Consider the following 56,736-nt stretch of genomic DNA (forward strand, 5'->3'; position numbering starts at 1 on the left):
CAGGGCGTCATGGTGGCCACCACGCTGCCCCTGCACGACGACCTGTCCGTCGACCTCGAAGGCTACGCCGGACACTGCCGCTGGCTGGTCGACAACGGCTGCGACGGCGTGGTGCCCAACGGCTCGCTGGGCGAGTACCAGACCCTCACCGACCACGAGCGGGCCGCCGTGGTCCGCACCGCCGTCGAGACCGTCGGCGGGCGCAACGTGATGGCCGGTGTCGGCGCGTACGGCGCCGCCGAGTCGCGGCTGTGGGCCGAACAGGCCCGCGAGGCCGGCTGCGGCTCGGTGCTGCTGCTGCCGCCCAACGCCTACCGGGCCGACGAGCGGGCCGTCGTCGAGCACTACCGCGAGGTGGCCAAGGCCGGCATCCCGATCGTGGCCTACAACAACCCGTACGACACCAAGGTGGACCTCACACCCGCGCTGCTGGCCCGCCTGTTCGACGAGGGCCTCATCGTGGCCGTGAAGGAGTTCACCGGCGACCCGCGCCGGGCCTACGAGATCGCCGAGCTGGCGCCCCAGCTCGACCTGCTGATCGGCTCCGACGACGTGCTGCTGGAACTGGCCATGGCCGGCGCCGTCGGCTGGATCGCCGGCTACCCCAACGCGCTGCCCGCCTCCAGCGTGGAGCTCTACCGGGCGGCCGTCGCGGGCGACGTCGCCACCGCGCTGCCGCTGTACCGCAAGCTGCACGCGCTGCTGCGCTGGGACTCCAAGACGGAGTTCGTCCAGGCGATCAAGCTGTCCATGGACCTGGCCGGCCGCCGCGGCGGCCCGTGCCGCCCGCCGCGCGGCCCGCTCACCGGCGAGCAGGCCGCCGCGGTGCGCGCCGTGACCGAGAAGGCGCTGGCCGAGGGCCTGCGATGAGGACCAGGCGCGTCTTCCACGCGGTCGACTCGCACACCGAAGGCATGCCCACCCGCGTCATCACCGGCGGCGTCGGCGTGATCCCCGGCGCGAGCATGGCCGAGCGGCGCATCCACTTCCGCGACCACCTCGACCACATCCGCAGACTGCTGATGAACGAGCCGCGCGGGCACGCCGCCATGAGCGGCGCCATCCTGCAGCCGCCCACCCGGCCCGACGCCGACTGGGGCGTGCTGTTCATCGAGGTGTCCGGACTGCTGCCGATGTGCGGCCACGGCACCATCGGCGTGGCGACCGTGCTGGTAGAGACCGGCATGGTCGAGGTCGTCGAGCCCGTCACCACCGTGCGGCTGGAGGTGCCCGCCGGCCTCGTGGTCGTCGACGTGGCCGTCCAGGACGGCATGGCCATGTCGGTCACCCTGCGCAACGTGCCGTCCTACTGCGACCGGCTCGACGCGACCGTGACCGTGCCCGGGTTCGGCGAGATCCGCTACGACCTGGCCTACGGCGGCAACTTCTACGCCATCGTCGGCCTCGACGCCTACGGGCTGCCGTTCGACCGCAAGGCCAAGAACGAGATCCTCGCCGCCGGCCTGGCCACCATGGAGGCGATCAACGCCGCGGCCGAGCCCGTGCACCGCGAGGACGACCGCATCCGCGGCTGCCACCACGTCTACTTCGCGGCGCCCGGCTCCGACGGCCGGCACTCACGCCACGCGATGGCCATCCACCCCGGCTGGTTCGACCGTTCGCCGTGCGGCACCGGGACCAGCGCCCGGATGGCCCAGCTGCACACGCGGGGCGAGCTGCCGCTCGGCCGCGACTTCGTCAACGAGTCGTTCATCGGCACCCGCTTCGTCGGCAGGCTGCTGGAGGACGCCACCGTCGGCGGCCGGCCCGCCGTGGTGCCCTCGATCACCGGCCGGGCCTGGGTGACCGGCACCGCCCAGTACTTCCTCGACCCGCGCGACCCCTTCCCCGAAGGGTTCGAGCTGTGACGGGCGGACCGGCGATCACCACGGTCGACTACCACACGGGCGGCGAGCCGTTCAGGATCGTCACCGGCGGGACTCCCGGCCTGCCCGGGAACGGCGTGCTCGACCGGCGCGCCCGGGCGAGCACGCCGGAAAGCCCCGCCGACAAGGTGCGCCGGCTGCTCTGCCACGAGCCGCGCGGCCACGCCGACATGTACGGCTGCTTCCTCGTCCCGCCCGACGACCCCGGCGCCCACCTCGGCGCGCTGTTCTGGCACAAGGACGGCTTCTCCACCGCCTGCGGCCACGGCACGATCGCGCTCGGCGTGCACGCCGTACGCGAGGGCCTGGTCGAGGCCCGGCCCGACGGCGACACCGACGTCCGCATCGACGTGCCGTCCGGCCGGGTCACCGCCCGGGTCCGCACGGAGGGCGGCCGCATCAGGTCGGTCACCTTCGTCAGCGTCCCGTCGTTCGTCCTCGCCCGCTCCGTCGACGCGGCGGGGCTGCGGGTCGACCTCGCCTACGGCGGGGCCGTCTACGCCTGCCTGCCCGCCCGCGCGGCCGGCCTGGCCGTGCGCCCCGAGGACCTGACCGGCCTCGTCGCCGCCGCCCGCCGGGTCAAGGCGGCGCTGGCCGGGCATCCCGCCACCCGGCATCCCGGCGACGACCGGCTGTCCGGCGTGTACGGGGTGATCTTCTACGACGAGCTGCCCGGCGGCGACGGCCACGTCCGCCAGCGCAACGTCACCGTGTTCGCCGACGGCGAGGTCGATCGTTCCCCGTGCGGCTCCGGCACGGCCGCACGGCTCGCCCTGCTGCACGACAAGGGCGTCCGCGACCCGCTCGTGCACGAGAGCGTCGTCGGCAGCGTCTTCCGCGCCCGGGTGGTCGCCGAGACCCCGCAGGGTGTCGTCCCCGAGATCGAGGGCATGGCCTACCGCACCGGCAGGCACGTCTTCGAGCTGGACCCGGACGACCCCCTCGGCACCGGGTTCACCCTGAGATGACCTCGCACGGAGATGATCCAGCCATGACCGATCTGCCCTACCTTGACGCCGCCACGCTGCGGCGACTGGTGCCCGTGGAGCGCGCCGTGGACCTCCTGGAGGACGCCCTGCGAGGCGGGCTCGACCCCGAGGACACGCCGCGGCGTCCGATCGTCGAGCTGCCCGCCGGGCAGCTCCTGCTCATGCCGGCCGCCGCCGGCCGGTACGCCGGGCTGAAGGCCGTCTCCGTGACCCCCGGCAACCCCGCCCGCGGCCTGCCCCGCATCCAGGGGACGTACCTGCTGCTCGACGGCGACACGCTCGCCCCGCTGGCCGCCCTCGACGGCGTCGCGCTCACCGACGTGCGCACCCCGGCCGTCTCCGCGCTCGCCGTCCGCCACCTGGCCGCGCCGGACGCCCGCGACCTCGTGGTGTTCGGCTCGGGACCGCAGGCGTGGGGGCACGTCGAGGCCCTGCGCCAGGTACGCCCGATCGAGCGGGTCACGGTCGTCGGCCGCGACCTCGCACGCGCCGAGGCCCTCGCCGCCCACTGCCGCGCCGGCGGCCTGAAGGCCGAGGCCGCCACCGTCGGCCCGGCCACCGTCGGCCCGGCTCCCGCCGGGACCGGTGTCGGGACCGGTGTCGGCGCCGTGGGCGGCGACACCGGATCCGCGGCGGACGCCGTCCTGGCCGCGGTGGCGCGGGCCGACCTCGTCGTCTGCTGCACCACCGCCAGGGATCCGCTCTTCCCCGGCCACCTGCCGCGCGACGGCGCCACCGTCGTCGCCGTCGGCTCCCACGAGCCGGACGCCCGCGAGCTCGACGGCACCCTGATCGCCCGCGCCACCGTGGTCGTGGAGGCCCGGTCGGCGGCGCTGGCCGAAGCGGGCGATGTCCTCGTCCCGATCAGCCACGGTACGATCCCCACTGGTCATCTCGCCGGAAACCTCGCCGAGCTGATCGCCGGCCGCCTGGTGCCGGGGCCCGGCCCACGCGTCTTCAAGAGCACGGGGATGGCGTGGGAGGACCTGGTGGTGGCGGCCACGGCCTACGAGGCGTGGCAAGCAGCGAAGGGATGAGCGGATGACCATCGAGCGCGGGCTCGACCTGCCGGCCGTGGGAGAGCGGCAGAGCCTGCGCGAGCAGGTGGCGCAGGCGTTGCGCGCCGCGCTGATCACGGGCGAGATGCGGCCCGGCGTCGTCTACTCGGCGCCGGTGCTGGCCCAGCAGTTCGGGGTCTCGGCCACGCCGGTGCGCGAGGCCATGCTCGACCTGGCCAAGGAGGGTCTCGTCGAGGCGGTGCGCAACAAGGGTTTCCGCGTCACCGAGCTGTCCGACCGTGACCTCGACGAGCTGACCGAGATCAGGCGGCTGATCGAGGTGCCCACCGTCAGCCGGCTGGCCGACGCCGGGCGCGCCGCCGACTTCCAGCGGCTGCGGCCCGTCGCCGAGGAGATCGTCTCCGCCGCCGAACGCGCCGACCTGCTCGCCTACGTCGATGCCGACCTGCGCTTCCACCTGGAACTGCTGGCCCTGGCCGGCAACGCCCACCTGGTCTCCGTCGTCAAGGACCTGCGCACCAGGGCCCGCCTGTACGGCCTGGCGCGGCTGCCGGGCCGCACCCTGACCGACTCGGCCCGTGAGCACCTGGACCTGCTGGAGGCGCTCGAACGCGGCGACGCCGAGGCCGTTGGCCACATCATGGGGCAGCACATCCAGCACGTCCGCGGCATCTGGGCCCACCCGGCCTCTCCCTGACCGCGCCGTGGCCGGGGCCTGACCGCCCCCGCCGTGACCGGCCGGTCAGCCGGAGCGGGCCGTGCGGGTGGCGCCGAGGCTGGCGGCGACGATGCACAGGATGGCGGCCCACTGCTGCAGGTGCAGGAGCTCGCCCAGCAGCAGCACCCCGATCAGCGCCGCCACCGCGGGTTCCAGGCTCATGAGGATGCCGAACACCCGTTTGGGCATCCGCCGCAGCGCGTGCAGCTCCAGCGAGTAGGGGATCACCGACGACAGCAGCCCCACCCCGAGGCCGATCAGCAGCAGTTCCGGCTGCAGCAGGTCGGCGCCGCCCGTGGTGATGCCCACCGGCGCGATGAACACCGCCGACACGATCATCGCGATCGACAGCCCGGACGCGCCGGGGAACCGCTGGCCGGCGGCGGCCGACAGCAGGATGTAGGCGGCCCAGCAGGCGCCCGCCACCAAGGCGAACCCGATGCCCGCCCAGCTGACCGTCTCGGCCTCGCCCCACGGCGCGAGCAGCGCGATGCCGAGCCCCGCCAGCGTGACCCACAGCAGGTCGAGCCGGCGCCGGGAGGCCGCCACCGCCACGCCCAGCGGCCCGAGGAACTCGATCGCCACCGCGATCCCCATCGGCAGCCGGGCCAGCGCCTCGTAGAAGGTCAGATTCATCAGCGCCAGGGTCGCGCCGAAGCCCAGCCCCACCGCCCAGTCGCGCCAGGACATGCCCTTCAGCCGGGGCCGGGCCACCGCCCCCATGATCAGCGCGCCGGAGGCGATCCGCAGGAACACCACCGCGCTCGGCGGCAGCGCCGAGAACAACTCCTTGGCGAACCCCGCCCCGAGCTGCACCGAGACGATCGCCAGCAGCACCAGGCCGGACGGCGGGATCGAGTCGGCCGCCGTCCGCAGCAGGCCGCCCGGTCGCGGCAGGCCGGACCTGCGGTCGAACGGGTCGTCGAGGGCGAAGGCGGTCACGGCACTCCTCGTGCGAGGTCAGCGATATCGAGGTCAGCGATATCGAGGTCAGGATGTTGAGGTGCGGGATGTCGAGGTCAGGAGGTCGAGGTGCGGGATGTCGAGGTGCTGGATGTCCAGGTCAGGGTGTCGGCTCGACGTCGTCGGGGCGACCGTCCGAGGATAGTCAACGGGCCCGACATTTCCCCACGGCGGGGGCCATCCAGGGGGGCTGGTGTGCGTACGAACCGGCCCGCACGGACGATGGAGTGCATGACCGCCCCCGCCGTCACCCTCTCCCGGCCCCCGCTCGCTCTGTCCGTCGCCTCGTTCGTCTCCAGCTTCGACCGCTTCGCCGTCGGCCCCATGCTCGTGCTGATCGCGCTGGACCTGCGGGTGCCGCTGGCCGCGGCGGTGGCGGCCGCCAGCGGCTACTACCTCGCCTACGGGCTGACCCAGCCGCTGTGGGGCGTGCTGTCCGACCGGTTCGGCCGGCTGCCGGTGATGCGCGGCGCCCTGCTCGGCGCCGCGGTGGCGGGTGTGGTCTCGGCGCTCATGCCGGCGCTCGGCTCGCTGGTGGCCGCGCGCGTCGTGGCGGGTGCCTGCTTCGGCGCGGTGATCCCCACCTCGCTCACCTACGTCGGCGACACGGTCGCCCCGTCGATCCGGCAGCGCGTCCTGTCGGACCTCATGGGCGCGACCGCGCTCGGCACCGCCGTCGCCACCGGCCTCGGCGGGGTGCTGGCCGACCTGGTCGACTGGCGCGCGGTCTTCGCGGTCTCCGCCGCGGCCGCCCTGGCCTGCGCGGTGGGGCTGCGTACGGTGCCCGAGCCGCCCCGGGGCGCCATGGGGCGGCCTGGGCACGCACCTCGGCGCGGTGCTGACGAACCGCTGGGCGCTGCTGGTGTTCGCCCTGGCCTTCGTCGAGGGCGCGGTCCTGCTCGGGGTCATGCCGTTCCTGGCGCCCGCGCTCCAGCACGGCGGCGCCGGCGCCGCCGTGGCCGGGCTCGCCGCCGCCGTCTACGGGATCGGCCTGTGGCTGCTCACCCGCCTGGTCAAGCGGCTGGCCAACCGGTGGCCGGCGCCCGTCCTCATCGCGGTCGGCGGCGCCCAGATGTGCGCGGGGTACGCCGTCGTCGCCGTGCACGTGAGCCTGCCCACCGTCATGGCGGCCGCGCTGCTGTTCGGCGGCGGCTGGTCGTTCATGCACTCCTCGCTGGAGACCTGGGCCACCTCCGTCGCCCCGCGGGCACGCGGCACGGCCGTGGCCTTCTTCGCCGCGGCCCTGTTCGTCGGCAGCGCGGTGTCGTCCTGGGCAGCGGGTCCGGCCGCCGAGGGCGGCGCGTACGGGCTGCTGTTCGGTGTGGCGGCGGCCGCCGCGCTGCCGCTCACGGCGGTCGCCGTCGCCGGACGGCACCGCTACGCGGCCACGACCGCGGCCACGACCGCGGCCACGACCGCGACCACGACGGCGGTCAGGACGGCGGGGACGGCTGCGGGGACGGCGGGCGGTTCACTCCCAGCGGAAGGTGCGCGAGGCCAGGCCGAGTGAGACGACCGCCCACGCGGCCAGCAGGGCCAGCGCGCCCAGCGGCAACGCCGCGCCGCCGGTCAGCACCGCGCGCAGCCCGCCGGTGAGCGCTGAGATGGGCAGCAGCTCCAGCACCGGCCGCACCGAATCGGGGAACTTCGACAGCGGGAACATCACCCCGCCCGCCCCCAGCAGCACCAGGTAGACGAGGTTGGCCGCCGCCAGCGTCGCCTCGGCCCGCAGGGTGCCCGCCATGAGCAGCCCCAGCCCGCTGAAGGCCGCCGTGCCGAGCAGGAGCAGCAGGACCGCCGTCGCGAACGACCCCTGCGGCCGCCAGCCGAGCGCCAGTGCCACCGCCACGATGACCACGACCTGGAGCAGCTCGACCGCCAGGACCGCGAGTGTCTTGCCCAGGAGCAGGCCCGCCCGGGACAGCGGCGTCGCGCCGAGTCGCTTCAGCACGCCGTAGCGGCGTTCGAACCCGGTCGCGATGGCCTGGCCGGTGAACGCCGTGGACATGACCGCCAGCGCCAGCACACCCGGGGTCAGGAACTCCACCCGGCTGCCCCCGCCCACGTCGATCAGCGGCGCCACGGAGAACCCGACCAGCAGCAGCACCGGGATGACGAGCGTGAGCAGGAGCTGCTCCCCGTTGCGCAGCGTCGCGCGCACCTCCGCGCCGGCCTGGGCGAGCACCATCCGGCCGAACGGCGCGGCCCCCGGCGCGGGCGTGAAGTCGAGCGCCGGCGGGACGGCCGGGGCGGCGGGGTCGGTGGGCGTGGTCAACGCAGCTCCCTACCGGTCAGCTCCAGAAAGACGTCCTCCAGGGTGCGCCGCTCGATGCGCAGGTCGTCGGCCGTGACGCCCTCGGCGGCGCACCACGCCGTCACGGTGGCGAGCAGCTCCGGCCCGACCAGGCCCTCGATGATGTAGTGGCCGGCGGGCGACTCCTTGGCCGCGCTGCCGGTGGGCAGCGCGTTGAGCAGCTCCTCCAGCGCCAGGCCGGGCCGGGCGCGGAAGCGCAGCTGCCGCTCGGCCCCGGTCAGCGAGGCAGGGCTGCCCTGCGCGACCACCTTGCCCCGGTCGATGATCACCACCTGGTCGGCCAGCCGCTCGGCCTCGTCCATGTGGTGCGTGGTCAGCACCACCGACACGCCCGCGCCGCGCAGCTCGGCCACCAGGTCCCAGCAGGCGTGCCTGGCCTGCGGGTCGAGCCCCGCGGTCGGCTCGTCGAGGAAGACCAGCTCCGGCCGGCCGACGACGGCGGCGGCCAGCGACAGCCGCTGCTGCTGGCCCCCCGACAGGCGCCGGTAGGGCGTGCGGCCGTGTTCGGCCAGGCCCAGCCGGACGAGCAGCGCCGTGGAGTCGAGCGGGCGGGCGTGGAATCGGGAGACCAGGCGCAGCCACTCGGCGCAGCGCGTCGCCGGCGGCACGCCGCCCGACTGCAGCATCACGCCGACCCGTGGCCGCAGCGCCGGGTCGTCGGGCGCCTCGCCCAGCACGCGGACCGTGCCGCCGTCGGCCTTGCGGAACCCCTCGCAGATCTCGACCGTGGAGGTCTTGCCCGCGCCGTTGGGGCCGAGCACCGCGGTCACGGCACCCCGCTCGGCGCGCAGGGACAGGCCGTCGACGGCTGTCGTGCCGCCGTAGCGTTTGACCAGGCCGATGATCTCGACGGCTGGGGAGTCCATGGCCACGAGTCTAGGGACTGCTCCGGGTGGCCCGGATGCCAGCCCGGCCCGCCCGATGCCGTGCCCGATGCCGTGCCCGATGCCGTGCCGGATATGGACACCTGTTTGCCCCGGCATTTCCCGCGGGCCGCCGTGCCTGGGCACAGTCTGATGACGGAGGTTCACGCGCCAGGAGGTCGCCATGTCACAGCGGAGCGGGTACGAGCCGGGCGTTCCGTGCTGGGTGGATCTGTCGAGCACCGACGTCGACGCGTCCGCCCGCTTCTACGGTGAGGTCTTCGGCTGGACGGCCGAGATGGTCGACGACCCCGAGGCAGGGGGGTACGGGCAGTTCTTCCACGAGGGGCGCAACGTGGCGGGGGTCGGGCCCGTCTTCGCCGAGGGCCTGCCCTCGGTCTGGAACACCTACGTCGCGACCGAGGACGCCGCGGCCACGGCCGAGCGGGTCGAGGACGCCGGCGGCACCGTCGTCATGCCGCCCACGCAGGTCTTCGAGGAGGGCGCGATGGCCGTCTTCCGGGGGCCGGACGGCGCCCACGTCTGCGTCTGGGAGGCCGGCCGGCACAGGGGCGCCGAGCTGGTCAACGAGCCGGTCTCGTTCTGCTGGAACGAGCTGGTCACCCGTGACGTGGCCGCCGCCGAGCGGTTCTACCCGGCCGTCTTCGGCTGGACCCCGCGCGCCCAGGAGATGGACGGCGTCACCTACACCGAGTGGGTGTCGGGCGGCGCGAGCGTCGCGGGGATGATGGAGATGTCCCCGAACTACCCGCCCGAGACGCCGTCCCACTGGATGGTCTACTTCGCCGTCGCCGGGCTCGACGACACCATGGCCGCGGCCCGCCGCCTCGGCGCGAGCGTGCTCGTCGACGCGATGGAGTCCCCTCCGGGCACGTTCGGGATGTTCGTGGACCCGCAGGGAGCGGCCGTGTCCGTCATCCAGCTCACAGAAAACCAGTAAAAACCCGGTAATGGGGAATGGGGATGACTTTAGGCGGGTTTGATTCCTCGGCCCTCGTGGGGCCGCACGCCTGCGAGGGAGAGGAACCACGCCATGCCGGTGGCCCAGGCCGCACCGTCATCCGTCGGACAGGAGAGCCGGCCCGGCCGCCGCCGGGTGCTGCTGCTGTTCATCCTGGGGGCGCTGTCGGCCATCGGCCCGCTCGCGATCGACATGTACCTGCCGGCCCTGCCAGCCATCACCGGCGAGCTGCTCAGCACCCCGGCCCAGGTCCAGCTCACGCTGACCGCCTGCCTCATCGGCGTCTCCGCCGGCCAGGTCGTCGCCGGGCCGCTCAGCGACGTGCGCGGGCGCCGGGTGCCGCTGCTCGTCGGCGTGGCGGGGTTCGCGCTGGCGTCCCTGCTGTGCGCGTTCGCGCCCTCGGTGCCGGTGCTCGTCGCGCTGCGGCTGACCCAGGGCCTGTTCGGCGGCGCGGCGCTGGTGATCGTCCGCGCCGTGGTGCGCGACCTGTACGACGGCGCCGCCATCGCCCGCATCTTCGCCACGCTCATGCTGGTCAGCGGCCTCGCGCCGATCCTCGCCCCGATCGCCGGGGCCCAGCTCCTCGCCGTCACCTCCTGGCGAGGGGTCTTCGTCGCGCTGAGCCTGGCCGGGCTCGTCCTCATGCTGGCCGTGCTCGGCGGCGTCCGCGAGACGCTGCCCGTCGGCGAGCGGCAGGGCGGCGGGCTGCGGCACACCACCCGCACGTTCGGCCGGCTGCTGCGCGACCGCCCGTTCATGGGCTGCGCCCTCACCGCGGGGTTGTCGTTCGCTGCGGTGTTCGCCTACGTCTCCGGCTCGCCGTTCGTCGTTCAGGAGGTGTACGACGCCTCGCCGCAGCAGTTCTCCCTCGTCTTCGGGCTCAACGCCCTCGGCCTGACCGTCATGGCGCAGATCGGCGGGCGCCTGTCGGGCAGGGTGCCGCCCGTCCGCCTCATCCGCACCGGCCTGGCGCTCGCCCTCCTCGGCGGAGCGATGCTGCTGGCCGCCGCGGTCGCCGGGCTCGGCCTGGCGGGCGTCGTCGCCGGGCTGTTCGTCATGATGTGCGGCCAGGGGCTGGTGCTGCCGGGCACCGGCGCGCTCGCCCTGGCCGGGCAGCCCTCCCAGGTGGCGGGCAGCGCCTCGGCGTTGCTCGGCGTGCTGCAGTTCGCCCTCGGCGCGTGCTCGGCGCCGCTCGTCGGCCTGGTGGGCTCCGGGACGGCCACGCCCATGGCCGCCGTCATCCTGGGCCTCGTCGTCGCGGCCGCCGCGGCCTTCCTGATTCTCGGCCGGACCCGCTCCACCGCAGGTTAGGTAAGCCTTGCCTGCGTGAGAAATTGCATTCAGCGGCTCCCCGGAACCGTTTGTGCACCGGGAAGGAATTACGGCACACTGATGTTGTCAAAAATATGGGAGCCAGCCCGACAGTGAGCCGAGCGGGGCGCCACAAGCACAGCCCCCCGCCAGGCGCACGAGGAGTGGTGAGCGACCGATGAAGAACGTGCCCACGATCGAGCCGGGCAGCGAGCGCAGCACCAGGGCGCGCGTCGCCAGGCTCATCCTCGAGCACGGTCCCGTAGCGGCGGCCGCGCTCGGCGAACGGCTCGGGCTCACGCCCGCCGCCGTCCGCCGGCACCTGGACGCGCTGCTGGCCGACGGGCTGATCGAACCCCGCACGGTCAGGCCGCGCGGCCAGCGCGGGCGAGGGCGACCGGCCAAGCTGTTCGCCATCACCGACGCGGGGCGCAGTGCTTTCGAGCACGCCTATGACGATCTGGCCGGGAGCGCGCTGCGCTTCCTGGCCGAGCGCATGGGCGAGCAGGCCGTGGCCGACTTCGCCCGCACCCAGGTCTCCGGCCTGCTGCGGCGGCTGGAGCCGGTCATGCGGACGGTGCCGGCCGACCAGCGCGTCGAAGTGCTGGCGCAGGCGCTGTCGGCGGAGGGTTACGCTGCCTCGGCCAGCAAGGCCAAGTTCGGCGGTGACCAGCTCTGCCAACACCACTGCCCGGTGGCGCACGCGGCCGCGGAGTTCCCGCAGCTGTGTGAGGCCGAGACGGAGGCGTTCGCGCAACTGCTCGGCACGCCGGTGCAGCGCCTGGCCACGATCGCCCACGGCGACGGGGTCTGCACCACGCACGTGAGCCCGCAAACGCTGGGTGATCCCGCACATAGAGAGACAAGCAAGGAGACCGGAAGGTGACTGTCACCGACCGCCCGGAGCTCGAAGGCCTCGGGAACTACAAGTTCGGCTGGGCCGACCCGGATGCCGCCGGGGCGGTGGCCAAGCGCGGCCTGTCCGAGGAGGTCGTCCGCAACATCTCCGCGCTCAAGAGCGAGCCGGAGTGGATGCTCGACCTTCGCCTGAAGGGCCTCCGCCTGTTCGACAAGAAGCCGCTGCCCACCTGGGGCTCCGACCTCACCGGCATCGACTTCGACAACATCAAGTACTTTGTGCGCTCGACGGAGAAGCAGGCCACGTCCTGGGACGAGCTGCCCGCCGACATCAAGAACACCTACGACAAGCTCGGCATCCCCGAGGCGGAGAAGCAGCGCCTCATCGCCGGTGTCGCCGCCCAGTACGAGTCGGAGGTCGTCTACCACAAGATCCGTGAGGACCTTGAGGAGAAGGGCGTCATCTTCGTCGACACCGACACGGGCCTGAAGGAGCACGAGGAGCTCTTCAAGGAGTACTTCGGCTCGGTCATCCCCGTCGGCGACAACAAGTTCGCCGCGCTCAACACCAGCGTGTGGTCCGGCGGCTCGTTCATCTACGTGCCGCCGAACGTCGAGGTCGAGATTCCGCTGCAGGCCTACTTCCGGATCAACACCGAGAACATGGGCCAGTTCGAGCGCACCCTGATCATCGTGGACGAGAACAGCTACGTCCACTACGTCGAGGGTTGCACCGCGCCGATCTACTCCTCCGACTCGCTGCACTCCGCGGTCGTCGAGATCATCGTGAAGAAGAACGCCCGCTGCCGCTACACGACCATCCAGAACTGGTCGAACAACGTCTACAACCTGGTGACCAAGCGCGCCGTCGCCTACGAGGGCGCCACCATGGAGTGGATCGACGGCAACATCGGCTCCAAGGTCACGATGAAGTACCCGGCCGTCTACCTCATGGGCGAGCACGCCAAGGGCGAGACGCTGAGCGTCGCCTTCGCCGGCGAGGGCCAGCACCAGGACGCCGGCTCCAAGATGGTGCACCTGGCGCCCAACACCAGCTCCAGCGTCATCTCCAAGTCGGTGGCCCGCGGTGGCGGCCGCACCTCCTACCGCGGTCTCGTGCAGATCGAGGAGGGCGCCCACGGCAGCGCCAGCACCGTCAAGTGCGACGCGCTGCTGGTCGACCAGATCAGCCGCTCCGACACCTACCCCTACGTCGACGTCCGCGAGGACGACGTGTCGATGGGGCACGAGGCCACGGTCTCCAAGGTCAGCGAGGACCAGCTGTTCTACCTCATGAGCCGCGGCCTCGACGAGGACGAGGCGATGGCGATGATCGTGCGCGGCTTCGTCGAGCCGATCGCGCGTGAGCTGCCCATGGAGTACGCGCTCGAGCTCAACCGGCTGATCGAGCTGCAGATGGAAGGAGCCGTCGGCTGATGGGCCTGAACGAGAAGCCCCTGTCGACCCTGCACGAGAAGGCGTCCTACGACCTGGCCGACTTCGAGGTGCCGACCGGACGCGAGGAGGCGTGGCGCTTCACGCCGCTCTCGCGCCTCAAGGGCCTGCACAACGGCAAGGCCCAGGTCAGCGGCCAGGTCATCACCCAGGCCTACACGCCGGCCGGCGTGACCGCCGAGTGGGTCGGGCGTGACGACCCGCGCGTCGGCAAGGCCTACGTGCCGGCCGACCGGATCAGCGCCCAGGCCTACAACGCCTTCGAGAAGGCCCTGGTCGTCAGCGTGCCCAAGGAGGCCGTGCCCGACGGCCACATCGGCATCGAGCTGCGCGGCGGCGGCGCCGACGGCGCCTCCTACGGCCACATCGTGATCAACGTCGAGCCGATGGCCGAGGCCGTGGTCGTCATCGAGCACCAGGGCAGCGCCGTCTACGCCGACAACGTCGAGTTCGTCGTCGGCGACGGCGCCACCCTCAAGGTCGTCAGCCTGCAGGAGTGGGACGACGACGCCGTGCACGTCTCCCACCACCACGCCCAGCTCGGCAAGGACGCCACCTTCCGCAGCTTCGTGGTGACCCTGGGCGGCGACCTGGTGCGGCTGTCGCCCAGCGTCTCCTACACCGCTCCCGGCGGCGACGCCGACATGAGCGGCGTCTACTTCGTCGACGCCGGCCAGCACCTGGAGCACCGCCTGCTGGTGGACCACTCCCAGCCGCACTGCCGCAGCAACGTCGACTACCGCGGCGCACTGCAGGGCCAGGACGCCCACGCGGTGTGGATCGGCGACGTGATCATCCGGGTCGAGGCGGAGGGCACCGACACCTACGAGCTCAACCGCAACCTCATCCTCACCGACGGCGCCCGCGCCGACTCGGTGCCCAACCTGGAGATCCTCACCGGCGAGGTCGCCGGCGCCGGCCACGCCTCGGCGTCCGGACGCCTCGACGACGAGCACATCTTCTACCTCCAGGCCCGTGGCATCCCGTTCGACGAGGCACGCAGGCTGGTCATCCGAGGCTTCCTCGGCCAGCTCATCGAACGCATCGAGATCGAGGAGATCCGCGAGCGCGTGCTGGGCGCGGTGGAGGCGGAGCTGGCCCGATGAGCGACCACTACGAGAAGGTGTGCCGGCTCGGCGACATCCCCGACGGCGGCGTCATCGGCGTCGAGGTCGGCGAGACCCCCGTCGCCCTGGTGCGCACCGGCGCGGAGGTGCGCGCGCTGCACGACGTCTGCTCCCACGCCGAGGTCAAGCTCAGCGAGGGAGAGGTCTACGACGGCACCCTGGAGTGCTGGCTGCACGGCTCGTGCTTCGACATCCGCACCGGCAAGCCCACCGGCCCGCCCGCCACCAAGCCCGTGAACGTCTACCCAGTCAAGATCGACGGCGATGACGTCCTCGTCTCGCTCTCGAAGGAGTCATAAGCACATGTCCACCCTTGAGATCCGTGACCTGCAGGTCGCCGTCGAGGACAAGGAAATCCTGCGCGGCGTCAACCTCACCGTGAAGGCCGGCGAGACCCACGCCATCATGGGCCCCAACGGCTCCGGCAAGTCCACCCTCGCCTACGCCATCGCCGGGCACCCCAAGTACACGATCACCGGCGGCCAGGTGCTGCTGGACGGCGTCGACCTGCTGGAGCTGTCGGTGGACGAGCGGGCCCGCGCCGGCCTGTTCCTCGCCATGCAGTACCCCGTCGAGGTGCCGGGCGTCTCAGTGTCCAACTTCCTGCGCTCGGCCGTCACCTCCGTGCGCGGTGAGGCGCCGAAGCTGCGCGAGTTCGCCAAGGACCTCAAGGCCGGCATGGACTCCCTGTCCATCGACGCCTCCTTCGCCCAGCGCAACCTCAACGAGGGCTTCTCCGGCGGCGAGAAGAAGCGCCACGAGATCCTCCAGCTCGAGCTGCTCAAGCCGAAGATCGCGGTGCTCGACGAGACCGACTCCGGCCTCGACGTCGACGCGCTGCGCGTGGTGTCGGAGGGCATCAACCGCTTCCGCGCCTCGGGCGAGACGGGCGTGCTGCTCATCACGCACTACACCCGCATCCTGCGCTACGTGAAGCCCGACCACGTGCACGTCTTCGCCGGTGGCAGGATCGTCGAGGAGGGCGGGCCGGAGCTGGCCGACAAGCTCGAGGCCGAGGGCTACGAGCAGTACACGAAGGCGAGTGCATGACTTCCACCAGCTTGGACGTGGAGAGGATCAGGAAGGACTTCCCGGTTCTCTCCCGCGAGCTGCCCGGCGGGCGCAGGCTCGTCTACCTCGACTCCGGCAACTCCTCCCAGAAGCCCGCCCCGGTCGTCGAGACCGTGCGCGAGCACCTGGCGATGCACTACGGCAACGTCGGGCGCGCGATGCACGTGCTCGGCGCGGAGTCGACCGAGGCGTACGAGGGCGCGCGTGACAAGGTGGCCGGCTTCGTCGGCGCGCCCTCGCGCGATGAGGTGATCTTCACCAAGAACGCGTCCGAGGCGCTCAACCTCGTCGCCCACGCCTTCGGGCCCCACCTGTGGGGCTCCACCGAGGCGGCCGACCCGCGCTTCGCGCTCGGGCCCGGCGACGAGATCGTCATCTCCGAGATGGAACACCACTCCAACATCGTGCCGTGGCAGCTGCTCGTGCAGCGCACCGGCGCCACGCTGAAGTGGTTCGGCGTCACCGACGACGGCCGGCTCGACCTGTCGGAGCTGGACCGGATCGTCACCGACCGGACGAAGATCGTGTCGATCGCCCACCAGTCCAACGTGCTCGGCACCGTCAACCCGGTCGCCGACGTGCTGCGGCGCGCCCGCGAGGTGGGCGCCCTGGTGATGCTCGACGCCTCCCAGTCGGTCCCGCACCACCCGGTGAACGTGGCCGAGCTGGGCGTCGACTTCGTCGCCTTCACCGGCCACAAGATGCTCGGCCCCTCGGGCATCGGCGTGCTGTGGGGACGCGGCGAGCTGCTGGAGGCAATGCCCCCGTTCCTGGGCGGCGGCGAGATGATCGAGGCGGTCTGGATGGACCACTCGACCTACGCGCCGATCCCGCACAAGTTCGAGGCCGGCACCCCGCCGATCGTCGAGGCCGTCGGCCTCGGCGCCGCCGTCGACTACCTCCAGGGCGTCGGCATGGACGCCGTCGAGGCCCACGAGCGCGAGCTGACGGCCTACGCGCTGGACGCCCTGCGCGAGGTGACCGGCCTGCGGCTGATCGGCCCCGACTCGCTGGAGCGGCGCGGCGGCACCCTGTCGTTCACGCTGGAGGGGATCCACCCGCACGACGTCGGGCAGCTCCTCGACGACGAGTTCGGCATCGCCGTGCGCGTCGGCCACCACTGCGCCCGCCCGCTGCACCTGCGGTTCGGAATACCCGCCACCACCCGGGCGTCGTTCTACCTGTACAACACCACGGGCGAGATCGACGCCCTGGTGCGCGGTCTCCATCACGTACAGAAGGTGTTCGCATAGCCATGATCGGCGAGTCGATGTACCAGGAGCTGATCCTGGAGCACTACAAGCACCCGCAGGGGCGGGGGCTGCGTGAGCCGTACGACGCCGAGGTTCACCACGTGAACCCCACGTGCGGCGACGAGATCACGCTCCGGGTCAAGGTCGGCGACGCGGGCAAGATCGAGGACGTCTCCTACGACGGCCAGGGCTGCTCCATCAGCCAGGCCGCCGCCTCCGTGCTGCACGAGCTGGCCACCGGCTCGACGGTCGAGGAGACGCTGTCGGTGGTGGACGAGTTCACCCGGCTCATGCAGGGCAGGGGGCAGGTGGAGGCCGACGAGGAGGTGCTCGGCGACGCGGTGGCGTTCGCCGGGGTCGCCAAGTTCCCCGCCAGGGTCAAGTGCGCGCTGCTGTCCTGGATGGCCTACAAGGACGCTGTAGTGAGGAGTGCCAGCCGATGAGCAAGCCGGTGGAGACGCCGACCGGATTCGACGGTGACGCCACCGTCGAGGAGGTCATGGAGGCGCTCAAGGACGTCGTCGACCCCGAACTCGGCATCAACGTCGTCGACCTGGGCCTCATCTACGGGCTCAACCTCGACCCCGCCGACGGCGGCAAGCCGGTGGCGACCATCGACATGACCCTCACGAGCGCGGCCTGCCCGCTGACCGACGTCATCGAGGACCAGGCGCACTCCGCGCTCGATGGTATGGTTTCCGATGTGAAGATCAACTGGGTCTGGCTCCCGCCGTGGGGCCCCGACAAGATCACCGACGAGGGTCGCGAGCAGCTACGTATGCTAGGCTTCAACGTCTGATCTTTGCAGTGCGGTCGGCACCCAGGTGCCGGCCACCTCAGCGTGCCAAGGCCCGGGAGACCGGGCCAGCCGGGGAATACACGGTGTCTTCCCCGCGTTGGCATGACGTGCACCTGACGCACCCATGTGCGTTTCGCCGCCTGCGGCCGGCAAGCGGGTGCGCGTAGACGGCCCACGAGAGTCGGTGAGCACCGACCGGGCCTGTCCCCACCCCAGCGGGTGCCGATCACCCGCGCATTCCGATGAAGTACGGCGAGGCGGCCGTACGCCCTGGCTCGTCCTTTCGCAGAAGTGACGCGCCACTTCGACTGAAAGGCACGACGTTCGTGACCATGCTTGATGCTGTCCTGCCCGACCTCACCACCGAGCAGGAGCTCGCCCCCGAGCAGAGCCTGTCCGGATTCGAGCTGCTGGGCCTGCCCAAGCCGCTCGTCACGGGGCTGGCCAAGCAGGGCATCGACAGCCCCTTCCCCATTCAGACCGCCACCATCCCCGACGTCCTCACGGGCGCCGACGTGCTCGGCCGCGGCCAGACCGGCTCCGGCAAGACGCTGGCCTTCGGCCTGCCCACCATGGCGCGCATCGCCGGCGTCCGGCCCGCCCCGGGCCGCCCCCGCGCGATGATCCTCGTCCCCACCCGCGAGCTGGCCCTCCAGGTGCACGACGCGCTGGAGCCGCTCGGCCGCGGTCTCGGCCTGCGCATGAAGGTCGTCGTCGGCGGCATGTCCATGGGCAAGCAGATCGAGGCCCTGCGCCGCGGCGTCGACGTCGTCATCGCGACCCCGGGCCGGCTGGGCGACCTCATCCGCCAGGGTGAGTGCTCGCTGGCCGAGGTCGAGGTCAGCGTCCTCGACGAGGCCGACCACATGTGCGACCTCGGCTTCTTCCCCGTCGTCACCGAGCTGCTCGGGCAGACCCCCGCCGACGGGCAGCGGCTGCTGTTCTCGGCCACGCTCGACGGCGACGTCGACAAGCTGGTGCGGCGCTTCCTCAAGGACCCGATCACGCACTCCGTGGCGCCCGCGACCTCCCCGGTCGACACCATGGAGCACCACGTCATGCAGGTGACGCGCGACGACAAGTTCGACGTGACCGCCGAGATCGCCAACCGCGAGGGCCGGACGATCATCTTCGTCCGCACCCAGCACGGGGTCGACCGGCTGTGCAAGCAGCTCGCCCGGGTCGGCGTCCGCGCCGGCGGCCTGCACGGCGGCAAGCGCCAGAACCAGCGCACCCGCATCCTCGCCGAGTTCCGCGAGGGCTCCGTCAACGTGCTGGTGTGCACCGACGTGGCCGCCCGCGGCATCCACGTCGACAACATCAGCCTCGTGCTGCACGTGGACCCGCCGCAGGACCACAAGAGCTACCTGCACCGCGGCGGCCGTACGGCCCGCGCGGGCGAGAAGGGCACCGTGGTGACCCTGGTGCTGCCGAACGAGCGCCGCTCCACCGAGCAGCTCACCCGGCGCGCCGGCATCCACCCGTTCCGGCTCAAGGCCACCCCCGGTCACCCGAGGATCGCCGAGGTGACCGGCGCCCGCACGCCGAGCGGCGAGTCCATCCCCGTGTGGGAGCCCGACGTGCGCAAGCCGCTGCGGCCCCGCCGCGAGGGGCACGGCGGCGGCCACGGTGGCGGGCACGGCGAGCGCCGTGGCCGCCGGCCGCGCCGCGACTTCGACGGCGACCGCCGTCCGCGCCGCCACGACGACGCCGACCGCCCCGCCCGCAGGCACGAGGACGGCGAGCGGCCGTTCTCGGCCGACTCGCGCGGCCCCGGCTTCGCGGGTGAGGACCGCCGTCCGGGTGGCGAGCGCGGCGGGTTCCGCCGCGACGACGCCGGCGCCCGTGGCGGCTTCCGCTCCGGCGACCGCGGCGCTGACCGTGGCGGCTTCCGCTCCGACGACCGCGGTGCTGACCGTGGCGGCGATCGCGGCGACCGTGGTGCTGACCGTGGTGGTGACCGGGGCGGGTTCCGCTCCGGTGACCGGGGTGGTTTCCGTTCCGACGACCGGGGCGGCTTCCGGTCCGGCGAGCGCGGCCAGCGCTCCGGCGGGTTCCGCGGCGACAGCCGGGGCGGGTTCCGCTCGGACGAGCGGGGCCCCCGTCCCGCCGGCGACCGAGGCCGCCCGTTCTCGGCCGATCGCGACCGCGGCGGTTTCCGTTCCGACGACCGGCCGCGCGACGGCTACCGTTCCGGCGGCGCTCGTGGCGAGGACCGGGGCGGACGTGGCGGCTTCCGTTCCGAGGGCCGCGGCAACGGCTTCCGCTCGGGTGGCGAGCGCCGCTACGGCCGCTGACGCCTGACAGATCTCCGGCACCGCCCGCCGTGCCTCCTTCTGGGAGGGGCACGGCGGGCGGTGCCGTTTTCTGTGCTCCCCGTGGCCGTACATCCATGCGAACCGGTTCAGTGAAGTCATTGCCAGTACGCCGAATAGATGCTGGTATATCCGTATCGTCCAGATCGATCACCGGAGAGTTGCCGCATGGGCCTTCGGCGTGCCTTGCACCAGTCCTGGACCGTCCGCGCGGTGGACGGCACCCCCCACCCGCATGCCGGACCGCCGGCCCCGGCGCACCCCTCCGTGCGCGCCGGGGTGCCCGCCACCGTCCCGGGCTGCGTGCACACCGATCTGCTGGCGGCCGGGCTGATCCCCGACCCCTACCTGGACGACAACGAGACGCGGCTGACCTGGATCGGCCGCACGGACTGGCGCTACGAGACCGTGTTCGACTGGACGCCGACCGGCCACGAGCGGACCGACCTGGTCTGCGAAGGCCTCGACACGGTGGCCGTGATCGAGCTGAACAGTCACCGGCTCGGCGAGACCGCCAACATGCACCGCGGGTACCGTTTCGACGTCGCGGGCGCGCTCCGCTCGGGCGAGAACCGGTTAAGCGTGACCTTCACCGCGCCGTACGCCTACGCCGAACGGCTGCGGGCCGAACTGGGCGACCGGCCGGGCGCCTACACCGAGCCGTACCCGTTCATCAGGAAGATGGCCTGCAACTTCGGCTGGGACTGGGGACCGACGCTCGTCACGTCCGGCATCTGGCGGCCCATCGGGCTGCACGCCTGGAACGGGATCCGGATCGCCGAGGTGCGCCCCCTGGTGTCCCTGCGCGACGGGACGGCCCGGGTGGCCGTCCACGTCCGGGTGGAAGGCGCCGATCCCACCGCCGCCGCCGAGGTCACCGCGTCGCTGGCCGGGATCTCCGGCCGGACCGTGATCCCCGCGGGCCGCCCGGACGGCGTGATCACCCTGGAGGTGCCCGATCCCGCCCTGTGGTGGCCCCGGGGGTACGGCGAACAGCCGCTGCACGAACTGGTGGTCACGGCCGGCGACGAGGTGTGGCGCGGGGACATCGGCCTGCGCGAGGTGCGCCTGCGCACCGAGGACGGCGCGTTCACCCTGGCCGTCAACGGCGTCGACGTCTTCCTGCGCGGCGTCAACTGGATCCCCGACGACTGCTTCCCCACCCGCGTCCGCCGCGACCGGTACGCCGCCAGGCTGGCCCAGGCGTGCGAGGCCGGCGTCAACCTGGTGCGCGTCTGGGGCGGCGGCCTGTACGAGAGCGAGGACTTCTACCACCTCTGCGACCGGCTCGGGCTGATGGTCTGGCAGGACTTCCCGTTCGCCTGCGCCGCCTACCCCGAGGAGGAGCCGATCAGGACCGAGGTGGAGGCGGAGGCGCGCGAGCAGGTCGCCCGGCTCACCCCGCACCCGAGCCTGGTCCTGTGGTGCGGCAACAACGAGAACCTCCAGGGCCACGCCGAGTGGGGCTGGCGCGAGCGACTGGAGGGCCGAAGCTGGGGTTCCGGCTTCTACCTGGAGACGCTGCCGCGCATCGTGGCCGAGCTCGACCCCACCCGGCCCTACTGGCCCGGCAGCCCGTACTCCGGCTCGATGGACCTGCCCCCCAACGACCCGGCCCACGGCACCCTGCACATCTGGGACGTGTGGAACGAGCGCGACTACACCGCCTACCGCGACTACCGGCCGCGACTGGCCGCCGAGTTCGGCTTCCAGGCGCCGGCGGCGTACGCCACGATCCGCCGGGCGATCGGCGACGACCCGCTGCAGCCCGGCTCGCCCGGCATGCTGCACCACCAGAAGGCCGTCGACGGCGACCTCAAGCTGGCCGCCGGGCTCGAACCGCACTTCCCGGCGCCGGAGACGTTCGACGACTGGCACTACCTGACCCAGCTCAACCAGGCGCGGGCCATCCGGCTGGGGGTGGAGCACTTCCGGTCGCTGTGGCCCCACTGCGCCGGCAGCGTGGTGTGGCAGCTCAACGACTGCTGGCCGGTCACCTCCTGGTCGGCCGTGGACGGCGACGGCCGCAGGAAACCGCTCTTCCACGCGCTGCGCAGCGCCTACGCCGACCGGCTGCTGACGGTGCAGCCGCGAGACGGCGGCCTGGTGCTGGCGGCCGTCAACGACACCGGGCGGCCGTGGCGGGCACGAGCGCTGGCCGTACGGCACGCCTTCGACGGGTCCGCGCTCGCGACGCAGACCCTCGATCTCGACGTGCCGCCTCGCGCCGTCGCGACGCTGGAGCTGGACGCGCCGGTGGCGGGGGCGGGCGACCCGGCGGGCGAGCTGATCGTCGTGGCGGCGGGGGAGCGGCGGGCCCTGTGGTTCTTCGCGCCCGACCGCGACCTGAGCCTGCCCGAGCCCCGCTTCGACGCGGTCACCGAACGCGTCCCCGACGGGTTGCTGCTGACCGTCACCGCCCACACGCTGCTGCGCGACCTGGCCGTCTTCCCCGACCGCCTCGACCCCGCCGCCGAGGTGGACGACCAGCTCGTCACGCTGTTGCCGGGGGAGCGGGCCCGCTTCGTCATCAGCACAACGGACCCGCGGGTGGACGAGCGCGCGCTCACCCGCGCCCCCGTGCTGCGCTGCGTCAACGACGTGACCGCGCGATGAGCCGTGGCTAGGTGAGGTCGGGCCCGTCCCGGCGGCGCGGCCGCAGCAGGGGGATCAGGACGAGGCCCAGGGCGGCGCTCACCGTCACCACCACCGACGGAGCGGCGAACTGGGCGCTCGCCCCCGCCACGGCGAACCCGACGCCCTGCCAGAACATCAGCCCCGACGTCTGGATGCTCAGCGCCCGGCCGAGCAGGTCCTCCGGTGCGGTGTCCACGACCAGCCGGTCCAGCCCGAGATGGTGGGCCAGCCCCATGCCGGACAGCACGAGCAGCCCGATCGCGAGCGGCAGCCCCGGCCGCAGCCCGAAGGCGAGCTGTGGCACGAACATCAGCACCGCCAGCGGCACGACCAGGCGCAGCCGCTGCCGCGGGGAGGGCAGCCACATGCACAGCACCTCGCCCAGCACCGTGCCCACCGGCAGCGCCGACATGAGCAGGCCGAGTCCGAGCGTGCCGAAGCCCGCCGCCTCCGCGTACGGGGCGGCCAGCGCCTCCGGCGCGATCCCGAGGGCCGGCACCGCCCAGCCGAACACCAGGACCCGGCGCAGCGGGACGATCCGGAAGACCCGGCGGAGCCCGGCCAGCGAGTCGCCGACGAGGGAGCCCGCCGCGCCGCCGGCCGTCGCGGGACGCGCCCGCACTCCGGCCGCCAGCAGCGCCGCCGAGATCAGGAAGGCGGCCGTGTTGAGCAGGACGGCGGCGCGCGGCGACATCACGACGAGCAGCAGGCCGCCGAGGGCGAAGCCGCTCACCTGCGCGCCCTGGGCCACCAGCCGGAACAGGCTCCGGCCGGCGATGTAGACGTCGCCGTCCAGGACGCGGGGCAGCACCGCCGCCCGCGCGCCGCCGAACACCGGGGCCACGAGTCCCATGCCGAACGCCGGGACGAGGACGGCGCCGACCGGCAGGCCGGGCAGCGCCATGACGGCGGCCAGCGCGGCCGTCAGGAGGTTGCACCCCACCAGCAGCCGCCGGATCGGTACCCGGTCCACCAGCGCCGACAGCAGCACCCCGCCGAACAGGTAGGGCACGAACGCCACCGTGAACACCATGGCGGCCAGCAGCGGCGACCCGGTCTGCCGGTAGACCAGCACGGTCAGCGCGAACTGGGTCACGATCGTGCCGAGCATGCACATCACGTGCGACAGGAAGATCGCCCGGAACTCGGGCACCGCGAGCGCGTCGCGGTAGCGGCCGCGCGCCGCCTGGGCGCGGTCGGCTGGAGGGTTGCTCATCGGGCTCCCCGGAACGGTGCCGCCCGCCGTGGCCGGGTGCGGCCACGGCGGCTGACAGTGCGGCTGACAGTGCGGCTGTCGGTCAGTAGGCGTAACGCATGGACGATCACCTCCTCACGACAGGGTGATGGGCAGGCTGCGCACGCCGCGCAGCGTCCCGCTCTCCCACATCACCGGCTCCCCGCACGGCCGGAGGTCCGGATGGCCGACGGCCAGCTCGGCGAACAGCGCCCTGGTCTGCATCGTGGCCAGGCTCGCGCCCAGGCAGGCGTGCAGGCCGCGGCCGAAGCCGAGGTGCGGGTTGGGGGAGCGGGCGGGCAGCAGGGAATCGGGGGAGGGGAAGACGGCCGGGTCGCGGTTGGCCGCGCCGATGATCAGGGTCACGCCCTGGCCGGCGCGAATCGTGGCGCCGCCGAGCTCGGTGTCGGCCAGGCAGCCGCGGGCGAGGACCTGGACCTGACTGGTGTACCGGATCACCTCGTCAACCGCGGTGTCCGGAGTTTTCGCGAAATACTGAAGGCTTCCTGGATTGTCGGTTATCGCGAGCAGCGACAGCGCGAGCAGGCGTGCCGAGGACTCGAAACCGGCGTGGAAAGTCGACCGGAGCGAATTCAGCACCAAACGGCGGTCGAGCCCCATCGCCGGGAGTTTCTCGCTGACATAGGCGAACATCCCGCCCGGCCGGTGGTCGCTCATCCAGCGTTCCATCAACGCGTCCAACTCCGCGCGCGCCGCGAGTCCGGCCGGGACCACCTCGGGGCGCAGCCCGGCGTCCATGGTGTCGATGACCGGCGGGGAGACCCGGGCCAGCCAGCCGAGGTCCGGCGGGTCCACGCCGAGCACGTCGCAGATCGTCGCCACGGTCAGCGGGACGGCCACCTCGCTCACGAAGTCGGCCCGCTCGGGCAGGTCCGCCAGCAGCCGGCGGGCCCGGACGGCCGTGCGGGCGGCGAGCGCCGCGTGGTCCCGCTCCCGGTAGGCCGCCGCGAGCAGCCGCCGCACGGGCGGGTGGTCCGGCGGGTCGACCGTCTGCAGCATGATCAGCTCGTCGGGCGTCCGCTCGCCGAGCCGCCGCCAGTCGGAGGCGAACCGGTCGAGCCCCTTCAGAACGGCGGCGCAGTCCTCGTGGCGCGTCAGCACCCAGGTGTCCAGCTCCTCGAACCAGAAGAACGGCGCGCTCTCCCGCCACGCGTGATAGACCGGTGCGGGATTCCGTAATATTTCCGGCTGGAGCAGCGTGCGGAGCGAAAGCGGAAAGAGGCTTTCCGTTGCCACAAAGCCTCCATATGCGGCTCTAAATGCGGACATATTAATTATTTAATGGACCATAGAGGAGTAAGGGGTGACGGTCAAGATCGCTCAATGCGGGCCGTCTCGCGTGGCGGACTCCCGGGCCTACGACCCCCGCGCGCAGACTAGGCTTGTCATGCACGTCTGCCGACCCACGAGAGAGACCATGAAGACCTTCGAAGAGCTGTTCGCCGAGCTGTCCGAGAAGGCGCGCACCCGGCCCGCGGGCTCGGGCACCGTGGCCGCGCTCGACGCCGGCGTCCATGCCATCGGCAAGAAGGTCGTCGAGGAGGCCGCCGAGAGCTGGATGGCCGCCGAGCACGAGTCCACCGACCGGGCGGCGGAGGAGATCTCGCAGCTCCTCTACCACGTGCAGGTGCTCATGCTCGCCAAGGGCATCGGGCTGGACCAGGTCTACAAGCATCTCTAGGGCGTCCGCGCCCCGACCTGGCCCGTCCGTACGACCCTCGCGAGACCCAAGGATGACCACGACATGATCCGACTGGCCGTACCCAACAAGGGGGCGCTGAGCGAGGCCGCCCAGGCCATGCTCAAGGAGGCCGGCTACCGGCCGCGCCGCGACAGCAAGGAGCTCGTCGTCCTCGACGAGGACAACGGCTGCGAGCTGTTCTTCCTGCGCCCTCGCGACATCGCCGTCTACGTCGGCGAGGGCACCCTCGACGCCGGCATCACCGGGCGCGACATGCTCATCGACTCCGGCGCGCCCGTCGAGGAGATCATGCCGCTGGGGTTCGGCGGCTCCACGTTCCGGCTGGCCGCCAGGTCCGGCACGATGACGTCGGTCAAAGACCTCGACGGCATGCGCATCGCCACCTCCTACGCCGGACTGCTCGGCAAATACCTGTCCGACGCGGGCGTCGACGCCAGGGTGATCAAGCTCGACGGCGCGGTGGAGACCGCGATCCGGCTCGGCGTGGCCGACGCCATCGCCGACGTGGTGGAGACCGGCACCACGCTGCGCAACGTCGGCCTTGAGGTGTTCGGCGAACCGATCATGCGTTCCGAGGCCGTGCTGATCAAACGGCACAGCGCCCCCGAGAGCCCCGGCGTGAGCCAGCTCGTCCGCCGCCTCCAGGGCGTCGTGCACGCCCGCGACTTCGTGATGATGGACTACGACATCCGCGCCGAGCGCATCGAGGAGGCCATCGCGCTCACCCCCGGCATGGAGGGGCCGACGGTCTCGCCGCTGCACCGCGAGGGCTGGGTCGCCGTGCGCGCCATGGTCCGCCGCAAGGGCCACCAGCAGGTGATGGACCAGCTCTGGGACATCGGCGCCCGCGCCATCCTCGTCACCGACATCTACGCCTGCCGCCTGTGACCGCCGCACCGGGCGACCGCCACCGCGGCCGCCCGGTGCGAGCGACGGCCCGGCAGCCGACCATGACCACCCGGTTCAGCGGGCCCGACCGCCACCGCGGCCGCCCGGCTCAGCGCGCCGCGGCCACCCTCAGCGCAGCGCGGCCACCGCCTTGACAGCCCGGTCCACCTCTTCGGGCGAGGTGACGATGCTCGTGCCGAAGCGCAGCAGCGACGGCACGTACGGCGTGGTGCTCGCCGCCACCCCGCGCTCGCGCAGCCGCGCCACCGCGGCCTGCGGCTGCATCCCCGCGATCGCGCAGCACACGAGCCCGGCCGAGAGCTCAGCCCCGGCCGGCGTCATCACCGTCACGTGCGAGATGGCCCGCAACCCCTCCTTGAGCCGGGTGGCCAGCTCCTGGGTGCGGCGCTGGACGCGGTCCTTGCCGATGGCCTCCTGGAACGCGAACGCCTCCGGCATCGCCCACCGCTGCTCGAACGCCTTGTAGCCGCCCGGCGTGACCAGCTCCGCCGTCACCGCCGCCGGCGCCTCGCCGCGCTGCCACGCCACGAACGACGGCTCCTCGAACCCCGGGATGACCGGAGACAGCGCGTCCCACGCCCGGCCCCACAGGATGCCGGTGCCCCGCGGGCCGAACAGCCACTTGTGGGTGCCGGTCGCGAGGAAGTCGCAGCCCAGGTCGGCCACGCCGTCGGCCATCGCGCCGAACCCGTGCACCCCGTCCACGCACAGCAACGCCCGGTCCCGCTCGTCCCGGCCCTCGTTCACCTTGGCGAGCATGTCGGCGATCGCCCGCACCGGCAGCCGCACCCCGGTGCTGGAGTGCACCCACGTCACGGCCACCACGCGGGTGCGCGGCCCCAGGCCCTTCCTGATCGCCTCGACGATCCGCTCGGCCGACGCCGTCGTCGGATGGTCGTACAGCCGCACCCTGCGCACCCGCGCCCCGGTGCGCGCGGCCAGCAGGCGCAGCCCCTCGTGGGTGGACAGGAAGTCGTGCTCGGTGGTGAGCACGTCCTGGCCGGGCCGCAACCGCAACCCGGAGTAGAGCAGGCCGAGGCCCATCGTGGTGCTGTCGGTGAGCGCGATCTGCCCGGCCTCGCCGCCGACGAACCGCGCCGCCGCCGCGCGGATGGCCTGGTCCGGCGCGTCCCCTCCAGGCGGCAGATAGTGCGGGTCGGCGTCCAGGCCCGCGCGGTGCCGCTCGATCGCCGCGCGCACCGGGGCGGGCGCCGGAGCCAGCACGAACGCCGCGAACTGCGCGACCCGTGGATCCAGCGCGAACTGCGCGCGCACGCTCGCCCAGTCCCGAGGATCGAACGGCGGCGGCTGCGAGACCGCGGGAGGGGCTGCGGGCGTGGGCGTCGAGGTGCAGGCGGACACCCCCGCGAGCAGGCCCGTGCCGAGCAGGGCCCGTCTGTTCAGCTGTCGCGTCACGCCTCCTTCCTACCCTGGCCGGGGCTGCCCTGCCCAGGGGCCGCGCGGACCTCTCAGCCGCCGGCGGCCGTCACCTGGCGGATCAGGTCGGAGACGCGCACGATCCCCATGCAGCGGTTCAGCTCATCGGTGACCACCAGGTCGTCGTAGACGCGGGCCGCGTCCTGACCCGCCGCCCGCATGGCGGCCACCACGGGCGTGCTCCTCGACACCGTGCGCGGCGGGTCGGCCAGCCGCCGCGCCGGCTTGGTGGCGTGCAGCGCGTGGCCGTACCGGGCGGCGATCGACAGCAGGAACCTGCCGCGGTCCAGGCTGCCCCGCGGCCGCTGGTACTCGTCCACCAGGATCACGCTGGTGATCGACGGCTCGTCGCCGAAGGCCGCCACCACGTCCTCCGCCTTCGCCTCGGCCGGCAGGGTCACCGCGGGCAGCAGCAGCTCCTGCACGCGCGGGCCCAGCTCCTGACCCGACGCCACGGCCGCGGCCGCCGCGGCCTCCGCCGGCTCCGGGAGCGGCACCCGTACCCGCCCGTCCGGGCCGGGCGCGAGCAGCGGCCCGTGCGCCAGCCGCACCCCCCAGCCGCGCACCGCCGCAAGCTGCGCCTGCTCCTCGATCCCCGGAGCGAGCACGTGCGCGCCGATGCCGCGCGCCAGCTCCGCCACCGCCCGCACCACCGCTACGGCCCGGTGGTCGCGCGGCACCCGCGTCATCACCCCGGGCGACAGGGCCAGCAGGTACGGCGAAGCCTCCGCGATCATGTCGAGCGGCACGCTCTCCAGCCCGGCGTCGCCGAACCCGAGCAGGTAGCCGAGGGTGCGCAGCCCGTCCAGCGTCACCTGGATCACCGGCCGCTCGGCGTTCCCGCACGGGCCGGTCAACAGCAGCATCGTCTCTCGGGGATGGCGGCCCGACCTGCGCAGCGCCTCGTGCAACGGCACCAGCGCTCCCGCGCCGCGCGCCACGACGGTGAACGGCAGCTCCAGCACGAGCGGCAGGGGCCCGCCGGGCAGCAGGCCCGCCGCGTCCACGGCCGCCGGTCGCGCGACGGCGGCGCCCGTGTCGAGGTCCACGACGGGGCCGGGAAGCGGGCCGGGAGAGGTCACGAGGGGATGATGCGGCCCCGGTCGCCGCCGGAGAACCCCTGTGGGGGGATGTTCACCGGCATTTCCCCTCCGGTTCCCGCCCTGCGGTGGTTTCTCCGGTCCGCCGCCTCGCGGGGGGCGTCCTCCGGTACGTCGCCCTGCGGTGGATCCCCTGCAGTTCTCGCCCTGCGGTGGTCCCTCGGTCCGCCGCCCTGAGGAGCGGCCCGGCGCGGGGCGGCGGACCGGGTGGGCTAGCCTTCCGGCATGAGCGCGCGACCGGCGAAGGGCGGCGGCCGGTGGGTGTCCGTGCCGCCCGAGCGCGTGCACCCGTGGATCGACGGCTTCGCCGACCGGCACGGGCCGTTCGAGGCGTCCGGCGACGAGCGGGCCGTGCGCCTGGTGGCGGCCCGACGGCGCGCTCGCCGAGCTGCACGCCCCCTTCCCGCCCATGCCGGCCGGCCCGCCGTACGTCTCCGGGCTCGTCGCCCACGCGCGCGCCGAACGCCGGGTCGGCGTGATCCTCGTCCGGCTGGGCGGCTACGCGGCGGGGGTGTTCCACGGCGGGGTGCTGGTGGCCTCCAAGGTCGGCTCCCGTCTGGTCCAGGGGCGCACCGCCGCGGGCGGATGGTCGCAGCAGCGCTTCGCCAGGAGACGCCGCAACCAGGCGGACCAGGCGCTCGACACGGCGGCCGAGACGGCGCTGCGCGTCCTGTCGCCGCATCTCGCCGACCTGGAGGCGGTCGTGCTCGGCGGCGACCGCCGCGCCGTGGACGCCCTGCGCGCCGATCGGCGCCTGGCGCCGCTCCTGGCCCTGGAGGCGGGGCCGTTCCTGACGGTCCCCGATCCCAAGCTGGCGGTGCTGCGCGACACCCCGGAGCTGTTCCGCGCGGTCAGGATCCGCGTGGTGGACCCTGGCTGACGGCCCCCGCGCGCGGTCGGTGTGGCGCCGCGCCCGGGGCGGACCGAGGTGCGCGCCGCCGTGGCCTGCCTCGATCCCCTGGGGCGGGTCCGTCGGCTTCGTGGAGGCTCGCCCCCGGTCCTCCGAGGCGGGTCCGCCGGCTTTCCGAAAGCGCCGGAGCCCCCTGAGCGAGGGGTGTTCCGGCGAGCGCGTTCAAGAGCGGCCCCCGTGCGGTGGAAGCAAGGGTTTGAGTCGATTCAAAATGCGCTGTTCTGCCGCTATGATGGCCGGGTTCCCGGCAGCACGGCCTCGTGAGGTTCGATGGCGACCAGTAGCATCAAGGAGGTCGCGCAGCTGGCGCGAGTCTCTGTGGGCACCGTGAGCAACGTCCTCAACAGGCCCGAGATCGTCTCCCCGGCCACGCGCGAGCGTGTGTTCAAGGCGATCCGCGAGCTGGGGTTCGTCCGCAACGAGGTGGCCCGCCACCTGCGGGTGGGCCGCAGCCGGACGGTCGGTCTGGTCGTGCTCGACGTGGCCAACCCGTTCTTCGCCGACGTCGCCCACGGCGCGGAGGCGCTGGCCGACGAGCACGACACGATGGTGGTGCTGTGCAACAGCATCGCCGACCCGCGCCGGGAGCGCCGCCACCTCGACCAGCTCGAACAGCAGCGCGTCATGGGCATACTGATCACTCCGGTCGACGCGGGCAGCCCCCGGCTGGCCGAGCTGGCCGCCCGCGGCACCCCCGTGGTGCTGGTCGACAGCGCCGCCACCGGCCTGCAGTGTTCGGTGGCGGTCGACGACCGGCTCGGCGGGCACCTGGCCGGATCGCACCTGATCGAGCGGGGGCATCGCCGCATCACCTACGTCGGCGGGCCGCCGTCGATCAAACAGGTGGCCGACCGGCACGCCGGCATCATGAACGCCGTGGCCGAGGCGGGTGACGGCGTCGAGCTGGTCAGCCACGTGCTGCCCGCGCTGAGCGTCGCCGGCGGCCGCGCCGCTGGCGAACGCGTGGCCGGCCTGCCGCCGAAGAGACGGCCGACCGCCGCCTTCTGCGCCAACGACCTGATAGCGCTCGGGTTCCTGCAGGCCATGGCCGCGCGGGGGCTGCGGGTCCCGCACGACATGGCGATCGTCGGCTACGACGACATCGACTTCGCCGCCGCCGCGGCGGTCCCCCTCTCCTCCGTGCGGCAGCCGCGCGAACTGCTCGGCCGTACGGCCATCGACCTGCTGCTGGAGGAGGTGACCGCGCCCGAGCAGCACCGGCACCGGCAGGTCATCTTCCAGCCGGACCTGGTGGTCCGGGAGTCGAGCGCGCTGCGCAGGCGCGACTGAAGGAGCACGATGTGACCGAGATCTACCACAACCGGCTCGCCGGCCCCGACGACCTGGAGGGGTTCCGGATGGAGGGGCCGGGGACGGTGTCGTTCCCACAGGGCCGGATGCGGCTGGAGAGCGTCCGGCCGCCGGCCGACGGGCAGGCGGCCAACCTGGTGCTGTGGTGCCCGGTGGACTTCCCCGCCGACGTGCGCGTCGAGTGGGACTTCTGGCCGGTCAGGGAGCCGGGGCTGGCCATCATGTTCTTCCATGCCCGCGGCCGGGGAGGTGAGGACCTCTTCGATCCCGCGCTGGCCCCGCGTGAGGGGCCGTACGAGCAGTATCACAGCGGCGACATCGACGCCTACCACGTGTCCTACTACCGGCGTATGTGGCCGTCGGAGCGCAGGCTGCACACCTGCAACCTGCGCAAGAGCCATGGCTTCCACCTGGTCGCCCAGGGGCCCGACCCGCTGCCCGCCGTGCTCGACGCCGAAGGTCCGTACGCGATGAGACTCGACGTCAGGGGCTCGGAGATCACGTTCGCCGTCAACGATTTGGTCTCGTTCCGCTGGACGGACGACGGCGCCGTCGGCGGCCCTGCCCTGCGCGGCGGCAAGATCGGTTTCCGGCAGATGGCCCCGTTGATCGGGGATTACGCAAATCTCCGCGTTTCTCATCATTGACTCTGAGTCGATTCAACACTACGTTCGCCACCAACCAGCCGTTCACCCGCTCGTAACAGGGCGGGCGCCACGGCGCGACCCCCGTCCCGTGTCCGCGCACACGCCACGAGAAAGTGCTGCCGGATGTTCCATCACTCCATGTCAATGAAGGTCCAGGCCGCTTGTACCGAGGTGGCCTGGGCGGCTCGGCTGAACCTGTTGTGGCTCGCGTTCACCCTCGCCGGTGGCGTGGTCCTCGGGCTCGGGCCCGCCACCGTGGCCGCCTACACCCTGGCCAGGCGGCACGCCCGTGGTGAATCGTTTCAGGCATGGCGGGAGTTCGGGACCGTCTACCGACGGGAGTTCGTCCGGGGCAACCTGCTCGTCCTGCCCATGGCGGTGGTCGCCACCGTGCTGGTCGGCAACTACCTCTACCTGAGCGCTCTGGGCCCCGGCGCGGGAGCGCCGCGGATCGCGACGCTCGTCGCCCTGGCCGCTCTGGTGGTGGTGGGCTCCTACATCGGGCCGATCTACACGCACTACGACCTGCCCCTCCGGGCCTGCCTGCCCAAGGCGTCGCTGTTCGCGATCACGCGACCGGCCGCGTCCGTGGTGCAGCTCTTCGTCCTCAGCGGCATCGCCTACGCCACCTCGGTGATGCCCGTCCTCGCGGCGGTGATCAGCATCGGCGCCTGGATCCACGTCAACACCTGGCTCTGCCTGCGCTTCTTCCAGGAGAACGAGGCGCGTCTGCACTCGAAAGGGATCTCATGAGCCCATCCCGTCGCCGGCTCACCGCCGGTGTGGTAACGCTAACGGCCGCTCTTCTCGCCTCGGCCTGCGCCGGTGGCGGTGACGCGCCCGCGACCGACCCCAACACGCTGACGATCATGTCCAAGCTGTTCGGCACCGCGCCCGACCCCAAGGGCGAGATGCACCAGGCGGTGGAGAAGTTCCTCGGCAAGAAGCTCCAGATCACCTGGGTGCCGAACGCCGAATACACCGACAAGGTCAACGTGACCCTGGCCTCGGCCAACCTCCCCCAGGTCATGGTGGTGGACCCGAAGATGCCGGCGTTCGTCAAGTCCGCCGAGGCGGGCGCCTTCTGGGACCTGACCGACAAGCTGGACAAGTACCCGAACCTGAAGCCGATGGACGAGCGGACGGCGCTCAACTCCTCCGTCAACGGCAAGATCTACGGCCTGTACCGGATGCGGCCCCTGCTGCGCTCGGCGATCGTGATCCGTAAGGACTGGCTGAAGAAGGTCGGCCTCGACGAGCCGAAGACCGTCGACGACCTGTACGAGGTCGCCAAGGCGTTCACCGAGAAGGACCCCGACGGCAACGGCAAGAAGGACACCTACGGCCTGATCATCCCCAAGTGGCCGGGCAACTACGCCAGCGCCAGCCCCTATGACGTGCTGGAGACCTGGTTCGGCGCACCGAACGGCTGGGGCGAGCGGGACGGCAAGATCGTGCCCGGCTTCGACACCCCCGAGTTCCTGGAGGCCAACCGGTTCCTGAAGAAGATGATCGACGAGGGGATGGTCAACCCCGACTTCGCCACCCTCGACACGGCCAAGTGGAACGAGCCCTTCCACCAGGGCAAGGGCGGCATGATCATCGACGTGAACGTGCGCTCCCGGCAGGTCCTCGACCTGTTCCGCGAGGACGACCCGGAGAACTACGGCGACAAGGTGGCCATGGTCGGCAACCTCAGCCGCTCCGACGGCAAGAAGTTCTCCTACCCGTTCACCGGTTACGCCGACGTGCTGGCGATCTCCAAGCAGAGCGTGCGCACCGAGGCCGACCTCGACAACGTGCTGAAGACGCTGGACAAGCTGGCCACCAAGGAAGGCCAGATCCTCGTCCAGAACGGCGTCGAGGGCCGCAACTTCAAGGTCGAGAACGGTACCGCCACGCTGATCAACGAGGACGACCCGGCGGTCAGGCCCATCCAGGACAGCGTGGACGACGCCTTCATCCAGCTCGGCACGAAGGGCGACGAGTCGATCGGCGGCATCGCCTACCAGCGGACGCCCTCCGGCAAGCCGTACCAGGAGATGGTCAAGCTCAGCAACGACCTGATGGCCGAGGACCTCAAGACGGCCGTGCACAACGTGGCGCTGCCCGTGGTCTCTCCCACCGCCGTCGCCAAGGGCGCGCAGATCGACACGATCATCCCGGACGCCCGCATCAAGTACCTGTCGGGCACCTTCACCGAGGAGCAGTTCAAGGCCGAGATCAAGCGCTGGTACGACAGCGGCGGCACCCAGGTGGCCGCCGAGATCAACGACCTCGTCGGCAAGCTCGGTCAGTAGCCCCGCTCGGAGGGGCCCGGGCCGAGCCCGGGCCCCTCGCACGAAAGGAGGCCGCTGTGGCCACCGACCTGGCGCCGCCTCCCGTGAAGGCGGCCCCCAAGGCGAGGAGGCGGGGCGCCGACAAGGTCCCCCTCCGCACGGCGCTGGCGCGCTATCGCTGGCTCTACCTGATGCTCCTGCCGGGCATCGGCTACTTCGCGATCTTCAAGTACCTGCCGATGTACGGCGTGACGATCGCGTTCCAGGACTTCCTGCCGTTCCTCGGCTACTCGGGCAGCCCCTGGGTCGGCTTCAAGCACTTCGAGGAGCTCTTCTCCGGCCCCGACTTCGGCCGGCTGATGTTCAACACGCTGTTCCTGGCGCTGCTGCACATCGTCTTCGTCTTCCCCGCGCCGATCATCGTCGCGCTGCTGCTGAACGAGCTGCGCGTCAACGTGCTCAAGCGCTCGGTCCAGTCGCTCATCTACATCCCGCACTTCCTGTCCTGGACGATCGTCGCCTCGCTGACGTACGTCCTGTTCGCGGCCGACTTCGGCGTGATCTCCGGCTGGATCCGCGAGCTGTCGGGCGACACCGCGAAGATCGACTACATGGCGCAGGAGGAGTGGTTCCGGCCGCTCATCGTCCTGCAGCAGCTCTGGAAGCAGACCGGCTGGGGCACGATCATCTACCTGGCCGCGCTGGCCGGGGTGGACCCGAACCTGTACGAGGCCGCCCGGATGGACGGCGCCGGCCGGTTCCGGCAGCTCTGGCACGTCACCCTGCCCGCGATCCGCCCGACCGTGGTCGTCATGGCGATCCTCGCGTCCGGCAACCTGCTGGACTCCGGCTTCGAGCAGATCTGGCTGATGACCACCTCGCTGAACCGCTCGGTGGCCGACGTGTTCGACACCTACGTCTACTACGCCGGCATCACCCAGGGCGCCATCAGCTACTCCACCGCCGTCGGCCTGTTCAAGGGCGTGGCGGGCGTCATCCTGATCTTCGGCTCGAACTGGCTGGCCAAGCGCCTCGGCCAGCGTGGACTGTTCTAAGGAGCCCGGCATGTCCGCCATCACCACGGCCAAGGCGCCGGTCGACAACAACAGTTCGCTCGGCAGCCGCGTGTTCGACACGCTCAACGTCGTCGTGCTCGTCGGCCTGGCACTGGTCACGATCCTGCCGCTGCTGTACGTCCTGGCCGGATCGTTCGCCGGCGAGTCGGAGATCTCCTCGCGGCCGTTCTTCCTGTGGCCCGAGAAGATCGTCACCGAGTCGTACGCGTACATCTTCGCCACCGACACCTTCGTCCGCGCCCTGATCACGACGGTGGTCGTGACGGCCGTCGGCACGGTGGTGCAGCTCGGACTGACGTTCACCATGGCCTACCCGCTGGCCAAGCGCTACCTGCCCGGCCGCACCCTGGTGCTGAACCTGGTGATCTTCACCTTGGTCTTCAGCGGCGGCATGATCCCCACCTACCTGGTGGTGCGCGACCTGGGGCTGCTGGACAGCTACTGGGCGCTGATCCTGCCGCTGGCGATCAACCCGTTCTACCTGATCATCATCAAGAGCTTCTTCCAGGAGCTGCCGCAGGCCCTGGAGGAGGCGGCGCGCATCGACGGCGCCAACGAGATGGGCGTCTTCTTCAAGATCGTCCTGCCGCTGTCCAAGCCGATCATCGCGACGTTCTCGCTGTTCTACGCGGTGGCGATCTGGAACGACTACATGTCGCCGCTGCTCTACATCAACGACCCGGACAAGTGGACGCTGCAGATCCTGGTGCGGCAGCTCACCAACACCGACGCCGCCAACGCGCTGGCGCAGATGGACCGGACGTGGGTGCCGCCCGAGCAGGGCCTGAAGTTCGCGGTGGTGGTCATCGCCACGCTGCCCATCCTGTTCTTCTACCCGTTCCTGCAGAAGCATTTCGCCAAGGGCGTGCTGATCGGATCGGTGAAGGAGTGACCCGGACGGTGCTGCTGGCGGGCGACTCGACGGTGGCCTCCTGCCCCGCGTTCGAGGCGCCCATGTCGGGGTGGGGCGCGCAGCTCGGCCCGTACGTGGGCGTCCCGGTGCGCAACCTCGCCAAGGGCGGCGCCACCACGGCCAGCCACCGGGCCGAGGGGCTGTGGGACGCGCTGCTGCTGGAGGCGGCGCCGGGCGACGTCGTGGTGATCCAGTTCGGGCACAACGACCAGAAGGAGCCCGAGCTGCCGTACCGCGAGAACCTGCGCGCCTTCGTGGGAGAGGCGCGCGCGGCGGGGGCGCTGCCGGTGCTGTGCACGCCGGTGCAGCGCCGCCGCTTCGAGGGCGACCGGCTGGCGCCGACGCACGGCGACTACCCGGACCGGGTGCGCGCCCTCGCCGCCGAGGAGGGCGTGCCGCTGATCGACCTGACCGCCGCCACCACCGAGCTGTACGAGCGGCTGGGCCCCGAGGGGTCGAAGGCGCTGTTCACCCACCTGCCGCCTGGTCGGCACCCGCTCCACCCGGACGGGGTGGCCGACGACACCCACTTCTGCTTCCGCGGCGCCGACGAGGTGGCCGCCATCGTCGCCGAGCGGCTGAAGGAGATCGCATGACCGTGCTCCGCTGGCTGGACCGTCCCGCAGAGCAGGGGGTGACCTGGGGCGTGCCGTGGCCGCGCGGCGAGGTCCGGCCGGGCACCCCGTTCGCGCTGGCCGACCCGGCGGGCGGGCAGGTGCCCGTGCAGAGCTGGGTGACGGCCACCTGGCCGGAGGGCTCCGTGAAGTGGTCGGCGCACGCCGTCGGCCCGCAGGCGAGCCCGGCCGGGACGTACGAGCTGCGGCCCGGCGGCATGCCCGCCGCCCCCGCCCGGCCGGTCGCGGTCGCCCGCGAGGGGGGCGTGCTGCGCGTCGGCACGGGGGCGGTGACCTGGACGATCGAGGAAGGGGGCGACACGCTCGCCCGCTCGGTCACCGTGCCGGCCGAGGGCGGCGAGCGTGAGATCGTCAGAGACGTCCGCCTGGTGAGCCTGCACCAGGACCGCCCCACGTCCGACGAGGACGGCTCGCTCACCCGGGAGCGGGCCACCGGCCGGGTCACGCGCGTCACCGTCGAGCAGGACGGCCCGGTCCGCGCCGTCGTCCGCCTCGACGGCGACCACGGCGACGGGCAGAGAGGCGACGGGCAGAGGGATGACGGGCGGCGCGATGAGGGGCGGGGCGATGACGGGCGGCGCGCCCGGCTGCCCTTCACCGTGCGCCTGTACTTCTACGCCGGAGCGGCGGACGTGCGCGTCGTGCACTCGTTCGTCTGGGACGGCGACCCCCGGCGCGACTTCCTGGCCGGGCTCGGCCTGCGCGCCGACGTGGTCATGCGCGACGAGCCGCACGACCGCCACGTACGGCTGGCCGGGCCCGACGGCGGCTTCCTCACCGAGGCCGTGCGCGGGCTGACCGGCCTGCGCCGCGACCCCGGCGAGGAGGTGCGGCGGGCCCAGGTCGAGGGCCGCCCGTGCGGCCCGATCGGCAACCCCGAGGTGGCGAGGCGGCTGCACCTCATCCCCACCTGGAGCGACTACACCCTCGACCAGACCTCCGCCGACGGCTTCGTCCTGCGCAAGCGCACCGCCGAGGGCCACGCCTGGGTGACGATCCCGGCCGGCACCCGCTCGGCCGGCTACGGCTACGTCGGCGGCGTCAGCGGCGGCCTCGGTTTCGGCCTGCGCGACTTCTGGCGGCTGCACCCCACCCGCCTGGACGTCCGCGGCGCCGCCACCGGCCTCGCCACCGCGACCGTCTGGCTCTACTCGCCCTCGGCGCCCGCCATGGACCTGCGGTTCTGGCACGACGGCATGGGGCAGGACACCTTCGCCGAGCAGCTCGAAGGCCTGGAGATCACCTACGAGGACTACGAGCCCGGCTTCGGCGACGCCCACGGCGTGGCCCGTACGCACGAGCTGACCCTGCGCGTCCACGACGCCACCCCGCCGTCGGCGGACCTCGCCGCGCACGCCGCCGCGATGAACGAGCCCGCCCTGCTGACCGCGCCGCCCGAGCGCCTGCGCGCCGCCGGCGTCTTCGGCGACTGGGACCTGCCCGACCGCTCCACCCCGGCCCGCGCCGCGATCGAGGACCGGCTGGACTTCCTGTTCGACCTGTACGTGCGCGAACGTGAGCAGCGCCGCTGGTACGGCTTCTGGGACTACGGCGACGTCATGCACACCTACGACGCCGACCGGCACACCTGGCGCTACGACGTGGGCGGCTACGCCTGGGACAACTCCGAGCTGTCGCCGGACCTGTGGCTGTGGTACCAGTTCCTGCGCACCGGGCGCGCCGACGTCTTCCGCTTCGCCGAGGCGATGACCCGCCACACCGGCGAGGTGGACGTCTACCACCTCGGCCGCTGGAAGGGTCTCGGCAGCCGGCACAACGTGCAGCACTGGGGGTGCAGCTGCAAGCAACTGCGCATCTCCAACGCCGCCTACCGGCGCTTCTTCTACTACCTGACCGCCGACGAGCGCACCGGCGACCTGCTGGACGAGCTGGCCGCGCCCGAGGAGACCTTCCTCGTGATCGACCCGACGCGCAAGGTGCGCCGCGACGTCTACACGCCGGACCCGTCGGCCCTGTCGGTCGGTCTGGGCGCCGACTGGGGCGCGCTCGCCGCCGCCTGGCTGACCCGCTGGGAGCGCCACGGCGACGAACGCGCCCGGGACCGGCTGCTCGGCACCATGGCGGGGATCGGCGCCCTGCCGCACGGCTTCCTCACCGGTGAGGCCCGGCTCGACCTGGCCACCGGCCGGTTGGACACCTCCCGCGACGCGGTCGAGATCTCGCACCTGTCGGCGGTCTTCGGGCTGCCCGAGATGTGCTCGGAGCTGATCGCTCTCGCGCTGGACGTGCCCGGGTTCGAGCGGGCCTGGCTCGACTACTGCCGGCTCTATCTGGCGCCCGCCGCCGAGCAGGAGGCCGAGGTGGGCCACGCGCTCCGCGGCGTCTCGCTGGTCCAGGCGCACAGCCGGCTGGCCGCGTACGCGGCGGCCCGCGACGGCGACCCCGGGCGGGCCGCCGTGCTCGCCGCGCGCGCCTGGCGCAGGTTCTTCGTGGACGAGGACGACCAGCTCAACCGCAATCCGTTGCAGCGCGAGCCCGACTGGCGGCTGACCCGGGTGGCCGGGCCGCACGTGCTGGCGCCCGTGGCGGAGGCGGCGTACGTCTCGACCAACGACGCCGCGCAGTACGGCCTGGCCGCCATCCAGAACCTCGCCCTGATCGGCGACCACCTGCCGGAGGAATAACGAGAGGTCGGCCCCCGTCTGGGGGCCATACACTGATCCGTATGCACACTCCCGATTGACCGGCGCAGCACGCCGAATCCCTCGTTTCCTAGCACGGGAGTGTTACGTCAACCATGATCATCGCCAGTGACATCGAGCTGCGCGCCGGCGCGCGCCTGCTCATCGAAACCGCCTCCTTCCGGGTCAACCCCGGCGACAAGATCGGCCTCGTCGGCCGCAACGGGGCCGGCAAGACCACGCTGACCAAGGTGCTGGCCGGTGAGGCGCTGCCCGCCGCCGGGTCGGTCACCACCAGCGGCAGCGTCGGCTACCTGCCGCAGGACCCCCGCACCGGCGACCTGGAGGTGCTCGCCCGCGACCGCATCCTGTCGGCGCGGGGCCTCGACGAGGTGCTGCGCAAGCTGCGCCAGGCCGAGCTGGGCATGTCGTCGGCCGACGAGCGCACCCGCGAGAAGGCGGTGCGCCAGTACGGCCGGCTGGAGGACCAGATGCACGTGCTCGGCGGCTACGCGGCCGAGTCGGAGGCGGCCTCCATCGCCTCCAGTCTCGGCCTGCCGGACCGGGTGCTCTCCCAGCCGCTGAAAACGCTTTCTGGCGGTCAGCGCAGGCGCGTCGAATTGGCCCGCATTCTTTTCAGCGGAGCGGAAACTCTCCTTCTCGACGAGCCGACAAACCACCTAGATGCGGACTCAATCGGATGGCTTCGCGATTTTTTGCGATCCCATCAGGGCGGCTTGGTGATCATCAGCCATGACGTAGACCTTCTTGAAGCGACGGTCAACAAGGTCCTGCACCTCGACGCGAACCGATGCGTGATCGACCACTACAACGTGGGTTGGAAAGCTTACCTTGCGCAACGGGAGACCGACGAGAAGCGGCGCAAGCGCGAGCGGGCCAACGCCGAGAAGCAGGCGGGCGCGCTGCTCGCCCAGGCCGACAAGATGCGCGCCAAGGCCACCAAGGCCAAGGCCGCCCAGGACATGATGCGCCGCGCCCACCGGCTGCTCGCCTCCACCGAGGAGGAGCGCCAGAGCGACAAGGTGGCCAGGCTGCGCTTCCCGGAGCCGCAGCCGTGCGGCCGCACCCCGCTGGTGGGCGAGGGGCTGTCCAAGTCCTACGGCTCCCTGGAGGTCTTCACCGACGTCGACGTGGCCATCGACCGAGGTCACCGGGTCGTCATCCTCGGCCTCAACGGCGCCGGCAAGACCACGCTGCTGCGCCTGCTCGGCGGCGTCGAGCAGCCCGACTCCGGCGCCATCAGGCCCGGCCACGGCCTCAAGATCGGCTACTACGCGCAGGAGCACGAGACCCTCGACCCCGACCGGACGCTGCTGGAGAACATGCGCTCGGCCGGCGGCACGTTCACCGACACCGAGCTGCGCAAGGTGCTCGGATCCTTCCTGTTCACCGGAGACGACGTCGACAAGCCGGCCGGGGTGCTCTCCGGCGGCGAGAAGACCCGTCTGGCGCTGGCCATCCTCGTGCTGTCCAGTGCCAACGTCCTCCTCCTCGACGAGCCCACGAACAACCTCGACCCGGTCAGCCGCGAGCAGGTTCTGCAGGCCCTGAGGTCGTATTCAGGGGCGATCGTGCTCGTCACCCACGACGAGGGTGCCGTTGACGCCCTGTCACCGGATAGGGTGATCTTGCTACCGGACGGAACTGAAGACGCATGGAGCGACGAATTTTCCGATCTTGTGGCACTTGCCTGATCTTAATTTGGGTGGGTACGGATCTTTTCCCGTGGAGTAGGTAGCCGATCCCGCTGAAATGACTGATCATGGCGGAGTAACGCTGCGGAAGTCCGGCACTACAGGAGGTACTCGTGGCCGAGACACTGAAGAAGGGCACCCGGGTGACCGGGGCCGACCGGGAGAAACTGGCCGGCGATCTCAAGAAGCGCTATGCCGCGGGTGAGAGCATCCGCGCCCTGGCCGCTTCGACCGGTCGGTCCTACGGGTTCATCCACCGCATCCTGAGCGAGTCCGGCGTGACTCTGCGCGGGCGCGGAGGGGCCACCCGAGGCAAGTCCAAGCGCTGACGGCCGCCTCGGAACGTGCGACCGCAGCCGCTCGTCCCTAGTCAGCCAGCCGTCGCGCCCGGGCCCAGAATGACGTTCTGTAAGCTCGGGCGCGACGGTTCAGTGATGAAGGAGCGGGCGATGGCGGAAGCGAAGGCGCCACATCGGCGCGGGGGGTTCACGGCGGACGGCTCTGCCGGCACATCGGCGGAGACCGGACTGCGCTACGAGGTGGACGGTGAGATCGCGACGATCACGCTGGACCGGCCGGACAAGCGGAACGCGCAGACGTTCGCGACCTGGTCGGAGCTGGCCCGCATCGGCGACAGCCTGCCGGAGCAGGTGCGCGTCGTCGTCGTGAGAGGCGAGGGACCGTCCTTCTCGGCAGGGATCGACCTGCGTATGTTCACACCGGAGGGAGTGCCCGGACAGGGCTCGTTCGGCTCGGCCGCCAGGCTCGGCGCCGCGTCGTTCGAGCAGACGGTGCGGCAGGCTCAGCAGGGTTTCCTGTGGCTGCGCCGACCCGAGATCGTTTCCATCGCGGCCGTGCACGGTCACGCCATCGGCGCGGGGTTCCAGCTCGCGCTCGCCTGTGACCTGCGCATCGTGGCCGACGACGTCAAGTTCTGCATGAAGGAGCCCGCGCTGGGGCTGGTGCCCGATCTGACCGGCACCAAGCCGCTCGTGGAGCTCGTGGGCCTGGCCAAGGCGACCGACATCTGCCTGACCGCCAGGATCGTGGAGGCCGACGAGGCCCTGCGCATCGGCCTCGCCGAGCGCGTCGTGACCCGCGACGAGCTGGCGGACGCCGTCCGAGACAAGACCACCGAGCTGCTGTCCACCAACCGCGACGCGGCGGCGGCGACCAAACGACTCCTCCAGGGCGCGGCGGGGCGCACCCTGGAGGAGCAGAGCGCGGCCGAGCGGGCCGAGCAGGCGGCGCGCTTCAAGGCGCTGTTCGGCGGCGCCTCCTGACGGGAGTTACGCGCTGAGCTGACGGGGGAACACGGCGATGACCCCGAGCGCTCACACCGGGGAGGAGGACCCCGGATGGCGATGATGGGATCGGGCTTCGGCCCGCAGATGATGGCGTCGATGCGGCGCGACGACTCCGTCACCAAGCAGCGGCTGCGGCCTGGCACGGTCCGGCGCATCGCCCGCTACGCCCGGCCGCACGGCCGGCAGATCACGGCGTTCCTGCTGCTCGTCATGGCCGGGGCCGTGATCGTGGTGGCCAACCCGCTGCTGATGAAGGCCATCATCGACGACGGCATCCTGCCCCGGCGGCCGGGCGTCGTCGTCGGCCTGGCCGTCGCCATCGCCGTCCTGGCGCTGGTCGACGCCGCGCTCACGCTCGCGCAACGGTGGTTCTCCGCCCGCGTGGGGGAGGGGCTCATCTACGACCTGCGCACCGAGGTCTTCGACCACGTCCAGCGCATGCCGGTGGCGTTCTTCATGCGCGCGCAGACCGGCGCGCTCGTCTCGCGGCTCAACACCGATGTCATCGGCGCCCAGCGAGCCCTGACCAGCACCCTGTCATCGGTCGTGTCCAACGTGATCAGCCTGGTCATCGTGCTCGGCGCCATGCTCGTGCTGTCGTGGCAGGTGACCCTGGTCGCCCTCGTGCTGCTGCCCGTCTTCGTGGTGCCCGCCAAGTGGGTGGGGCGCCGCATGTCCGCGCTGACGCGCGAGCAGATGCAGCTCGACGCCGAGATGAGCTCCGTCACCACCGGGCGGTTCAACGTGGCCGGCGCGATGCTCGCCAAGCTCTACGGCCGGCCCGAGGACGACGCCGCGCTGTTCGGCGCCCGCGCGGCCAGGGTGCGCGACGTCGGCGTCACCGTCGGCATGTACGGCACCTTCTTCCGCGTCGCGCTCGGCCTGGTCGCCGCGCTCGCCACCGCCCTCGTGTACGGCGTCGGCGGCATGCTGGCCGTCGGCGACGTGTTCGAGCTGGGCACGCTGGTCGCCCTGACGGCGCTGCTCATGCGCCTCTACGGCCCGCTGACCTCGCTGTCCAACGTGCAGGTGGACGTCATGACGGCGCTGGTCAGCTTCGACCGCGTCTTCGAGGTGCTCGACCTCAAGCCGATGGTGGCCGAGCGGCCGGACGCCGTGCCGGTGCCCGCCGGGCCGGTGACGATCGAGTTCGACGACGTCCGCTTCCGCTACCCGGCGGCCGAGGAGGTGTCGCTCGCCTCGCTGGAGTCGGTGGCCAAGCAGGACACCGGCCCCTCCCACCCGGTGCTCGCCGGCGTGTCGTTCACCGCGGCCCCCGGCCGGCTGGTCGCCCTCGTCGGGCCGTCCGGCGCGGGCAAGACCACGATCACCTCGCTGGTGTCGCGGCTCTACGACGCCACCGAGGGCGCGGTCCGGCTCAACGGGCTCGACGTGCGGGAGGCCACGCTCGCCTCGCTGCGCGACACCGTCGGGGTGGTCACCCAGGACGCCCACCTGTTCCACGACACGATCGGGGCCAACCTGCGTTACGCCCGCCCCGAGGCCGGCGACGAGCAGCTGTGGGAGGCGCTGCGGGCCGCGCAGATCGCCGACCTGGTCGAGAGCCTGCCCGACGGCCTCGACACCGTCGTGGGCGACCGCGGCCACCGCCTGTCGGGCGGTGAGAAGCAGCGCCTGGCGCTGGCCAGGCTGCTGCTGAAGGCGCCGCGCGTGGTCGTGCTCGACGAGGCCACCGCCCATCTCGACTCCGAGTCGGAGGCCGCCGTGCAGCAGGCGCTCAAGACCGCCCTGGCCGGCCGCACCTCCCTGGTCATCGCCCACCGGCTGGCCACCATCCGCGAGGCCGACGAGATCCTCGTCGTCCAGGACGGCCGCATCGCCGAGCGGGGCGCCCACGACGAGCTGCTGGCCCGCGGCGGGCTCTACGCCGAGCTGCACCGCACCCAGTTCAGCTCGGCAGATAGCCCAGCCTCATGAGCTCCTGACGGGCGACCTTCTCCACCAGCGTCGCGTCGGCGGGCCGCAGCCGCGTCCGCCAGGCTCCCGGCTCGGCGCCCCGGCCGCCCAGGGGCGGGCCGTCACCTCCGCCGTACAGGGCGACCTTGGAGACGCGGCTGCCGAGGAAGTCGGTGAGCGCCGCCACCGTCCGCGCCGGCTGGAGCGCGAGGTCCTCGTAGCGCACCGTCAGCAGCCGCTCCTCCGGCAGGTCGCGGCGGAGCGCGGCGTTGAGCCGCACCGCGCTGCGCCAGCGCAGCGCGCACTTGCCCGCCACCGGCATGCCCTTCCACTTCTCGACGTGCTCGTCGCGGTTGACGCCGAGGAAGGCGTTGGGGAACTCGGTCTGCCCGGTCAGCATCGCCGGCTTGAACCACGTCAGGCACGCCGGGTCGTCCAGCATGTCGGCGACCACGTCGCGGCCGTCGCGGATGAGCTGCACGAACCTCGCGTCGGGGAAGGCCCGCTGCAGCACCGGGGCGCAGTAGAGCAGGTCGGGGCTCGCGTCACCGAACCTCGTCACCGAGCCGGGAGCCACGCACGGGCCGCCGGCCGTCACGCCGCCCGCCTCCCGGCAGGGCTCGGCGCAGCGCCCGCACGAGCCGGGCAGCACCTGCCACGACTCGGCCAGCGCGTCGCGCAGCACCCGGACCGCTCCGGAGCTCTCGGCGATCGACGGCTTGCGCGCGAAGGCGTACACGACGTGGGCGACGGACGCGCGGCCCATCGTCACGTGGAAGCCGGGGGAGCGTTTGAGGGCGCGGCCGACCAGGTCCGCGCCGGAATGCGGGGCTCCCAGCAGGAAGACCGGCCTGCGGACCTTGATGCCGTTGACCACGAGGATGTGGGGCGGAAGTCGCATACGTCAGGTAAGTGTGGCACCGTTTTGCGGGTGGCCGAGCCAAGGAGTCGATCCATGCAGCAAGGTGACACCGTCGCCATCGTCTCACCGTCGGGCCCGCCGGACGCCGCCCTGCTCGCCCGGGGGGTGGAGCGGCTGGAGCAGGGGCTGGGTCTCAAGGTGATCGTCGGCGGCCGGGTGCTCGACCGGCAGGAGCTGTCCTATCTCGCCGGCTCCGACGCCGCTCGCGCGGCCGACCTGCAGGCCGCCTGGTGCGATCCGGCGGTGTCGGCGGTGTTCTGCTCCAGGGGCGGCTACGGCGCGGCCCGGCTGCTCGGCCTGCTCGACTGGGACGCCATGCGCGCGGCCGGTCCGAAGATCCTGGTCGGCTCCAGCGACATCACGGCGCTGCACCACGCCTTCGCCGCCGAGCTGGGCGTGCCCACCCTGCACGGGCCGATGCCGGCCTGCCTGACCATCGCCGACGAGCACGAGCCGGAGCCGCGCTCGTTCGAGCACCTGCGGGCGGCGCTGTTCGGGCCGCCGGGGCCGGTCACCGGCGACCGGGTGCTCGTGCCGGGCCGGGCCGAGGGCATACTGGCGGGCGGAAACCTGTCGCTGCTGGCCTCGATGTGCGGCACCCGCTACCAGCCGGCGTTCGCCGGGCGGATCGTGCTGCTGGAGGACATCGGCGAGGAGCCGTACCGGATCGACCGGATGCTCACCCAGCTCCTGCAGGCGGGCGCCTTCGACGGGGTGCGGGGCTTCGCGCTCGGCTCGTGGGTGGACTGCGGCGACCCGTATCCGGTGCTGCGCGACCGGCTCGCGCCGCTGGGGGTGCCGGTCCTGGCCGGGCTGCCCGTTGGGCACGGATCACCCCAGCTGAGTGTGTGGCTTGGGACGCTTGGGGTTATCGATACCGAATCGTGCTCGCTGGCTGGTCTGTTCCGCGACGGCGACCAGGCAAGGTAGAGAGACATACCGGGACGAAACGGACATGGAGGCGTGCGCGTGGCCTGGCTGAGACGCGACCGGAAGCCGTCACAGAGGGCGGCCGAGGACATCGACCTCGACTCGCTGCTCGCGCTCGTCGCCGAATCCCGGGGCTACCGCTGCGCCTTCGCCGTCGACGGCCACACCCTGACCCTGCACAGGGACGGGCCCGCGTCCGTGCCGCGGCGGGCGGGGGAGGGCGCCGGAGAGATCGTCGTGCGGCTGACCGGACTGCGGCGGGTGGCCGGGAGGCGGACCAGGGAGGACTGGCCCATGCTGGTCTCCGAGCACCTGTCCCACGCCGTCGCCGTGGCCGGCGACCCGCTCGACGTGGGCGACCTCGACCAGGTGCGGCCGCTGCTGCGCACCCGCGTGGAGGCCGTCGACGAGGTGGCCGACCTGACCCGGGTGGTGGGCCGCCACCTCAACGGCGACCTGGTGGAGCTGCTGACCGTGGGCTCCCGCGCGGTGCGCCCGGAGGAGGCGGGCTGCTGGCCCGTGCCGCCGGGACAGGCGCTGGAGATGGCCGCCTCCAACGTCCGGCGCGAGCGGCTGTCGGTGGAGGCCATCCAACTGTCCGGCACGCCCGTCTCACGCCTGACCGGGCAGGGCCCGTCCACGGCCACGCACCTGCGCTGGCTCGGCGACTACGTCTCCGTGCCGGCCGACGGGGTGCTCGCCGTGCTGCCCGACCCGTACACGCTGCTCGTGTACCCGGTGACCGGGATCGGCGCGGTGCGCGCCATCGAGCGGCTGCGCGTGCACGCCGCACGCACCGGCGGGCTCAGCGCGCAGGTCTACTGGTGGCACGAGGGGCGGCTGCGACTCATCAAGGCCGACATCGTGCTGCACGGCGGGCAGACGCGGCTGGTGGTGGCGCCGCCGCCGGAGTTCGCCCGCGTCCTCGCCCGCCTCGCCGCCTGAGCCGCCCCGCCCTTTCACCGGTCAGGGCCGGGCCTCCGAGTGGCCCTCCGAGGACAGCATGCCCTCCGACGGGGCGTCCGCGGACAGCGCCCGCGCCGCGTGCACGAGGGGCACGTGGCTGAACGCCTGCGGGAAGTTGCCGACCAGCCGGCCGTAGCGGGGGTCGTACTCCTCCGCCAGCAGCCCCACGTCGTTGCGCAGCGCCAGCAGCCGCTCGAACAGCTCCCGCGCCTCCTCCCTGCGCCCCTGCATGGCCATCACCTCCACCAGCCAGAAGCTGCACGCCAGGAACGCCCCCTCCCCGCCCGGCAGCCCGTCGACGTCGTTGTCGGCCGCCACCGGGTAGCGCAGCACGAAACCGTCGGACATCAGCTCCTTCTCGATGGCCGCCACGGTGCCGAGCACGCGCGGATCGTCGGCCGGCAGGAAGCCGACGATCGGCATCAGCAGCAGCGCCGCGTCCAGCTCGGAGGAGCCGTAGGACTGGGTGAAGGTGTTGCGCCGCGGGTCGTAGCCCTTGGCGCAGATCTCGGCGTGGACGGCGTCGCGGGCCGCCCGCCACCGATCCACCGGCCCGGCCAGGCCGAAGCGCTCGACGCTGCGCACCGCGCGGTCGAGGGCCACCCAGCACATCATCTTGGAGTGGGTGAAGTGCCGGCGCGGGCCGCGCACCTCCCACAGGCCCTCGTCGGGCTCGTCCCAGTGCTCCTCGACGTAGGCGAGCAGCTCGCGCTGGATGGACCAGGAACGGTGGTCGACCGTCAGTCCGGAGTCGTGGGCGAGGAACAGGCAGTTCATCACCTCGCCGTAGACATCGAGCTGGAGCTGGTTGACCGCGTCGTTGCCGATCCGGACCGGCCGCGAGTCCTCGTAGCCGTCGAGCCAGTCGAGCTGCATCTCGGGCAGCCGGCGCTCCCCGGCCACGCCGTACATGATCTGCAGGTCCTGGGGGCGGCCCGCGATGGCGCGCAGCAGCCACGCGCGCCAGGAGGCGGCCTCCTCCAGGTAGCCGTTGCCGATCAGCGCGTCGATCGTCATCGTGGCGTCGCGCAGCCAGCAGAAGCGGTAGTCCCAGTTGCGCACCCCGCCGAGGTCCTCCGGCAGGGACGTCGTGGGGGCGGCCACGATGCCGCCGGTGGGGGCGTAGGTGAGCGCCTTGAGCGTGATGAGCGAGCGCACCACGGCGTCGCGCCAGGGGCCCTCGTCACAGCACCGGCCCACCCACTCGGTCCACATGGCCTCGGTCTCGGCGAGCTGGTCCTCGCACTGGATCTGCGGCGGCATCGGCTCGTGGGACGGGTGCCAGGTGAACACGAACGGCAGGCGCTGGCCCGCCCGGACGTGAAACGTGGCGTGGTGGGCGTAGTCGCCGCCCCTGAGCGGGACGGGGGAGTGCAACCACACCGAGTCGGGCCCGCCGACCGCCTGAAGATGGCCGTCGGTGCGGCGCACCCACGGCACGATCCTGCCGTAGTCGAAGCGCACGCGGAGTTGCGTGGACATCTCGACGGTGCCCGACACGCCCTCCACGATGCGCACGACGTCGGGGTTGACGTCGCGCGGCGGCATGAAGTCGATCACGCGGACGGTGCCGGTGGGGGTGTCCCACTCGCTTTCCAGGATGAGCGTGTCGGGGCGGTAGCGGCGCCGGTCGGCGGGCCTGCGGCCGGTGGGGCCGAGCCACCAGTGACCGTTGCGCTCGCCGCCGAGCAGGGCCGCGAAGCACGCGGGAGAGTCGAACCTCGGCAGGCAGAGCCAGTCGATGGAGCCGTCCCTGGCGACCAGGGCCGCCGACTGCATGTCCCCGATGAGTGCGTAGTCCTCGATCCGCATGCCTCGACGCTACTCGGCCGGACGGCCCCTGCCGACCCGCGGTGCCGTCTCCAACGGGAACCAGCGGCCGAACAACTGCGTCAGCGGCCCGATGGCCACGGCGAAGACCACGGTGCCGACGCCGACCGTGCCGCCCAGCAGCCAGCCGGCCGCCAGGACCCCGACCTCGATGAGGAAGCGGCCGAGCCGGACCGACAGGCCGAGGCGCACCAGGCCCGTCATGAGGCCGTCACGCGGTCCGGGGCCCATGCCCGCGCTGATGTACAGGGTCGTGGCCAGCGCGATCGACACCACGGCGAGCACCAGGTAGAGCCAGCTCAGCGTCCAGTGACCGGGTGCGGGCAGCAGCAGGATCGCCGCGTCGGCGAACAGGCCCACGAAGATCACGTTGCTGATCGTGCCGACCCCGGGCCGCTGCCGCAGCGGGATCCACAGCAGCATCACCAGCGCGCCGACCGCGATGATGACGGTGCCGATCGTGAGTCCGGCCCGCAGGGCGACGCCCTGGTGGAAGGCGTCCCACGGGTTGTTGCCGAGCCCCGAGCCGACCTGGAGCCCGATGCCGCCGCCGTAGAGGGCGAGACCGCCGTACAGGCGGAGCAGGCGGGCGGGCAGGGATCCGGCGTAGGGGAGTGTCGCTTCGCTCATAGTGGCACCACAGTGGCAGGCCACCGGCTTGCGATAACAGGACCAATCCTGAAAAGTGGCCTTATGAGACATCTGGGGGCGGCACAGCTGGCCCGGCTCGCCGACGTGCCGGAGCAGGCCAGGCCCTACTACCGGGCGCTCGCCGACGCCGTGCGGACGCTCATCACGGACGGGCGCGTCCCCGTCCGGGTGCGCATGCCCGCCGAGCGGCACCTGGCGCAGGCCCTGGGCGTCAGCCGCACCACCGTGACCGCCGCCTACGACCTGCTGCGCGAACGCGGCTACCTGGAGAGCCGGCAGGGGTCGGGCAGCTGGACCGCGCTGCCCGACCCCGCCTCGGCCGTCGACAACCCGTGGCTGTCCACCGGCGCCGACGGCCTGATCCAGTTGCACGCCGCCGCCCCGCCCGCCCCGTCCGCGCTGCGCACGGCGATGGCCGAGGCGGTCGAGGACCTGCCCAGGTACGGCATGGGCCACGGCTACCACCCGATGGGCCTGCCCGTGCTGCGCGAGCGGATCGCCGCCCGCTACACCGCCCGCGGCGTGGCCACCCGCCCCGAGCAGATCCTCGTCACCACCGGCTCCCAGCACGCCATCCAGATCGTCACCGGTCTGCTGCTCGGCGCCGGAGACCCGGTGCTGGTCGAGTCGCCCACCTACCCGCACGCCATCGACGCCGCCCGCATGCGCGGCGCCCGGCTGGTGCCCGTCGGCATCTCGCACGAGGGCTGGCAGCCCGACCTGCTCGCCTGCGCCATGCGCCAGGCGGCCGCCCGGGTGGCCTACCTGATGCCCGACTTCCACAACCCCACGGGCGCGCTCATGGACGACGCCACCCGCGCCGCCGTCGCCGGGGCCGCCCGGCGGCACGACACCACCCTAGTGATCGACGAGACGTGGTCGGAGCTGGATCTGGACGAGGTGCCGCGGACCGCGCCGATGGCGGCGTTCGACACCGACAGCCGGGTCGTCAGCATCGGCTCGGCCTCCAAGCTGTGGTGGGGCGGGCTGCGCATCGGCTGGGTGCGCACCACCGCCGCGCTGGCCCGCCGGCTGGCGCTGCACCGGGCGTCGGTCGACATCGCCAGCCCCGTCCTGGAACAGCTCGTGGTGGCCCGGCTGTTCGACCGGATCGAGGAGACCAGGGCCGAGCGCCGGCGCACCCTGTGCGCCTCCCGCGAGGCGCTCGTGACCGCGCTGCGCGAACACCTGCCAGGGTGGGCCTTCACCGTGCCGCGCGGCGGCGGCAGCCTGTGGGTGCGGCTGGACGAGGGCTCGGCCGTGTCCCTGTCCGAGGTCGCCGCCGGGCACGGCGTGCGGCTGGCCCCGGGGCCGTGGTTCGGCGTGGAGGGCACGCTGGAGGGCTATCTGCGCCTGCCCTACACCTTGGCGCCGCCGGTGCTGCGCGAGGGCGTGGCCCGCATCGCCGCCGCCCGCGAGCGGGGGCCCGCCGGGGCGGCCCGCCCGCCCGACTCCTTCGTCGCGATGGTCTGACCGCGGCGGGCCCGCTCGGCGCGGTGGGCCGCCGCGACGGCCAGGGCCGCCGTCAGCGCGGTCATGACGGCCGTCGCCGCGAGCGCGGTCCAGGTGGCCGCGTCGGGGTGGATCAGCGACTGGCCGCGCAGCGCCTGCCAGGCGGTGATGGTGAACAGCGCGCTGTAGCCCACGATGACGACCCCGGTGAGCCGGGCGCGTACGCGTTCGTGGCGCAGCAGGCCGATCCGGGTCGCGAGAGCGGTGAGAACCAGCACCGTGAGCACGAACACCTGGACGGAGTGCAGGCCGATGAAGTGCGGGACGCGCAGGTCGCCGCCCGTGGTGCTCCAGTTCGTGATCGGCATGCCGCCGCCGTCCGGTGCCCCGACCCCGTGTCCGCCCACCAGCGGGACCGCGTTGCCGTAGGCGTCCTCGACCGTGCGGGGCCCGGCCGACGAGGTCCACCCGGTGATGAAGGACGCCAGCGCCATGCCGAGGACGGCCAGCCCGAGCCCGGCACGCAGGGCCCAGGTGAGCGCCGCGTCACCGATGCGCTGGAACAGCAGCATGACGGCGACGATCAGGCTGGCCCCGAACAGCCCGAACACGCCGGTGGAGAAGATCTGCTGCCCGATCCGGTTGAACGTGTCGGTGCCGGCGTTGAAGTGGCTGAAGGTGCCGCGGGCGGCCTGCACCGCGATGAAACCGACGTCGATCAGGCCGGCGACGGCGAAGACCGTTCCGACCAGCCACATCGTGCGTCGCGCCCGGCGCAGCTTCGGTATCAGCCAGGCGAGCGTCGCGCCGTACATGACGAACGACGCCCCGAACTTCAGCGGCTTGGCCCAGACCGACTGGTGCAGGAGTTCGCGACCGTCGGCGAAGAGACCGACGCCCGCGACGGCGACCAGTGCGGACATGGCCGCCACCATGATCATGAGTGGCCGATGCCACGACCGTAGTTCGGCATAGGCTGTCGCCTTCGCTCGCCACATGTGTGCGTACGGCGTATTCAATGTCATGCGTACATCGTATGGGCACGTCCTGTCGGTTTCATGACTTCACCGGCCCACTGCAAGAGAAAGTGTACTAGTGTGCTTGAATAATGAACTAGTACACTGAAGGGATGGGAAGGCACTCATGACCACGCAACGTCCGGATCCGCCCTACCGGCGCATCGTCGCGGAGCTCCGTACCCGGATTCTGGCCGGCGACCTGCGGCCAGGCGATCGCGTGCCGTCCATCCGGCAGATCGCCCAGCGATGGGGTGTCGCGGTCGCGACCGCGACCAAGGTGGTGGCGGCCCTGCGTGACGAGGGACTGGTCGAGGCGAAGGTCGGCGCCGGCACGGTGGTCAGCGGCGCACGCGCGAGCCGAAGGGAGCGGCCGGCCGGTCCGGCCGGGCTGCCGACGGCGCGGCAGCCCGGCGTCCCCAAGGGCTCGCTGAACCGCAGGCACGTCCTGCGCGCCGCCATTGCGATCGCCGACGCCGAAGGGCTCGGCGCGGTGTCCATGCGGCGGCTCGCGGCCGAGCTCGGCGCGGGCCCGATGTCGCTGTATCGGCACGTGACGGGCAAGGACGAACTGGTGACGCAGATGGCCGACGAGGTCTTCGGCGAAGTGGAGCTGCCCGTGCCGGGGCCGGAGGGGTGGCGGGCCAAGCTGGAGCTGATCGCCTACCGGCAGTGGGAGCTGTCCCGGCGGCACCTCTGGCTGCCCAGGGCCGTCTCGTTCACCCGCCCCTTGCTGGTGCCCAACATGATGGCCCACACCGAGTGGACCCTGCGCGCACTCGACGAGCTCGGGTTGCCCATGGAGACCCGGCTCCGCGAGGCCCTCACGCTGCCCGCACTGGTCCGCACCGTGGCGCTGTCCATGGCGGAGGAGACCGAAGCCGAGCAGGAGACCGGCGTGACGCTCGACGGGTGGTGGCTGCTCCAGCGCAAGCGGGCCGACGAACTCCTCGGCACTGGACAGTTCCCGCTCCTGGCCACGCTCCCCGAGGAGACGGGGTCGGACCTGGACGGGATGTTCGACTACATCCTGGCACGCCACCTCGACGGGTTCGCCGTCATGATGAGCAGGGGTGCGGCTCGCCCTCGGTGATCAACCCCGGCCCGGCTCAGTCCGGCGGGGCGACGCCCCGCGCCAGCGGGGCCCGCCAGCGGTACCGCATCGCCGCGATGCGCAGCCCGAAGGCCAGTACGGCGGAGGCCAGCGTCACCGGCCAGCCGTGCAGGCCAGCCGCGGACAGCCCGGCCATCATCGTCGAGCCGAGCAGCGCCGGGACGGCGTAGAGCTGCCGGTCGTACAGCAGGGTCGGGATCTCACCGGCCAGCACGTCGCGCAGCATGCCGCCACCCACGGCGGTGGCGACGCCGAGCAGGGTCGCGTGCAGCGGACTCAGCCCGTACTCCAGGGCCTTGAGGGTGCCGACCGAGCAGAACAGGCCGAGACCGGCCGCGTCGAGCACGAGGATCGCCGGCATCACCTTGGCCACGTGCGGATGCCAGAAGAACACGATCGCCGTGGCCGCCAGCGGCACCAGCACGTAGCCGACGCTCTGGAAGGCCGCCGGCCGGACGTTCAGCACGAGGTCGCGCACCACGCCGCCGCCGAGCGCGGTCATCTCGGCGAGCACGGCCATGCCGACCACGTCGAGCCGCTTGCGCACGCCCATGAGCGCGCCCGACAGGGCGAAGACGAAGATCCCGATGAGGTCGAGAAGCTCAGGCACGTTCGTCATTACTACCGGACGGCCCGCCACCCGGGTCACGCAGGGCGGGCTCGTGGTGCTCGGCCGCCAGGAACGTGGTCAGGATCGCGCGCAGGCCGTACCGGCGGAAGCGCTCCCACATCTCGGTGCCGAACAGGGGCGCCAGGCCCCACGGGTGCCCGAAGAAGGTCCGTTCGTTCGTCATGGCGCACCCCCGGACAGCACTCTCCGCTCGTGGAGCATCACCTTACGCGGTCGCTGCTCCGGTTTCCGCCAAGGGTCTTGCCGCTACCCCGGTCGTGTGGTGCGATGCATGCCCCTGGCGCAGGCGAACACTGACTGGAGGCGGGTGGCATGGCCGATGTCCTCGAGGTCCGGGCCGAGATCGAGAGCCTGATCGCGGGCCGTACCGTGTGCGAGCAGCTCCGGCGGGTGGCCGAACGGCACCCCGACGCCCCCGCCTACTCCGACCCCGTCGAGGACGGCTGGGTGACCCTCGGGTACGCCGAGGCCCGGCGGCGGGTCCTGGAGATCGCCGCCGGGTTCGCCGCGCTCGGGCTGCGGCCCGGCGAGGCGGTGGCGCTGATGATGGTCAACCGCAGCGAGCACGTGCTGGCCGACCTCGGCGCGGTGCACGCGGGCGGCGTCGGCTGCACGGTCTACTCGACGTTCGCGCCGGAGCAGATCGCGTTCGTGGCGGACGACGTGGGCGCCAGGTTCGCGGTCCTCGGCGGGCCCGACGACCTGGCGCGCTGGGAGGACGTGCTGGACCGGCTGCCGGGCCTGCGCCGCGTCATCATGCTGGAGGGCGCTCCCGCCGGAGACAGGTTCCTGGCGTGGGACGACTTCCTGGCCCTCGGCCGGTCGGCGCTGGCCGCCGATCCCGCCGCCGTCGAGGCGCGCTGGCGGGCGGTCACGCCCGACGACGTGGTCACCGTCCTCTACACCTCCGGCACGACCGGCATGCCCAAGGGCGTGCCGCTCACCCACCACAACGTGCTCTACGAGGTGGCGGCGACCAACCGGATGACCGGGCTGCCCGAGCTGGGCACGCAGATCTCCTACCTCACCTACGCGCACATCGCCGAGCGGGTGCTCAGCCTCTACCTGCCTCTGGCCAAGGCGTCGCACGTGCACTTCTGCACCGACCTGGCCGACCTGGGCGCCACCCTGGGCCAGGTCAGGCCCATGCTGTTCTTCGGGGTGCCGCGCGTGTGGGAGAAGATGATGGCCCGCCTGCTCGCCGTCCTCGCCGCCCAGCCGCAGGAGCAGCAGGACGCGGTCCGCCGGGCCATGGCGGCCGGCCTCGCCTACGTCGAGGCCGGCCAGTACGGCCACACCGTCACCCCCGAGATCCGGGCCGCGTTCGAGCAGGCCGACGAGTCGCTGCTGTCGATCGTGCGCGGCATGATCGGCTTCGACCGGGCCCGGTGGACCGCGACCGGCGCCGCGCCGCTGCCCGCCGAGGTGCAGCGCTTCTTCGCCGGCCTGGGGCTGAAGGTCATCGACGTGTACGGCATGACGGAGACGACCGGGGCGTTCACCGCCAACAGCCCCGACTGCTACCGGCTCGGCAGCGTCGGCCGGGCCGAGCCGGGGGCCGAGGTGCGCATCGCCGAGGACGGCGAGATCCTCACCCGCAGCCCGCTGAACACGCGGGGCTACCTCAACCGGCCCGACGGCACCGCCGAGCTGATCGACGCCGACGGCTGGCTGCACACCGGCGACATCGGCACCGTCGACGACGACGGCTTCTACCGGGTGATCGACCGCAAGAAGGAGCTGATCATCACCTCGGGCGGCGAGAACATCTCCCCGGCCGGCATCGAGAGCCAGCTCAAGGAGCACCCCCTGATCGGCCAGGCCCTCGCCTACGGTGACAACCGGCCCTACCCCGTCGCCGTGCTCACCCTGGACGCCGAGGTGGCGCCCGGCTGGGCGGCCGCACGCGGCGTCGAGGGCTCGCTCGCCGAGCTGGCCGTCCACCCGGAGGTGCTCAAGGAGGTCGAGGCGGCCGTCGCGGCGGCCAACGCCAAGCTGGCCCGGGTGCAGCAGGTCAAGCGGTGGGCGCTGCTCGGCGCCGAGTGGACGGCCGAGACCGAGGAGCTCACCCCGAGCCTGAAGCTGAAGCGGCGGGTCGTCCACGCCAAGTACGCCGACGTCATCGAGAGCCTCTACGCCGGCTGACCGCGGCGTGACGGTGCGCCGTTTTGCCATCCGGGGCGTGTGTCCTGGACCTCGCCATGACCGGGCGGTTCCTAGCGTCCTGTGTCATGACCAGAAGACTCGTACTCGTCTCGCTCGCGGTGGGGGCGCTCACGGTGCCCGCGCCGGCGTCCTCCGCCGCGACCGGGCACGCCCTCACGTCGTCCGTTCCCTCCGGTCTCGCCCCCGCGGCCGGTCTCGCCTCCGCGGCTGCCGCCACGACCCGGTCGGCGGCCTCGGCCCCTGTCGCGGCCCCTGTCGCGGCCCCCGCTCCGGCTCCCGCCCCGACCCCGGTCGCGCCCGGGCTCGCCATCCGGGAGATCCTGGTACGGCCGGCCGAGCCGGTGGTCGGCCCGGAGAACTCCGTCCGCATGGTGATCGACGTGATCGCCAAGGGTGTCCACGGCAAGGACGGCGTGACCGTCAAGGTCGAGCCAGGCGCGCCGCCGCAGCTCGCCGACGACTCCGGGGCGGCGCCGCCCACCCCGCAGCCGGCGGTGTCCACGCTCCCCGCCGAGGTGCGGCCCGGCGACCCGGCGCTCGCCCGGCCGGAGCCCGCCGCGTCCATGCCCGTCCAGCACGTGCCCTCACAGCCGCGGGCCGTCACCCTGCCGGCCACCGGCCCGGCGCCCTTCCCGCACGCGGCGGTCAAGGCCGCGGCCGGCAGGCCCGGCAAGGCGGCCAGGCCCGGCCGGGCGGGCGGGGCGGGCAAGGCGACGACCGCCGGCGGGCCGTTCGGGCGGCCC

51 protein-coding genes and 1 pseudogene (2 of these 52 only partly in view) are annotated in these 56,736 nt (G+C 72.4%); 39 read left to right on the top strand and 13 right to left on the bottom strand.

Annotated elements, in window-relative coordinates:
* The 5 genes in view from ACGF0J_RS15155 to ACGF0J_RS15175 are tightly spaced (at most 23 nt apart) and all read left to right on the top strand, a layout consistent with a single transcriptional unit that may run on beyond the window.
* Window positions 1-870 carry the 3' portion of a dihydrodipicolinate synthase family protein gene (locus tag ACGF0J_RS15155; RefSeq protein ID WP_393145959.1) on the top strand. Its footprint begins 24 nt before the window's first position, so 870 of the gene's 894 nt are visible here — the last part of the coding sequence; its start codon lies beyond the left edge, outside the window; the stop codon is at window positions 868-870.
* Entirely contained in the window at window positions 867-1,868 is a 1,002-nt protein-coding gene (locus ACGF0J_RS15160; RefSeq protein ID WP_393145961.1) for a proline racemase family protein, read from the top strand. Before ACGF0J_RS15155 ends, ACGF0J_RS15160 begins: the two co-directional genes overlap by 4 nt.
* A complete protein-coding gene (locus ACGF0J_RS15165; RefSeq protein WP_393145963.1) occupies window positions 1,865-2,854 on the top strand; it encodes a proline racemase family protein in 990 nt (329 codons plus the stop codon). The genes ACGF0J_RS15160 and ACGF0J_RS15165 overlap by 4 nt, the downstream gene beginning before the upstream one ends.
* Window positions 2,855-2,877: 23 nt before the next feature.
* Window positions 2,878-3,912 carry an ornithine cyclodeaminase family protein gene (locus tag ACGF0J_RS15170; RefSeq protein WP_393145965.1) on the top strand — a complete coding sequence of 345 codons (1,035 nt, stop codon included), beginning with the start codon at window positions 2,878-2,880 and terminating at the stop codon, window positions 3,910-3,912.
* Window positions 3,913-3,916: 4 nt separating this feature from the next.
* The gene (locus ACGF0J_RS15175; RefSeq protein WP_393145967.1) at window positions 3,917-4,591 is read left to right on the top strand and encodes a GntR family transcriptional regulator; all 675 of its coding nucleotides are present in this window, start codon (window positions 3,917-3,919) and stop codon (window positions 4,589-4,591) included.
* A 45-nt stretch (window positions 4,592-4,636) separates the two neighbouring features.
* Here the strand turns inward: ACGF0J_RS15175 and ACGF0J_RS15180 are convergent, their stop codons facing one another.
* Entirely contained in the window at window positions 4,637-5,554 is a 918-nt protein-coding gene (locus ACGF0J_RS15180) for a DMT family transporter (RefSeq protein WP_393145969.1), read from the bottom strand.
* Window positions 5,555-5,899: 345 nt separating this feature from the next.
* Between ACGF0J_RS15180 and ACGF0J_RS15185 the strand changes: the two are divergent.
* A pseudogene (locus tag ACGF0J_RS15185) lies at window positions 5,900-7,085 on the top strand (MFS transporter).
* Here ACGF0J_RS15185 and ACGF0J_RS15190 read toward each other — a convergent pair.
* Together ACGF0J_RS15190 and ACGF0J_RS15195 are read right to left on the bottom strand one after the other, a co-directional pair.
* Entirely contained in the window at window positions 7,047-7,763 is a 717-nt protein-coding gene (locus tag ACGF0J_RS15190; protein WP_393146601.1) for an ABC transporter permease, read from the bottom strand. The pseudogene ACGF0J_RS15185 and the gene ACGF0J_RS15190 sit on opposite strands and share 39 nt — an antisense overlap.
* Before the next feature lie 83 nt (window positions 7,764-7,846).
* Window positions 7,847-8,755 (bottom strand): ABC transporter ATP-binding protein, encoded by a 909-nt coding sequence (locus ACGF0J_RS15195; RefSeq protein ID WP_393145971.1) that lies wholly within the window; start codon window positions 8,753-8,755, stop codon window positions 7,847-7,849.
* A 181-nt stretch (window positions 8,756-8,936) separates the two neighbouring features.
* Between ACGF0J_RS15195 and ACGF0J_RS15200 the strand changes: the two genes are divergently transcribed.
* The 12 genes from ACGF0J_RS15200 (at window position 8,937) to ACGF0J_RS15255 (ending at window position 22,539) form a co-directional block, all read left to right on the top strand.
* The gene (locus tag ACGF0J_RS15200) at window positions 8,937-9,713 is read left to right on the top strand and encodes a VOC family protein (protein ID WP_393145973.1); all 777 of its coding nucleotides are present in this window, start codon (window positions 8,937-8,939) and stop codon (window positions 9,711-9,713) included.
* Between the two features lie 93 nt (window positions 9,714-9,806).
* Entirely contained in the window at window positions 9,807-11,045 is a 1,239-nt protein-coding gene (locus ACGF0J_RS15205) for a multidrug effflux MFS transporter (protein WP_393145975.1), read from the top strand.
* A 178-nt stretch (window positions 11,046-11,223) separates the two neighbouring features.
* Window positions 11,224-11,931 (top strand): helix-turn-helix transcriptional regulator, encoded by a 708-nt coding sequence (locus ACGF0J_RS15210; protein WP_393145977.1) that lies wholly within the window; start codon window positions 11,224-11,226, stop codon window positions 11,929-11,931.
* A complete protein-coding gene (gene sufB / locus ACGF0J_RS15215; protein ID WP_393145979.1) occupies window positions 11,928-13,340 on the top strand; it encodes a Fe-S cluster assembly protein SufB in 1,413 nt (470 codons plus the stop codon). The genes ACGF0J_RS15210 and sufB overlap by 4 nt, the downstream gene beginning before the upstream one ends.
* Window positions 13,340-14,464, top strand: coding sequence for a Fe-S cluster assembly protein SufD (gene sufD / locus ACGF0J_RS15220; protein ID WP_393145981.1), 1,125 nt, complete (start codon window positions 13,340-13,342; stop codon window positions 14,462-14,464). Before sufB ends, sufD begins: the two co-directional genes overlap by 1 nt.
* Window positions 14,461-14,784: a non-heme iron oxygenase ferredoxin subunit gene (locus ACGF0J_RS15225; protein WP_393145983.1), complete on the top strand. Its 324-nt coding sequence runs from the start codon at window positions 14,461-14,463 to the stop codon at window positions 14,782-14,784. The genes sufD and ACGF0J_RS15225 overlap by 4 nt, the downstream gene beginning before the upstream one ends.
* A gap of 4 nt (window positions 14,785-14,788) precedes the next feature.
* The gene (gene sufC, locus ACGF0J_RS15230) at window positions 14,789-15,535 is read left to right on the top strand and encodes a Fe-S cluster assembly ATPase SufC (protein ID WP_393145985.1); all 747 of its coding nucleotides are present in this window, start codon (window positions 14,789-14,791) and stop codon (window positions 15,533-15,535) included.
* On the top strand, window positions 15,532-16,809 hold the full coding sequence (locus ACGF0J_RS15235; protein ID WP_393145987.1) for a cysteine desulfurase: 1,278 nt from the start codon (window positions 15,532-15,534) through the stop codon (window positions 16,807-16,809). The genes sufC and ACGF0J_RS15235 overlap by 4 nt, the downstream gene beginning before the upstream one ends.
* A 2-nt stretch (window positions 16,810-16,811) precedes the next feature.
* Window positions 16,812-17,252 (top strand): Fe-S cluster assembly sulfur transfer protein SufU, encoded by a 441-nt coding sequence (gene sufU / locus ACGF0J_RS15240; RefSeq protein ID WP_393145989.1) that lies wholly within the window; start codon window positions 16,812-16,814, stop codon window positions 17,250-17,252.
* Complete coding sequence (locus ACGF0J_RS15245) at window positions 17,249-17,608, top strand: metal-sulfur cluster assembly factor (RefSeq protein WP_393145991.1); 360 nt, start codon at window positions 17,249-17,251, stop codon at window positions 17,606-17,608. The genes sufU and ACGF0J_RS15245 overlap by 4 nt, the downstream gene beginning before the upstream one ends.
* 332 nt (window positions 17,609-17,940) lie before the next feature.
* Window positions 17,941-19,905, top strand: coding sequence for a DEAD/DEAH box helicase (locus tag ACGF0J_RS15250; RefSeq protein WP_393145993.1), 1,965 nt, complete (start codon window positions 17,941-17,943; stop codon window positions 19,903-19,905).
* Window positions 19,906-20,091: 186 nt separating this feature from the next.
* Window positions 20,092-22,539: a glycoside hydrolase family 2 protein gene (locus tag ACGF0J_RS15255; protein ID WP_393145995.1), complete on the top strand. Its 2,448-nt coding sequence runs from the start codon at window positions 20,092-20,094 to the stop codon at window positions 22,537-22,539.
* 7 nt (window positions 22,540-22,546) lie between these two features.
* Here the strand turns inward: ACGF0J_RS15255 and ACGF0J_RS15260 are convergent, their stop codons facing one another.
* Window positions 22,547-23,776, bottom strand: a complete 1,230-nt coding sequence (locus ACGF0J_RS15260; protein WP_393145997.1) for an MFS transporter — start codon at window positions 23,774-23,776, stop codon at window positions 22,547-22,549.
* A gap of 114 nt (window positions 23,777-23,890) precedes the next feature.
* Window positions 23,891-25,051: a cytochrome P450 gene (locus ACGF0J_RS15265; RefSeq protein WP_393145999.1), complete on the bottom strand. Its 1,161-nt coding sequence runs from the start codon at window positions 25,049-25,051 to the stop codon at window positions 23,891-23,893.
* Between the two features lie 181 nt (window positions 25,052-25,232).
* Here ACGF0J_RS15265 and ACGF0J_RS15270 point away from each other — a divergent pair, with 181 nt between their 5' ends.
* Both ACGF0J_RS15270 and hisG read left to right on the top strand, forming a co-directional pair.
* Window positions 25,233-25,496, top strand: a complete 264-nt coding sequence (locus tag ACGF0J_RS15270) for a phosphoribosyl-ATP diphosphatase (protein ID WP_113700568.1) — start codon at window positions 25,233-25,235, stop codon at window positions 25,494-25,496.
* A gap of 63 nt (window positions 25,497-25,559) precedes the next feature.
* Entirely contained in the window at window positions 25,560-26,405 is an 846-nt protein-coding gene (hisG, locus tag ACGF0J_RS15275) for an ATP phosphoribosyltransferase (RefSeq protein WP_393146001.1), read from the top strand.
* Between the two features lie 129 nt (window positions 26,406-26,534).
* Here the strand turns inward: hisG and ACGF0J_RS15280 are convergent, their stop codons facing one another.
* Both ACGF0J_RS15280 and ACGF0J_RS15285 read right to left on the bottom strand, forming a co-directional pair.
* The gene (locus tag ACGF0J_RS15280) at window positions 26,535-27,842 is read right to left on the bottom strand and encodes an aminotransferase class V-fold PLP-dependent enzyme (RefSeq protein ID WP_393146003.1); all 1,308 of its coding nucleotides are present in this window, start codon (window positions 27,840-27,842) and stop codon (window positions 26,535-26,537) included.
* Window positions 27,843-27,895: 53 nt separating this feature from the next.
* Window positions 27,896-28,945 (bottom strand): EAL domain-containing protein, encoded by a 1,050-nt coding sequence (locus ACGF0J_RS15285; RefSeq protein WP_393146005.1) that lies wholly within the window; start codon window positions 28,943-28,945, stop codon window positions 27,896-27,898.
* 427 nt (window positions 28,946-29,372) lie between these two features.
* Here ACGF0J_RS15285 and ACGF0J_RS15290 point away from each other — a divergent pair, with 427 nt between their 5' ends.
* From ACGF0J_RS15290 to ACGF0J_RS15350, 13 genes are all read left to right on the top strand, one after another.
* Complete coding sequence (locus ACGF0J_RS15290) at window positions 29,373-29,843, top strand: acVLRF1 family peptidyl-tRNA hydrolase (protein WP_393146007.1); 471 nt, start codon at window positions 29,373-29,375, stop codon at window positions 29,841-29,843.
* A 300-nt stretch (window positions 29,844-30,143) separates the two neighbouring features.
* On the top strand, window positions 30,144-31,163 hold the full coding sequence (locus ACGF0J_RS15295; RefSeq protein ID WP_393146009.1) for a LacI family DNA-binding transcriptional regulator: 1,020 nt from the start codon (window positions 30,144-30,146) through the stop codon (window positions 31,161-31,163).
* 11 nt (window positions 31,164-31,174) lie between these two features.
* Complete coding sequence (locus tag ACGF0J_RS15300) at window positions 31,175-31,831, top strand: DUF1961 family protein (RefSeq protein ID WP_393146011.1); 657 nt, start codon at window positions 31,175-31,177, stop codon at window positions 31,829-31,831.
* A 138-nt stretch (window positions 31,832-31,969) separates the two neighbouring features.
* The gene (locus ACGF0J_RS15305; RefSeq protein ID WP_393146013.1) at window positions 31,970-32,584 is read left to right on the top strand and encodes a YesL family protein; all 615 of its coding nucleotides are present in this window, start codon (window positions 31,970-31,972) and stop codon (window positions 32,582-32,584) included.
* Window positions 32,585-32,700: 116 nt separating this feature from the next.
* Window positions 32,701-34,131, top strand: coding sequence for an extracellular solute-binding protein (locus tag ACGF0J_RS15310; RefSeq protein WP_393146015.1), 1,431 nt, complete (start codon window positions 32,701-32,703; stop codon window positions 34,129-34,131).
* Between the two features lie 56 nt (window positions 34,132-34,187).
* On the top strand, window positions 34,188-35,165 hold the full coding sequence (locus ACGF0J_RS15315; protein WP_393146017.1) for an ABC transporter permease: 978 nt from the start codon (window positions 34,188-34,190) through the stop codon (window positions 35,163-35,165).
* Between the two features lie 10 nt (window positions 35,166-35,175).
* The gene (locus ACGF0J_RS15320) at window positions 35,176-36,078 is read left to right on the top strand and encodes a carbohydrate ABC transporter permease (protein WP_393146019.1); all 903 of its coding nucleotides are present in this window, start codon (window positions 35,176-35,178) and stop codon (window positions 36,076-36,078) included.
* The gene (locus ACGF0J_RS15325) at window positions 36,075-36,695 is read left to right on the top strand and encodes a rhamnogalacturonan acetylesterase (RefSeq protein WP_393146021.1); all 621 of its coding nucleotides are present in this window, start codon (window positions 36,075-36,077) and stop codon (window positions 36,693-36,695) included. Before ACGF0J_RS15320 ends, ACGF0J_RS15325 begins: the two co-directional genes overlap by 4 nt.
* Entirely contained in the window at window positions 36,692-39,379 is a 2,688-nt protein-coding gene (locus ACGF0J_RS15330; RefSeq protein WP_393146023.1) for a Tat pathway signal sequence domain protein, read from the top strand. Before ACGF0J_RS15325 ends, ACGF0J_RS15330 begins: the two co-directional genes overlap by 4 nt.
* A 113-nt stretch (window positions 39,380-39,492) precedes the next feature.
* The gene (locus ACGF0J_RS15335; RefSeq protein WP_393146025.1) at window positions 39,493-41,091 is read left to right on the top strand and encodes an ABC-F family ATP-binding cassette domain-containing protein; all 1,599 of its coding nucleotides are present in this window, start codon (window positions 39,493-39,495) and stop codon (window positions 41,089-41,091) included.
* Window positions 41,092-41,204: 113 nt separating this feature from the next.
* A complete protein-coding gene (locus ACGF0J_RS15340) occupies window positions 41,205-41,420 on the top strand; it encodes a helix-turn-helix domain-containing protein (RefSeq protein ID WP_020547488.1) in 216 nt (71 codons plus the stop codon).
* 120 nt (window positions 41,421-41,540) lie between these two features.
* Window positions 41,541-42,374: an enoyl-CoA hydratase/isomerase family protein gene (locus ACGF0J_RS15345; protein ID WP_393146027.1), complete on the top strand. Its 834-nt coding sequence runs from the start codon at window positions 41,541-41,543 to the stop codon at window positions 42,372-42,374.
* 75 nt (window positions 42,375-42,449) lie between these two features.
* Complete coding sequence (locus tag ACGF0J_RS15350; protein ID WP_393146029.1) at window positions 42,450-44,336, top strand: ABC transporter ATP-binding protein; 1,887 nt, start codon at window positions 42,450-42,452, stop codon at window positions 44,334-44,336.
* On the opposite strand, the gene ACGF0J_RS15355 is transcribed toward ACGF0J_RS15350, so the two are convergent.
* Window positions 44,308-45,216 carry a sulfotransferase family protein gene (locus ACGF0J_RS15355; RefSeq protein WP_393146031.1) on the bottom strand — a complete coding sequence of 303 codons (909 nt, stop codon included), beginning with the start codon at window positions 45,214-45,216 and terminating at the stop codon, window positions 44,308-44,310. The two genes, ACGF0J_RS15350 and ACGF0J_RS15355, sit on opposite strands and share 29 nt — an antisense overlap.
* A 54-nt stretch (window positions 45,217-45,270) precedes the next feature.
* On the opposite strand from ACGF0J_RS15355, the gene ACGF0J_RS15360 reads away from it, so the two are divergent.
* The gene (locus tag ACGF0J_RS15360) at window positions 45,271-46,167 is read left to right on the top strand and encodes an LD-carboxypeptidase (RefSeq protein WP_393146033.1); all 897 of its coding nucleotides are present in this window, start codon (window positions 45,271-45,273) and stop codon (window positions 46,165-46,167) included.
* A 39-nt stretch (window positions 46,168-46,206) separates the two neighbouring features.
* Window positions 46,207-47,112, top strand: coding sequence for a hypothetical protein (locus tag ACGF0J_RS15365; RefSeq protein ID WP_393146035.1), 906 nt, complete (start codon window positions 46,207-46,209; stop codon window positions 47,110-47,112).
* A 21-nt stretch (window positions 47,113-47,133) separates the two neighbouring features.
* Here ACGF0J_RS15365 and ACGF0J_RS15370 read toward each other — a convergent pair whose 3' ends face one another.
* Both ACGF0J_RS15370 and ACGF0J_RS15375 read right to left on the bottom strand, forming a co-directional pair.
* Window positions 47,134-48,945: a glycoside hydrolase family 15 protein gene (locus ACGF0J_RS15370; protein WP_393146037.1), complete on the bottom strand. Its 1,812-nt coding sequence runs from the start codon at window positions 48,943-48,945 to the stop codon at window positions 47,134-47,136.
* A 9-nt stretch (window positions 48,946-48,954) separates the two neighbouring features.
* Entirely contained in the window at window positions 48,955-49,593 is a 639-nt protein-coding gene (locus tag ACGF0J_RS15375) for a YitT family protein (protein WP_393146039.1), read from the bottom strand.
* Window positions 49,594-49,656: 63 nt separating this feature from the next.
* Here ACGF0J_RS15375 and ACGF0J_RS15380 point away from each other — a divergent pair, with 63 nt between their 5' ends.
* Window positions 49,657-51,087: a PLP-dependent aminotransferase family protein gene (locus tag ACGF0J_RS15380; RefSeq protein WP_393146041.1), complete on the top strand. Its 1,431-nt coding sequence runs from the start codon at window positions 49,657-49,659 to the stop codon at window positions 51,085-51,087.
* Here the strand turns inward: ACGF0J_RS15380 and ACGF0J_RS15385 are convergent.
* Window positions 50,973-51,989, bottom strand: a complete 1,017-nt coding sequence (locus ACGF0J_RS15385) for a hypothetical protein (RefSeq protein WP_393146043.1) — start codon at window positions 51,987-51,989, stop codon at window positions 50,973-50,975. The genes ACGF0J_RS15380 and ACGF0J_RS15385 overlap by 115 nt on opposite strands.
* Before the next feature lie 220 nt (window positions 51,990-52,209).
* Here ACGF0J_RS15385 and ACGF0J_RS15390 point away from each other — a divergent pair, with 220 nt between their 5' ends.
* Window positions 52,210-53,175, top strand: a complete 966-nt coding sequence (locus ACGF0J_RS15390) for a GntR family transcriptional regulator (protein ID WP_393146045.1) — start codon at window positions 52,210-52,212, stop codon at window positions 53,173-53,175.
* A 16-nt stretch (window positions 53,176-53,191) separates the two neighbouring features.
* On the opposite strand, the gene ACGF0J_RS15395 is transcribed toward ACGF0J_RS15390, so the two are convergent.
* Together ACGF0J_RS15395 and ACGF0J_RS15400 are read right to left on the bottom strand one after the other, a co-directional pair.
* A complete protein-coding gene (locus ACGF0J_RS15395; RefSeq protein ID WP_393146047.1) occupies window positions 53,192-53,806 on the bottom strand; it encodes a trimeric intracellular cation channel family protein in 615 nt (204 codons plus the stop codon).
* A complete protein-coding gene (locus ACGF0J_RS15400) occupies window positions 53,799-53,990 on the bottom strand; it encodes a hypothetical protein (protein ID WP_393146049.1) in 192 nt (63 codons plus the stop codon). The genes ACGF0J_RS15395 and ACGF0J_RS15400 overlap by 8 nt, the downstream gene beginning before the upstream one ends.
* Window positions 53,991-54,139: 149 nt before the next feature.
* Here ACGF0J_RS15400 and ACGF0J_RS15405 point away from each other — a divergent pair, with 149 nt between their 5' ends.
* Complete coding sequence (locus ACGF0J_RS15405; protein WP_393146051.1) at window positions 54,140-55,972, top strand: AMP-dependent synthetase/ligase; 1,833 nt, start codon at window positions 54,140-54,142, stop codon at window positions 55,970-55,972.
* Between the two features lie 86 nt (window positions 55,973-56,058).
* Window positions 56,059-56,736 carry the 5' portion of a hypothetical protein gene (locus ACGF0J_RS15410; RefSeq protein WP_393146053.1) on the top strand. Its footprint extends 633 nt past the window's final position, so 678 of the gene's 1,311 nt are visible here — the first part of the coding sequence; its start codon is at window positions 56,059-56,061; the stop codon falls past the right edge of the window.

Origin of the sequence: Nonomuraea sp. NPDC047897, assembly GCF_043204415.1 — a bacterium.
Lineage (GTDB): Bacteria > Actinomycetota > Actinomycetes > Streptosporangiales > Streptosporangiaceae > Nonomuraea.

Bases quoted from the DNA above. Each gene is read 5' to 3' on its own strand.
- ACGF0J_RS15160 (WP_393145961.1), top strand. From the start codon at position 867: ATGAGGACCAGGCGCGTCTTCCACGCGGTCGACTCGCACACCGAAGGC.
- ACGF0J_RS15170 (WP_393145965.1), top strand. From the start codon at position 2,878: ATGACCGATCTGCCCTACCTTGACGCCGCCACGCTGCGGCGACTGGTG.
- ACGF0J_RS15175 (WP_393145967.1), top strand. From the start codon at position 3,917: ATGACCATCGAGCGCGGGCTCGACCTGCCGGCCGTGGGAGAGCGGCAG.
- ACGF0J_RS15190 (WP_393146601.1), bottom strand. From the start codon at position 7,763: ATGGTGCTCGCCCAGGCCGGCGCGGAGGTGCGCGCGACGCTGCGCAAC.
- ACGF0J_RS15195 (WP_393145971.1), bottom strand. From the start codon at position 8,755: ATGGACTCCCCAGCCGTCGAGATCATCGGCCTGGTCAAACGCTACGGC.
- ACGF0J_RS15200 (WP_393145973.1), top strand. From the start codon at position 8,937: ATGTCACAGCGGAGCGGGTACGAGCCGGGCGTTCCGTGCTGGGTGGAT.
- ACGF0J_RS15205 (WP_393145975.1), top strand. From the start codon at position 9,807: ATGCCGGTGGCCCAGGCCGCACCGTCATCCGTCGGACAGGAGAGCCGG.
- ACGF0J_RS15210 (WP_393145977.1), top strand. From the start codon at position 11,224: ATGAAGAACGTGCCCACGATCGAGCCGGGCAGCGAGCGCAGCACCAGG.
- sufD (WP_393145981.1), top strand. From the start codon at position 13,340: ATGGGCCTGAACGAGAAGCCCCTGTCGACCCTGCACGAGAAGGCGTCC.
- ACGF0J_RS15225 (WP_393145983.1), top strand. From the start codon at position 14,461: ATGAGCGACCACTACGAGAAGGTGTGCCGGCTCGGCGACATCCCCGAC.
- sufC (WP_393145985.1), top strand. From the start codon at position 14,789: ATGTCCACCCTTGAGATCCGTGACCTGCAGGTCGCCGTCGAGGACAAG.
- ACGF0J_RS15235 (WP_393145987.1), top strand. From the start codon at position 15,532: ATGACTTCCACCAGCTTGGACGTGGAGAGGATCAGGAAGGACTTCCCG.
- sufU (WP_393145989.1), top strand. From the start codon at position 16,812: ATGATCGGCGAGTCGATGTACCAGGAGCTGATCCTGGAGCACTACAAG.
- ACGF0J_RS15245 (WP_393145991.1), top strand. From the start codon at position 17,249: ATGAGCAAGCCGGTGGAGACGCCGACCGGATTCGACGGTGACGCCACC.
- ACGF0J_RS15250 (WP_393145993.1), top strand. From the start codon at position 17,941: ATGCTTGATGCTGTCCTGCCCGACCTCACCACCGAGCAGGAGCTCGCC.
- ACGF0J_RS15255 (WP_393145995.1), top strand. From the start codon at position 20,092: ATGGGCCTTCGGCGTGCCTTGCACCAGTCCTGGACCGTCCGCGCGGTG.
- ACGF0J_RS15260 (WP_393145997.1), bottom strand. From the start codon at position 23,776: ATGAGCAACCCTCCAGCCGACCGCGCCCAGGCGGCGCGCGGCCGCTAC.
- ACGF0J_RS15270 (WP_113700568.1), top strand. From the start codon at position 25,233: ATGAAGACCTTCGAAGAGCTGTTCGCCGAGCTGTCCGAGAAGGCGCGC.
- hisG (WP_393146001.1), top strand. From the start codon at position 25,560: ATGATCCGACTGGCCGTACCCAACAAGGGGGCGCTGAGCGAGGCCGCC.
- ACGF0J_RS15290 (WP_393146007.1), top strand. From the start codon at position 29,373: ATGCCGGCCGGCCCGCCGTACGTCTCCGGGCTCGTCGCCCACGCGCGC.
- ACGF0J_RS15295 (WP_393146009.1), top strand. From the start codon at position 30,144: ATGGCGACCAGTAGCATCAAGGAGGTCGCGCAGCTGGCGCGAGTCTCT.
- ACGF0J_RS15305 (WP_393146013.1), top strand. From the start codon at position 31,970: ATGTCAATGAAGGTCCAGGCCGCTTGTACCGAGGTGGCCTGGGCGGCT.
- ACGF0J_RS15310 (WP_393146015.1), top strand. From the start codon at position 32,701: ATGTCCAAGCTGTTCGGCACCGCGCCCGACCCCAAGGGCGAGATGCAC.
- ACGF0J_RS15320 (WP_393146019.1), top strand. From the start codon at position 35,176: ATGTCCGCCATCACCACGGCCAAGGCGCCGGTCGACAACAACAGTTCG.
- ACGF0J_RS15330 (WP_393146023.1), top strand. From the start codon at position 36,692: ATGACCGTGCTCCGCTGGCTGGACCGTCCCGCAGAGCAGGGGGTGACC.
- ACGF0J_RS15335 (WP_393146025.1), top strand. From the start codon at position 39,493: ATGATCATCGCCAGTGACATCGAGCTGCGCGCCGGCGCGCGCCTGCTC.
- ACGF0J_RS15345 (WP_393146027.1), top strand. From the start codon at position 41,541: ATGGCGGAAGCGAAGGCGCCACATCGGCGCGGGGGGTTCACGGCGGAC.
- ACGF0J_RS15350 (WP_393146029.1), top strand. From the start codon at position 42,450: ATGGCGATGATGGGATCGGGCTTCGGCCCGCAGATGATGGCGTCGATG.
- ACGF0J_RS15355 (WP_393146031.1), bottom strand. From the start codon at position 45,216: ATGCGACTTCCGCCCCACATCCTCGTGGTCAACGGCATCAAGGTCCGC.
- ACGF0J_RS15360 (WP_393146033.1), top strand. From the start codon at position 45,271: ATGCAGCAAGGTGACACCGTCGCCATCGTCTCACCGTCGGGCCCGCCG.
- ACGF0J_RS15370 (WP_393146037.1), bottom strand. From the start codon at position 48,945: ATGCGGATCGAGGACTACGCACTCATCGGGGACATGCAGTCGGCGGCC.
- ACGF0J_RS15375 (WP_393146039.1), bottom strand. From the start codon at position 49,593: ATGAGCGAAGCGACACTCCCCTACGCCGGATCCCTGCCCGCCCGCCTG.
- ACGF0J_RS15380 (WP_393146041.1), top strand. From the start codon at position 49,657: ATGAGACATCTGGGGGCGGCACAGCTGGCCCGGCTCGCCGACGTGCCG.
- ACGF0J_RS15385 (WP_393146043.1), bottom strand. From the start codon at position 51,989: ATGTCCGCACTGGTCGCCGTCGCGGGCGTCGGTCTCTTCGCCGACGGT.
- ACGF0J_RS15390 (WP_393146045.1), top strand. From the start codon at position 52,210: ATGACCACGCAACGTCCGGATCCGCCCTACCGGCGCATCGTCGCGGAG.
- ACGF0J_RS15400 (WP_393146049.1), bottom strand. From the start codon at position 53,990: ATGACGAACGAACGGACCTTCTTCGGGCACCCGTGGGGCCTGGCGCCC.
- ACGF0J_RS15405 (WP_393146051.1), top strand. From the start codon at position 54,140: ATGGCCGATGTCCTCGAGGTCCGGGCCGAGATCGAGAGCCTGATCGCG.